Source organism: Pseudoalteromonas sp. 23_GOM-1509m (assembly GCF_000518425.1).
Classification (GTDB): domain Bacteria; phylum Pseudomonadota; class Gammaproteobacteria; order Enterobacterales; family Alteromonadaceae; genus Pseudoalteromonas; species Pseudoalteromonas tetraodonis.
In genome coordinates this window covers 101,358-159,028 of the sequence record NZ_KI912434.1, presented here as the reverse complement: position 1 = coordinate 159,028, position 57,671 = coordinate 101,358, and the positions used below count along the sequence as shown (strand labels likewise).

Below are 57,671 nucleotides of genomic sequence, written 5' to 3'. Positions count from 1 at the left end.
TTTACCAGTTCTCCAGCATGAGTGGCTACTTCACTTTGAAATGTTTGCTGGCGAGTGTGACGATGGGCGCACTAGTGTGGTTTACCAGTAGACACTATGATTGGCCTAGCTGGCACTTTAGTGAACAAGTTATGTTGTTGGTTGTGTTATTAATTATTGCGGTTGTTAGTTACTTTTTTATGTTGTTTTTGATGGGCGTTAGACTAAATACGATAAAAAGTGTAGCAATTACTGAATCAAATTAAAAAAAAGATTATAATCGGACACTCTGCGACCCAAGGTCGCATTTTATCGCTCGCTGAAAAAGGCATTAGGTGGCATGGAGTTAATTAGAGGTATACACAATATACGCCCACAACACTTTGGTTGTGTGCTAACCATTGGTAATTTTGATGGTGTTCATTTGGGTCATGCTGCCGTATTAAAAGGGCTGTTAGCGGATGCCAAAGAAAATAATTTACCTAGCACTGTAATGTTATTTGAGCCTCAGCCACAAGAGTTTTTTGCAAAAAACAATGCCCCGGCTAGGCTTACTCGACTGCGTGATAAACTTCGTCTATTGAGTAACTTGGGGATTGAGCGCGTTATTTGTATTAGCTTTAATCAAGCGTTTGCAAATATGCATGCAGAGCAGTTTGTGAGCGATATTTTAATTAAAAAGCTGGGCGTTAAAGCATTAACGGTTGGCGATGATTTTAGATTTGGTAAACAGCGCCAAGGAAATTTTAGCCTATTGGCTAATATGGGTACTCAAGCGGGAATGAGTGTTAAAAGCACTGCCAGCTTTAGGCAATTAAATGCTAGAGTAAGCAGTACCTTAATACGAGAAGCGCTTGCTGAGGGTGACTTGGTTAGTGCCAAAGTCATGCTTGGGCATAATTATGCGATATCTGGGCGTGTTATTCACGGCTGGAAAAAAGGCCGAGAACTAGGTTTTAGAACGGCAAATATTGCCCTAAAGCGTCAAGTTTGTCCGGTTAATGGCGTATTTGCGGTTCAAGTAATGATCGCAGGAAAACACGTTTTTGGGGTAGCTAACATTGGAAACAAACCCACATTTAATGGAACTCGTGCCTTATTAGAAGTACACCTTTTTGATTTTGCACAAGATATTTATGGACAATTTATGCATGTGGAGTTGATTGAAAAACTCCGCAACGAGAAAAAATTCGAGACATTAACACAACTGACGGCACAAATAGCAACCGATGTTGCCGCCGCTAAGCAGTGTTTTGGTTTAAATTAGGTAGCCGATAGAGACGGAAAGTAGGATTAATGAGCGACTACAAACATACTTTGAATTTACCGGAAACAATGTTTCCAATGCGTGGCAATTTGGCACAACGTGAACCAAAAATGCTTAAAGCATGGTATGAAGACGACCTGTATGGTCAAATTCGCAGCGCAAAGAAAGGTAAAAAAACTTTCATTTTGCATGACGGCCCTCCGTATGCAAACGGCGATATCCATTTAGGCCATTCAGTAAATAAAATATTAAAAGATATTATTGTTAAGTCTAAAACCTTATCAGACTTCGATGCGCCATACGTACCGGGTTGGGACTGCCATGGTTTACCAATCGAGTTAATGGTTGAGAAAAAAGTCGGTAAACCCGGTGTTAAGGTAACTGCTGCAGAATTTCGCGAAAAATGTCGTGCCTATGCTAAAAAGCAAGTGGAAGGCCAAAAAGTAGACTTTAAACGTTTAGGCGTTTTTGGTGATTGGGATAAGCCTTACCTAACCATGAACTTTGACTTTGAAGCCAATGCAATTCGTGTACTAGGTCGCATTATAAAAAATGGCCATCTACATAAAGGCGCAAAACCTGTGCATTGGTGTACAGATTGTGGCTCTGCATTAGCAGAAGCAGAAGTTGAATACCAAGATAAACAATCGCCAGCTATCGATGTACGTTTTACTTTTGCTGATCAAGACGCAGTAATAAATGCGTTTAACTTAGCTGATGGTCATCAAGGCACTGGCAGTGTAGGGACTGTTATTTGGACTACGACACCGTGGACTTTGCCAGCTAACCGTGCGGTTGCTGTGCATGCTAATTTAGAATACGCGCTAGTACAAGTAGACGATGAAGGTGCTCAGCAGCGTCTGATTTTAGGTTCTGAGCTTGTTAAAGATGCGATGGATCGTTTTGGCTTTAACCACTTCCATATCCTTGGCTATGTTAAAGGTGCAGCACTTGAAAACTTAAACGTTGCACACCCATTTTATGACTTTAACGTACCGGTTATTGTAGCTGAACACGTAACCACAGATTCTGGTACGGGTGTTGTACATACTGCACCTGGTCATGGTCAAGAAGATTTTGTGGCAGGCCTTGAGTATAATCTTGAAGTAGCTAACCCAGTTGGCGCAAACGGAGTGTACTTACCTGACACTGAATTATTTGCCGGTCAACATGTGTTTAAAGCCAATGCGAGTGTAATTGAGGTATTAAAAGAAAATAATGCCTTAATGCATCATCATGCATTAACTCATAGCTACCCACATTGTTGGCGCCATAAAACGCCTATTATCTTCCGTGCCACACCACAATGGTTTGTTAGCATGGATCAGGCTAACTTACGCAAAGATTCACTGGCTGAAATTAAAAATACTCAATGGTTACCTGAATGGGGCGAAAGCCGTATTGCCAACATGGTTGAAGGCCGCCCTGATTGGTGTATTTCGCGTCAACGTACGTGGGGTGTACCTATTGCATTGTTTGTTGATAAAGACACGGGTGCATTACACCCAAATACTCAAGAGCTGATTGAACAAGCTGCAGTACTTGTGGAAAAATCAGGTATTCAAGCATGGTATGACCTAGAGCCTGCTACTTTGCTAGGTGAAGAAGACGCTAAACAGTACATGAAAGTACAAGACACGCTAGATGTGTGGTTTGACTCAGGTGTGACTCATGCCTGTGTTGTTGATGCGCGTGAAGATTTAGTTGGTCCTGCAGATTTATACCTTGAAGGTTCTGATCAACACCGTGGTTGGTTTATGTCATCAATGATGACTTCAGTGGCAATTAATGGTCATGCACCATACAAGCAAGTGCTTACGCATGGCTTTACGGTTGATGAAAACGGCCGCAAAATGTCTAAGTCATTAGGCAATGTTATTTCGCCACAAAATGTGATGAATAAACTGGGCGCTGATATTTTACGTTTATGGGTAGCATCAACTGATTACACGGCAGAAATGACTGTATCCGATGAAATATTCAAACGTTCGGCAGATCGTTACCGTCGTATTCGTAACACCAGCCGTTACTTACTTGCTAACCTAAGTGGTTTTGATCCAAAAACGGATCAAGTTGCTGTTGATGATATGGTTGAGCTTGATAAGTGGATTGTAGGGCGCGCAGCACAGTTACAAGATGATATTTTAGCGGCTTACGATAGCTACCAAATGCTATTAGTAACGCAAAAGCTAATGAACTTCTGTACCGGTGAGCTTGGTTCGTTCTACTTAGACGTTATAAAAGACCGTCAGTACACGGCAAAAAGCGACAGCCATGCACGTCGTTCTTGTCAAACAGCGCTTTATCATATTGCTGAAGCAATGACGCGTTGGATGGCACCAATCATGAGCTTTACAGCGCAAGAAATTTGGGAAGCACTTCCAGGTGAGCGCAGTGACTACGTGTTTACTTCAACATGGTATGAGGGATTACAAGCACCAACAACGACCAAGTTTAGTAATGAAGACTGGCAAGCTATTTTAAATGTGCGTGACGAAGTGAACCGTCTGTTAGAAGCTGCACGTAAAGAAGAAGTGATTGGCGCAACATTACAAGCAACCGTAAACCTGTTTGCCAGCAAAGAGCTTGCAGCAAAACTTGCGGCGTTAGGCGATGAGCTACGTTTTGTGTTGTTAACCTCTGCGGTTAACGTTACCGAGGTAGATAGTCAACCTGCAGATTCACAAACTACTGAAATTGATGGTTTATACATTAGCGTATCAGCAACAGATGCTAAAAAGTGTGAGCGTTGTTGGCATTACAGTGAAGATGTAGGTGTTGAGCCTGCTCATCCCGAAATTTGTGGTCGTTGTGTAAGTAACGTTGACGGTGAAGGTGAAAAGCGTCAATTCGCTTAGGAGTTGTTTTTAGTGAGCAAACTAACCCAAAAAAGTGGTTTAGTGTGGCTTTGGTTGAGTCTATTACTGCTTGTAATAGACTTTGCCAGTAAAACACTGGTTGTAAACACCATGGCGTATGGTGAGTCAATTAATTTACTGCCTGTTTTTAGCATCACTTATGTACATAACTACGGTGCAGCCTATAGCTTTTTAAGCGAAGCGGGTGGCTGGCAGCGTTGGTTTTTAAGTGCAATAGCAATCGCGATTAGTTGTTTGTTGGTGTGGTGGTTAAAACGTCTTCCAGCGTCTAATAAAGTATTATGTGGTGCTTACTCGTTAGTTTTAGCCGGTGCTATTGGTAACTTGTACGACCGCATTGCTTATGGTTACGTTATTGATTTTTTACATGTGTTTTACGAAGACTCACATTTTCCCGTATTTAATATTGCAGACTGCGCTATTTGTATTGGTGCTGCATTATTACTATTTGACGCCTTTACCGGCGAAAATCCAAAGGAGCATAAAGCATGAGCCAAGCTGTAATTGGTGAAAACTCAGACGTTATTTTTCATTTTTCTATTAAACTAGAAGATGGCTCTGCCGCTGACTCAACGAAAGTGCATAACAAGCCTGCTAAGCTCACTATGGGTGATGGCAGCTTAACCGCTAATTTTGAAAAATGTTTACTTGGCCTAACGGCCGGTGAGAGCAAAACATTTGAACTTGAGCCGGAAGATGCCTTTGGTCAACCAAACCCAGATAATATTTATTATGTGGACCGTAGTAAGTTTGGTGTAGAAACGCCGGCTAAAGTAGGTGCTATTATTGCGTTTACTCAACCTGATGGCACCGAGCTTCCGGGTTTGGTGCGTGAAGTGCAAGGCGAGTCAGTTACTATCGATTTTAATCACCCATTAGCGGGCCAGCGCTTAACGTTTGAAGTTGATATTATTGAGGTGCAAGGTTAATGGAAATATTATTAGCTAATCCACGAGGCTTTTGCGCCGGTGTTGACCGCGCAATTAGCATTGTTGAGCGCGCTTTAGATATTTTTGAAAAACCAATCTATGTGCGCCATGAAGTGGTACACAATCGTTATGTGGTTGATGGCTTAAAAAATCGCGGCGCTGTGTTTGTTGAAGAGCTTGATCAGGTACCGGATGACAGTATTGTTATATTTAGTGCTCATGGTGTATCACAGGCTGTACGCAGTGAAGCAAAACGCCGTGAGCTTAAAGTATTTGATGCAACCTGCCCGTTAGTGACTAAAGTGCATATGGAAGTTACCCGTGCCAGCAGAAAAGGCATTGAATGCATTTTAATTGGTCACCATGGACACCCCGAGGTTGAGGGCACTATGGGTCAATACGACAATCAACAAGGTGGCATTTACCTAGTTGAAACCGTTGATGACGTGTTAAAGCTTGATGTTAAGAATGCAGATAACCTTTTTTATTGCAGCCAAACAACCTTATCGGTAGATGATACTGCGGATGTGATTGATGCCTTACGCAGCAAGTTTCCTGCTATTGATGGTCCGCGTAAAGATGATATTTGTTATGCAACTCAAAACCGTCAAGATGCAGTACGTGATTTAGCAGACAAAGTCGATGTGCTATTGGTTGTAGGCGCTAAAAATAGCTCTAACTCCAATCGTTTACGAGAACTAGCTGATAAAATGGGCACGCGTGCGTACTTAATTGATGATGCCAGCAATGTTGAAGCGTCATGGTTTGATGGTATCAATAGTGTGGGGGTTACCGCAGGCGCCTCAGCACCTGAAGTGCTAGTTCAGCAAGTGATCACCCGCTTAAAAGAGCTCGGTGGTAACCAAGTAACAGAAAATCCTGGTGAAGAAGAAAACATTGTTTTTGCTGTACCAGTAGAGCTGCGTTAATTTAGAGATAGTTCATAAAAGGAGGGTCGAATGGGTAAGCAACTGTCACCAGATGCACTACTTTTTTCGGCCCTTTTTAATGAGCGTGGTGTGCTTGCATCCCTCGTAGTGACACAAGTTGTGGCTATTATATTAGCTTTTGCTCCTAATGCTGGCGGTGACATATGGCTGCATTTGGGGGGGATCAGTTTGTTTCTTCATGTAACTGTGTTGGTCAGTACCTCTTTTTTATATCTTTGTCGTCGATTACTCGCAAAACAGACTCAGTTTATTCAGATCAGTTTTTTTATTGCTTCATATAGTCTCAGTACTGCTGTATTTAGTCTGGTGTTTTCTCATATTGCTTTTGATATTGAAAACGAAAAACAACTGACGTTTTTTGTGCTGCGTAATTGCATTATTGTATTTTTGCTTACCTTACTGTTTGTACAATTTTTGCTTATTCATTTTGAAAAAGAAAAGCAAACCAAAGCACTTTCTCGTGCAGAACTTGATGCTTTGCAGGCACGGATCCGACCTCACTTTTTATATAATAGTTTGAATACGGCGGCAGAATTAACGCATCATGACGTTGAGGCTGCAGAGCATGCAATTTTAGCACTGGCAGCGCTGTCTCAAGCTGCAATGCGTTCAGGTCAAAGTGTATTACTCAGTGATGAAATAACATTAACTAAACAGTATATTGCGCTTGAATCATGGCGATTTGCAGAGCGCTTAAAGGTTGAGTGGTTATTACCAGAACATCTCCCTGCGCTATATATTCCATATCTAACATTACAACCTTTGGTAGAGAACGCAGTATGTCATGGCATTGAGCCAAGCCAAAGTGGTGCTACTATAAGTATTGAACTGCATGTGACAACACATTATTTAACCTTAATTGTAACTAATCCTGTACCTACTGAAACTGAAAATACTAGAGAGCATAACGGTATGGCTCTTGATAATATTCGTTCTCGTTTAAGTATTTATTATAAAGGTCGGGCGCAACTGACAATAACTAATAAAGATAATCAATTTAGAGTCAAAGTGGTCATCCCAAAACAAGCAGAGAATACGTTATGAATGTACTGATTGTAGATGATGAACCCTTAGCAAGAGCACGCTTGAAGCGTTTACTTGCTGAGAACCATACATCCATTCATGTGCAAGGAGAGGCCGGTAATGGCAATGACGCTTTAACACAAATGAAAAAGCAGCAGCCTGACTTAGTGTTTTTAGATATTGATATGCCAGGCTTAAATGGCATCGAAGTGGCCAATCAACTCAATGATCTAGCGGTGCCACCGGCGATTATTTTTATAACCGCTCATCCTGAGCATGCACTTGATGCGATGCAGTTAAATGCAGCTGGATATTTGGTAAAACCTATATCAGAAAAAAGTTTGCAACATGCATTACAACAGCTAGGACGTTTAAACAGAGTACACCTGCAACAACAACAAACAGAAAAAATAACCTATCAATTAGCAGGCACCGTAAGAAGTATAAAAATAGAAAATGTTTTTTATTTTTATGCACAGGAAAAGTATACCAAAGTCGTGTTCGATGGTGGGGAGGCTCTAATTGAAGACAGTTTAAAGCAACTTGAAATGCAATATCCTCGTCACTTATTGCGAATTCATCGAAATACCTTAGTGAATAAAAATAAAATTTTGGCACTCCATACACTTAAAAACCATCAACATGTTATTGAACTCAAAGGGTGTTCACCTTTTCTAGCTGTTAGTCGTCGAGCGCTCAAAAGCGTAAAAAGCGTACTTTAGCACACCGACCTATTAACCGCTTATCAACATAATTAACCGTTGGTCGTGGTCCTAGTTGAATCTATTTTTTTATTGCATACACTTAGTATCAGATAATTATTATTTGGTTTTACTATGTCTTTGAGCACGTTTAAATTGCAAAAAGGTTTTACCCTTATTGAGGTCCTGATTGCGTTTATTATTCTTAGCTTTGGTTTATTGGGGGCTGTAGCCCTGCAAGCAAAAGCAAAACAAGCAAGCTTTGATTCAATGCAACGTGCTGCTGCTGTTGCGCTTGGTAATGATATTATCCAACGTATTCGGGCTAACGATACATCGCAACTAGCTACATTATACGACCTTGAGTTTACCAGCGAGACAAGTATTAATTCCTCTACAACCTGTTTTACAAGTTCATGCAGTAATGCACAAATTGCGAGTTTAGATATAGAGCAGTGGAAGCGTGCTATTCGTGCCCGCGAAAATACGGGATCACTTGATGGTGCCACCGTATGTATTAATCCAGAGTCAGTAGCAGGCTCTGGCGGTAAGGCGTTTAATATTGAGGTGATTGTTTCTTGGCAGGGTCGTCAAGAATTTAAGGCGAGTGAGGCAACAGGCAAAATTAGCTGTGGTGTAGCAGATAAAAGGCGCCGTTTAGTTGTACTTACTAGCTATATTTACGTTAGGAGCTAAGATGAAGCAAGCCGGTTTTACACTCATTGAAATGATGATCTCTTTATTTATAGGGGGATTAATTTTGGGTGGCGTAATGTTTACCTATATTGGTATGAAAGTAACGACCCGCGATACGATGACAATAGGTGAGCTGCAAGAGTCTGGTCGATTAGCCATTAATATTATGCAACGCGATATAGAACAAGTAGGCTTTTGGGGAACATTTTATGATGATTCGTTTACTGCAATAAATACATCATCATTAACAAATCCTACAGGTGATTGCTTTGAAGGTCTCAACAATGGCAGCTTTCCTGATTTAACCAGCAGCAGTAATTTTAAAACCCTTTATGCAAAAACAGCGGCAAGTTCAAGTGAACTTAATTGTGTTAATAACCCTTTAGCGGGTACTGATATTTTACAGGTTAAGTTTTTACAAGGTCACCAACTAGAAGTTGATGCCGCAGGTGTTAATGAAACGCAAAGTGATGAGAATTACTTTATTGCTGAGCAAGAAAATGCACGCTTTGTTCGAGGTGTTATCGACCCTGATAGTTTAAATGTTAATGCCAGTGTTTGGCCCTACAGCCATCATAGTTATTATATTGCTGAGCAAACTTATACAGTCAATAATAAAAGTATTACTGTACCCGCACTCATGCGAAAACGTTTAGTAGCTGGTTCTATGAATACAGAAACTATAATGGAAGGCGTGGAGAATATGCGTTTTGTGTTTGGTTTAGATACCACCACCGACAGTCGCGTGGATACCTATAAAAGCATTAATAACATGACAGCCACAGACTGGGAAAACCGCAAAGGTATTTTAACGGTACAAGTTTTTTTATTGATTAGAGCACTGCAACCTGACCCAGGTATTACAATCAAAAACCAAACCTATGTATTAGGGGAAGATGCTAATAAACGCACCCTTACTTTTTCAGATAACTTTAGACGTACTGTATTCACAACAACTATCCGTTTAAATAACGTGGGAGCAAATTTATGGCGTATTTAATCCCGATGAAAAATAAACAGCAAGGTGTGGTGCTTATCACTGCACTAATAATGGTCATAGCCGTTACAGGTATTGCAGTGACGTTAATGAGTAGCAGTAGTATAGATATTAAAATTACTAATTCAGCACAAGAGCGAGAAGTTGCCGAAAATGAACTTATCGGCGAAGTGCAGCGCATGATTGCCGATGAGGCGAGCAATGGTGCAACAAATCAATTTTTCTTAACGCCAGAGGAAGTAACTACCATGGCGTCTGGCAATGAAAAAGGCATGGTTATAGCCGAACATAATGATATGCAAAGTAGAATGATTAACTTAAATAAAGGCGTGCTTGATTTAGAATGTCCTCGTCGTTTTAGTTTTACAGCTGGGATCTCATGCAACATGGTACAAGTTTCAACAACTATTGAGTATGGCTCTAAAAGTAAGCACCAACTAACAATTGTGACAGGCGTAGCCCAAGAGATGGCTAGCCTAAGCAAGGGGATTTAAAATGAAACTGATACTAAATAAAGCACTCATTTCTTTAATAGGAATAATGCTTAGCATGTCAGCAGGCGCTGAAGATATAGAGCTGTATGTTAATCATAATGTACAAACCAATGAAAAGCCTCGCGTAATCATGATTTTTGATACATCGGGAAGTATGGCATGGGATGTAAATGATGGTGATGCCTGTTATAAAAGAAGCAGTAATAGTTATTACGAGGTTGATTGCTTTGAAAGTAAAGACAGTTATAAACGAAATGAGCAATGTTATAAAAGAACTAGTTACTACAATTATGAACCCACATGTAGTGATAGCCGCTTAAGAGTTGCGCAAAATGCTATCACCCAATTAGTGAACGATAACGATGATATTGAATTTGGTTTAATGCGCTTTAATGGTAGTAATGGTGGGTATGTTTTAGCCAGAGTAGGGGCTGAAAAGTCATTTTTACTAAATAAAGTAGAAGAGTTACCTGCAAGTGGTTCAACTCCATTAACAGAAACACTCTGGGAAGCCTACCTGTATATCACGGGACAAAACGTATATTACGGGGGAAATACTAATGAGCGAGATTTTACAGCAGAGTCATCAGGGATATATAAATCACCCTTTGCGCCTGTTACTGGCGAGCCACTTAGGTGTGATAACAGTATTAATATTATTTTAATGACAGACGGCGATCCAACCAACGATTCAAATAGAAATAATGATATATACAACCTTCATAATAGTTATTTCTCTGGTAATCCGCCTGCTGTTAGTAACAGCTATTTGGCGGCGCTAGCAAAAATTATTCACGGTACAGATGATGTAAAAGTTGACTTGTATAGCAAAACTAAGAACGTACTTGACATAGGACGTGTATTTCCTATCGGTTTTGGTACGGGTATGAGTGACTCAGGTAAAAACTTACTTACTGAGACTGCAGATTACGGTGGTGGGCAATACTTACATGCGAATACAGCTGCGCAACTATCTGATGCACTTAAAAATACGATTTCTCGTATTCGTGAAGTAAATGACAGTTTTTCATCGCCGTCAGTGGCGAGTAACAATGTAGATCAAACTCGAAGTCGTGATGCTATTTATTTTGCTATGTTTTATCCAGAAACCGGGGCGCGCTGGCGTGGTAACCTGAAAAAGTTAAAGGTATCGGGCAGCCAAATAGTCGATGCAACCAACAAACAAGCCCTTAATAGTGACGGTTTAATTTCAAAAGAGGCAAAAACATTTTGGTTACCTGCGGGCCAACCCGCTGATGGTAACGCGGTTGCGCAGGGGGGGGTAAACCATTATTTAAGCACCATAGATCCACTTGCTCGTAATTTATTTACGGAGAATCAAGGCTCGATTGTTAGTTTTGATACTTCGGCTGTTAGTGACATTCTCAGTGGCATTGTTAATAACCCGCTGACCTTATCCACTCAAGATGTTAATTGGGCAAGAGGAGTAGATGTTGATGATGAGGACAAAGATGGCTCATCACAAGACCAACGCGCTGATATATTTGGTGATCCTTTGCATTCAAAACCAATTGCAATTGATTATGGTAATGATGATATTCGCATCCTCATAGGGACAAATGCTGGCTTCTTACATATGTTTAAAGATGCCGGTGAGACTGTAAGTGAAAGTTGGGCATTTATACCTTCAGCACTGTTTGACATTATTAAACCACTTAGAAATAAACAAGCAGATAGTAAAGTATATGGTATGGATGGCCCTATCAGTGTCTACTTTAGTAATAAAAGCTTAAATAGTGAAGGTTTGAATGACGGTATTATAGATGCTAGCAAAGGAGACGAGGTATGGGCTTTTGCAGGAATGCGCCGTGGTGGTAAAAACTACTATGGTTTAGATATTACAAATCCTAATCAGCCAAAACGTCTTTGGAGCAAACCAATTGAAGGGGGTAAAGGCGACTTTACTGAATTGGCACAAACGTGGTCAAAGCCACAAATAGCTTATATTAAAGCTTTTGGTAATAAGCCTTTGCTTGTGTTTGGCGCGGGTTACGATACAAATAAAGATGCGGCAATAAGAGCAGAGGACTCAAAAGGGCGTGGTATTTATATTGTTGAGGCAAAAACAGGCAGCTTAGTTTGGGCGTTAACCCCAGACAGTAATGGCTTTAAAGGTAAACACAGTATTGCTGCTGATTTAACTACGCTTGATTCAGATTATGATGGCTACATTGATAGAATTTATGCCTCAGATACCGGTGGTAATATTTGGCGAATTGATATGCCTGGAGAAGATAGCAGTGAGTTTAGCCATTTCAAACTTGCAGAGCTAGGTAGTAATCAAGATACTCAAGATAGACGATTCTTTTATAAACCATTGGTTGCGCGTACTTTGTTTAGTAAAGTAACAGAGACCACGGTTAATGGTAATAAAGTCATTACTCGTTTAGATACTCCTTATGATGCAGTTGTTATTGGCAGCGGTAACCGTTCAAAACCAACGAATACAAACGAGCAAGATCAATTGTTTATGATCCGTGATGAGAATACTCTGACGCGTTCATTTAAAACTAATGCTCCTGCGCCAATTGTGCCTGCAGATTTAATGGTGATGAATAGTGACCCCTTTGGTAATACTTTAGATGACTTAGATGGTTTCACCCTTGTTGAAGCTGAACTGGCGAAAAAGAAAGGGTGGCGTTATGAGCTAGCGAAAGGTGAAAAGTCATTAGCTGCAGCTACCGTTGTTGGTGGGGTTGCTTATTTTACCTCTTTCACGCCAGCATCTGATGAAGTTGTAGAGAATCAATGTTCTTTAAGTGGCGGTGGCGGCGCACTTTATGCTTTTCATTTGCATTACGGTACTAAAGTGTATGAACAACTAAAATTTGCAACCAGTTATGATGTGCCAGATACACCACAGCTTTATTTTGGTGCGACTAATTCCTGTGCTGATTCTAACAATGATGGAAAATGTGATGATAATCCAGAGGAAGATGTTATCGAAGAGAGCCAGTTTTTTCTAATTGGCCCTGGGATCAAAGGGGAACAAGCTGAAAATCCACTTAAGCCAATAGAAATTACAGGACCTGGCTTAAAAGTGGTAGATGGTAAAATTAAGCTAGTGAATGATAAACAACCCATTGGCTTTGGTTTTAAAACGCAGCAAACATATATTTATAAGCGTGAAGAAAACGATGAGATCAACAATTAAGGGCTGTATATGAATAAGACACAACAAGGATTTACATTAATTGAGTTAATGATCACCGTTGCGATTGTTGGCATCATTGCCGCCATTGCAGTGCCTAATTACAGTGAATATATAAAAAGGGCATCACGCGCAGAAGCCGCTTCTGCACTTTTAGATGCCGCAAACAAGCAAGAGCAATACTTTGTGGATAACCGAGCATATTCAACTTCGTTTAGCGACTTAGGTATTCAAAGTAAAACTGAAAACGGTCATTTTGAGTTAACAATTAATGTGGTTAATAGCAATGAGTTTACAATCACTGCGAAACCCATTGCTGGTGCTGTGAAAGGGGATGCTGATTGCACGTCATTAACCATTAATGACGTTGGCTTAAAAGGAGCAACGGGTAGTAAAGGCAATACCGACATCAACTATTGCTGGGGTAGATAACATTAGTTATTTTTGGCATTTGTTGGTAGATTTTATTCGTATTCGCCCAGTTTGACTTATTGACAGAGCAAGCCCCTCAAGGCTTGCTTTTTCGTTATTTGGGCAATAGATAAAAGTACCGTTTTGAAAGCCGTTTAAAGAGCCGTCGGGTCTAAAAGTGATGGCATCCCGAGGATACTCTAAGCTATCAGAGGGATGGGTATGTTCAAAGGTACTAATAAGGCGCTCGTCATCATCCAAAGAGGTTGACTTGTCGTTATCAATAAAAAGTGACACCTGATTGTCCCAATCATCTTCTAAACACTCATTATTTTTCAATGCACATAGAGTGACGTAGCTATTATTTTCTATTGCATAAAGACGTGCATAATTAATGTTTCTGTGTAATAGATTAATCTGGTTATCTGCGCGATTGAGCGCCAAGAAATCAGGAAAAAACCATAAAGAGAGTTGGCTTAGTATCGCTATAACTGAAATGGTTACTAGTAATTCTAATAATGTAACGCCACCATTTTTGTGAACACTTATAATTAACTTCATCCCTGAAGCCTTTCATTGAACAGTCCATTATATTAGTTTAGTAAACAATCAAAAAAACGGCAAAGTAAGAAATGGCTTTTAACCACAGCTCTCTGTGGTATCCCCTAAATAAAAAGCGGTGCCTGATTGCGTTAATGTTAACGCTTTTTGGTTTTTGTTGTCGCCGTTAGGACAAAATATGAAGTTCCCAGGATTTGTAGTTATACGTCCGCTGGTATTAAATCGTATACGGGTATCTGTAAATGAAACGCGATCATTAGGACTAATTTCCTCCATGACTCTGATCAAGCTATCTGTTTCATTATTATATTGGCCATTATTATTAGCATCTATAAAGGTAATAATTATTTGATCAACATCCCATTTACTTGAGCAAGTTAGGGTTTTATCATCACTTTTTACTTTTGTACCTGGAGCAGCGCACACAATTACGATCTCATCGGTACTAGCCGCTTGTGAGCGTGCAAAGCTAATATTACGTTTAAGTTCTAATAAAAAATTTTCACCTCGGTTTTCTTCCAGCATATCGCTACTGTTCCACAACGCAATAGTGGCTATAATGCCAACAATGGCCACGGTGACCATTAACTCTAATAAGGTAAATCCACGGTGCTTAGTTTTCATATAAATCTCATTAACTCGGTGATGTTTTAGTATAGTTATTTTTATTAAAATAATCATACCATGATTATTTTTCACCGGTGCTATTCAATCTCTTTGTTTGCTATGAACCTCATGATTGTCTAAAATCGAGGCAACTGAAGCTTTCAAAAGTAATTACTATGAAAAAAATAGAAGCAATCATTAAACCGTTTAAGCTCGATGATGTGCGTGAAGCATTATCTGATGTAGGCATTACGGGTATGACAGTAAGTGAAGTAAAAGGGTTTGGGCGTCAAAAAGGCCACACAGAGCTATACCGTGGTGCTGAGTACATGGTTGACTTTTTACCTAAAGTAAAACTAGATATTGTGCTCGGTGATGAAGACGTAGAACGTGCTATTGATGTTATTGTTAAAACAGCACAAACTGGCAAAATCGGTGATGGTAAAATATTTGTCACTGACGTAGAACGTGTGGTTCGAATTCGTACTGCAGAAGAGGATGAAGAGGCTATATAGTCGAGTAAACCTCGTAAAAAAGGCGCTAATTTTATAACTAGCGCCTTTTTCGTGTTATTTATTTCTGCTATTAAATTTACGCGTTTGCTCTGCATGCTGACTTAGTTCAGTCAAGCCAAGCTTCTCGTAACTTTTTTCCATCATGGCGAGTGCCGCATCAAGATAACTACTTTGTGAGTAGTGCTCTACCACATATTTACCGCGATTTGCGGCTGCTAAATAGGCTTCACGTTCGTAATAGTAAGTTGCCACTTTTAGCTCATAACGTGCCATGCGGTTTAATAACCAAACTAAACGACGTTTTGCTTCTGGCGCATAATCACTTTCTGGAAAACGTTTAACCAAAGTTGATAAGTCGGTATAAGCAACACGGGTGCGTTTAGCATCTCTGTCAGCTCTGTCTACACCAAAGTATTCTTGGAAAGCATTTTTATCCGCCTTAATATTAACCAAGCCACGCATGTAGTACATGTAATCTAAATCTTTGTGGTTTGGGTTTAAGCGAATAAAACGGTCGATTGTAGCAAGCGCTTGCTCTGTATTACCTGATTGGTAATGTGCATACACTAAATCCATTTGGACTTGTTTTGAAAACGGACCAAACGGGTAGCGAGAATCAATTGCCGTTAATAATTCAATTGCACGAGCGTATAAACCAGAATCAAGCGTTTGTTTTGCATCTTCGTATAGTGCTTGTGCCGATCTGTTGGGTACGCGTTGAATATCTTCTTGGTCAGGTGCAGACGAGCAGGCCCCTAAACTAAGCACTGAAACTGAAAAAACAATGGCGAATGCACGTTTCCCTATTTTATTTATCATTTTATTTGTTACCTTCGATGTCTTCGGCTAGGCCAAGTGGGTAAAACCGAGTAAACTATGCGTATTATGTTATGCTTTTATTAAAAGCGATTCTAACCCAGTCAAGCAAAGCTTGCACTGGTAAATTGGGTAAAGTTACTAATGTCAGAGCAAATATCTCTCCAAGCCGAGGTCCCAACAGACTTAGGTGGTAAACGTCTAGACCAAGTATTAGCACAATTGTTCCCTGATTATTCACGATCACGGATAAAAACGTGGATTTTAGATGATAAAATCACCGTTGATGGTGAAATTTTCAACACCCCGCGTGAAAAACTACTCGGTGGTGAAGTTGTAGCTGTTGAAACAACAATAGAAGCACCTCGTGAATACGAAGCACAAGATATCAAATTAAACATCGTTTATGAAGACGATGATATTTTAGTGATCAACAAACCAATGGGATTAGTGGTTCATCCTGGCGCAGGTAACCCTGACGGTACGGTGTTAAATGCTTTATTACACTACTACCCAGAAATTATTAATGTGCCACGAGCAGGTATTGTGCATCGTTTAGACAAAGATACAACAGGTTTAATGGTTGTTGCTAAAACGATTCAGGCACAAACACATTTAGTTAAAGCACTGCAAAAGCGCGAAAACTTCACACGTGAATATGAAGCGTTATGTAATGGCACTATGACAGCCGGTGGTATGGTTGAAAAACCAATTGGTCGTCATGCAACGCAGCGTACGCATATGGCAGTACATGAAATGGGTAAACCAGCTATTACGCATTACCGTGTTGCCGAAAAATTCCGCGCCCATACACGTTTGCGTTTACGTCTTGAAACAGGGCGTACACACCAAATTCGTGTGCATATGGCGTACTTAAACCACCCATTAATTGGCGATCAATCTTATGGCGGTCGTCCTCGTCCACCAAAAGGGGCAACGCCTGAGTTATTTGAGTTACTGCGTAGCTTTAAACGCCAAGCGCTTCATGCCGTTAAATTAAGTATTGCGCATCCAATCACCGGTGAAATGATGACCTGGCAAGCGCCTATCCCTGATGATATGGTGGCGATGACTCAAGCACTGCGTGAAGACACAAAAGCAAACCCTGATATAGCGAGTTAACAATGTTTGGCTTATCAGCTACATGGCAATCTCTTCATGGTGTAGATACATTGAGTACTACACGTGAAGGGGGCGTATCTCAGCCTCCATTCGATAGTTTGAATTTAGGGTTGCATGTAGGTGATAACAGCCAAGATGTATTAAATAACAGAGCACGTGTAAATGCTCATTTGCCTAAACCGGCAATTTGGTTAAATCAGGTTCATAGCGCTGATGTAATTACAGTGGATGAGCGATTTGACCCCAACCAAACACTCACAGCCGATGCGCTATATACGCAATTACGCAATCAACCTTTAGCCATAATGACTGCTGATTGTTTACCTATTTTACTCTCATCGAGTGACGGGCAAGAAGTGGCCGCAATTCATGCTGGTTGGCGAGGGTTAGAGCAAGGGGTGATAAACAATACGCTGGCATGTTTTAAAAATGCCTCGGCGAATATACATGCTTGGTTAGGTCCTGCAATAGGGGCGAATCAATTTCAAGTCGGCCAAGAGGTAGTCGAGTTATTTACAGCAAATAACCCACTAATGCACAGCGCGTTCAAAGCTCAAAATAATGAAAAGTATTTAGCTGATATCTATCTAATAGCAACTATTTTACTTAATCAACAGGGCGTTATAAACATTAGCGGGGGTGAGCATTGCACGGTTTCTCAAGCTAACTTGTTTTTTTCTTATCGGCGCGATGGCCAAACCGGTCGTATGGCAAGTTTGATCTGGCGCAAGTAAATAATCATTAGGTGATTATTTTTCCCACAATACCTTGAACAAACCCGCTAACATACCCATCTATTAAGTAATTCGTTTTTTTATAGGTAAACCCCCATGCGTTTAGATAGATTTACAAGTAAATTTCAGTCTGCGCTTTCAGATGCGCAATCATTAGCGCTAGGTCGCGATCATCAATTTATTGAACCTGTGCATCTAATGTACGCTTTGTTAAAACAAAGTGGCTCAAGTGTGCGTGCACTATTTGCACAAATGAGCATCAGCGTTGATGAACTCAACACTAAATTATCACAAGAGATAGAAAAGTTATTTAAAGTGGAAGGCGTTGGTGGCGATGTACAGTTGTCAAATAACATGGTTTCACTGATAAACCTATGTGATAAATACGCCCAAAAGCGTAAAGATAAATACATTTCAAGTGAGTTGTTTGTATTAGTTGCGTGTGAAGATAAAGGCCCGCTTGGCAGTGTTTTTAAAGCACTTAACATTACGGCGAGTAAGGTTGAAACGGCAATTGAAGCGATTCGTGGTGGCCAAAAAGTTGACGATCCTAATGCGGAAGAAACACGTCAAGCACTTGAAAAGTACACCATCGATTTAACTGAGCGTGCAGAGCAAGGTAAGCTTGACCCTGTAATCGGTCGTGATGATGAAATTCGCCGCACTATTCAAGTATTACAACGCCGTACCAAAAATAACCCTGTGTTAATTGGTGAGCCAGGGGTGGGTAAAACAGCCATAGCTGAAGGGCTTGCACAGCGTATTATTAATGGTGAAGTGCCTGAGGGCTTAAAAAACAAGCGCGTATTATCACTTGATTTAGGCGCATTAGTTGCTGGTGCAAAATACCGAGGTGAATTTGAAGAGCGTTTAAAATCAGTACTTAATGAGTTGGCTAAAGAAGAAGGCCAAGTTATTTTATTTATTGATGAAATTCATACCATTGTTGGAGCGGGTAAAAGTGATGGCGCTATGGATGCGGGTAACATGTTAAAACCTGCCTTAGCACGCGGTGAACTCCATTGCGTAGGCGCAACCACTTTAGATGAATACCGTAAATACATTGAAAAAGATGCTGCGCTTGAGCGCCGTTTCCAAAAGGTATTAATAGAAGAGCCTTCAGTAGAAGACACCATTGCTATTCTGCGTGGCTTGAAAGAGCGTTACGAATTACACCATTCAGTGGAGATCACCGATCCTGCAATCGTTGCCGCAGCGCAGTTATCGCATCGTTATATTAGTGATCGCCAATTACCCGATAAAGCAATCGATTTAATTGACGAAGCGGGCTCTTCTATTCGCTTGCAAATTGATTCAAAGCCAGAAGCTTTAGATAAATTAGAACGTCGCATTATCCAATTAAAAATTGAAGATAACGCATTGGCCAAAGAGAAAGATGAAGCAAGTCAAAAGCGCCGTACAGAAATGGTCGAGCTGATCACTGAGCTTGAAGGGCAATACCGTGAACTAGATGAAGTATGGAATGCAGAAAAAGCGTCTTTACAAGGCACGCAGGTTATTAAAGCTGAGCTAGAGCAGGCACGACTTGATTTAGAAGTGGCTCGCAGAGCAAGTGACTTGCAGCGTATGTCTGAACTGCAATATGGACGTATACCTGAGCTTGAGCGCAAACTCGATTTAGCATCACAAGCAGAAATGCAAGAAATGAGCTTGCTTAAAAATCAGGTGGGCGAAGATGAAATTGCAGAAATTTTATCACGTTGGACCGGGATCCCAGTGGCGCGTATGCTCCAAGGTGAACGTGAAAAACTATTACAAATGGAAGAGCAGTTACATAACAAAGTCATTGGTCAAGATGAGGCCGTCGTTGCGGTGGCTAATGCCATTCGTCGTTCGCGTGCAGGGCTTGCTGATCCCAATCGTCCAATTGGCTCGTTCTTATTTTTAGGGCCTACAGGGGTTGGTAAAACAGAACTTACCAAGGCACTAGCAGGCTATATGTTTGATACCGAAAGTGCCATGGTGCGTATAGATATGTCTGAGTTTATGGAAAAACACTCAGTCGCACGTTTAGTCGGTGCGCCTCCAGGGTACGTAGGTTACGAAGAAGGTGGTTATTTAACCGAAGCTGTTCGTCGTAAACCCTATTCGGTTATTTTGCTTGATGAAATAGAAAAAGCGCATCCAGATGTGTTTAATATTTTATTACAAGTCCTTGATGACGGGCGTTTAACGGATGGCCAAGGGCGTACGGTTGATTTTAAAAATACGGTTATCATTATGACCTCCAACTTGGGCTCAGATATCATTCAAGAGCAAGCGGGAAGTAATGACTATGACGAGCTTAAAGCAAAAATCATGGGTGTTTTACATAATGAATTTAGACCCGAGTTCATTAACCGTATTGATGAAACTGTGGTATTTCACTCACTTTCACATAGTCATATTAAAGAAATTGCAGATATTCAGTTAAGTAAATTACGTCAACGATTGACAGAGATGGGGTATTTACTTGAGTTGACAGATGCTGCTCTTGAGCGAATTGCTGCCAGTGGCTTTGATCCTGTCTATGGCGCTCGTCCACTTAAACGGGCAATACAGCAAACCATTGAAAATCCATTAGCACAAAAACTGCTTAATAATGAATTTCAATCAGGTTGTATCATTGTCATTGATGCTAACGAAGACGGCTTAGTGTTTACGAGTCGATAATCTGAGCACAGCAAAAAGCCGCTGTTTACAGCGGCTTTTTTGTTTCTATTTTAGGGCGATGGTTAAACTTTAAAAGTCAGTAATAAGTCATTCACTTTTCTTGAGCCTTCCACTAGTTCAGCCGCACCGCGTGCTACGCTAAAACTCAATTGTAAATTGTCATCCCCTAAGCCTTTAATCTTTTCAACATTGCTACCAATGTCTTTACTTACAACCTGTTGCTGTTCTGCTGCGGCTGAAATATCCGTGGCGAGCTGTGAAATTTCACTAATTTGAATAAAAATACTATCAAGCTCTTGTTGTGTTTGTCCTGTTGTATTAACACAGTCATCGGCTTGTTGTTTTGTGCTCTGCATTATTTTAGACCAGCTAAACAAGGTATCTTGAATTTCTTTAATTGAGCTATGAATTTGTGCTGTGGCGTTTTGAGTTCGTGACGACAGCGCTCTTACTTCATCGGCAACGACTGCAAAACCACGCCCATGCTCACCGGCGCGTGCCGCTTCAATAGCCGCATTGAGTGCCAATAAGTTAGTTTGTTCAGCAATCCCTTCTATTTCACTCATGACTTGGCCAATTTTATCGGCTTCAGAGGCAAGCCCCGTTGCTGTGGCGGCCGCTTGCTCAACTTGTACAGCTAAGTCAGACACCATTTTACTGTTATCTGCAATATGATTCTTGATATCAGAGCAGCTTTGATAAGTAATGCCCACTTTATCAGCCGTGTTATTGGTATTGTTAGAGATTTCACCAATCGTGGTACTCATTTGTGACATGGCTGAAGCAATTTGTTCTAGCTGAGTGCCTTGAGAAGAAATACCTTGCTCGGTCAACGTCGATTGTTGATCTAACCCTTGGGCAATCGTATTAAAACTCAAGGTTGAATCTTTTACCCGCCCTAGTACCGTTCTTAATTTAGCACTGAGCATCTGCTCTCTATACTCACTAATGCTGTGTGGGTGCGAGCCACTAAATACATAACGAGATACAGAGTCTGCTTGGTTTTTTTGTTGTTTGAGGGTTGCAGGTGTGATTACCAGCTCATCATAATTTAAAACTAAAATAACAATACATACTAATAAGTTAATCGCGGCAAGCGAAAGAGAGCCCCACATTGCGACACTGGCTAACCAAATTAAAATACCCGCAATGCTCAAACCTTGTCTTAATGATGTGCGTTCGCGCCAGCTAAATAATGATTTATTAGCGTTAATTTTGGCATAGAGCTTTTGCGCTCTGCGTTTTGCGCGTTGCTCTAGTTTTATTCGTACAGACTGATAACCAATAAGTTGGCCATGCTCAAAAATAGGCGTTACAAATGCATCAACCCAATAATAGCGGCCGTCCTTACATAAGTTTTTTACCGCGCCACGCCACGAATGGCCTTGTTTTAAGGTGTCCCACATTTCTTTAAATGCAGCTTTTGGCATATCAGGGTGGCGAACGATATTGTGATTTTTATTTATCAGTTCATCCATCTCGTAGCCTGCGATACTACAAAACTCATGATTGGCATAAGTAATAACACCGCGTAAGTCAGTGGTTGAAACCAACTCTTGGTGTTCTTCGAAGTTAACTTCTTCATCTATTAAGCTTTGATTACGACGCATAGTGACTCTTTATCATTCTTTATTATGGCGGCTATTGTAATTACTAAAACTAATGTGCGTTAGTGATATGTGTAAAATAGCAGGAATAAGACATTTTTTTTGATATTTATATGATCTTTATCAATATTAAGCGTAATTGAATTTTTCAGTTATGACAAACTTTTAGGGTTTAACTCTATCTTATCAAAGCGTTTTAAAACGCCATGTTGTCAGCGGGGGGTTATGGCAAATAATATGTAAAAGAAATTGTATATTCGTAGTGGCAATGGCAAGATTATCTTTTATAGCGTGAAATAAAGCGTGTTTAAAATCCAGTAAAAACTATATCTAATAAATTCATATAGTTTTTTCATCGTTTAATCTTGAGTAAAGGTAAAAAGACCCCATAACCTTATGATTAAGCCACTTGGCTCGAGGAAACTTTTTTTTGACAACTTATAATTTAAAGAACACGCTCAACGCGCTATCTAATGCAGATAATCAACAGGCTATTAAAGGCATTATGCGCGGTATTGAGAGAGAATCATTAAGAATTAATCACGATGGTTCCATTTCAAAACAGGCTCATCCTCAAGGTGTGGGCTGTGCGCTCACCAATGGGCATATTACCACTGATTTTTCTGAGTCTTTACTTGAGTTCATTACACCGGTTAGCGAGTCATCAACGCAAACCTTACAGCAGCTAAAAGATTTACAAAAGTTCACCCTAGAACATATGGGCGATGAATTATTGTGGCCAATTAGTATGCCGTGCTTTATAAATCATCAAGACGATATTGTATTGGCACAATTTGGCGACTCTAACGTCGGTAAAATGAAAACCCTATATCGCGAAGGCTTGAAGAATCGTTACGGCAGTATGATGCAAGCGATTGCTGGCGTGCATTTCAATATTTCTTTTCCACAAACGCTATGGCAGTCACTGCACTCATTAAAGCAAAGTAATGCGAAACTTGAAGATTTTATATCGGATAGTTATTTGGCGTTAATTCGTAACTTTAAACGCGAACTGTGGTTAATTAGCTACATGTTTGGCGCATCACCGGCATTATGTAGCTCTTTTTTACAAGGGCGTAAAAGCGACTTACCGTTTAAAAAACTCGGTAAAGGCACTTTATATTTGGAAGTGGGTACCGCATTGCGTTTAGGCAACTTAGGCTATACCAATAGCGCACAATCGTCGTTACGGGTAATGTATAACTCATTAGATGAATATGTTGCAGGACTAAAAAAAGCCATAAATACGCCTTCAGATATTTACGGCAGTATTGACGATTACACCAGTGCTACGCCAAAGCAATTAAATAAAAACATTTTGCAAATAGAGAACGAGTTTTACTCGCCAATTCGTCCTAAACGTAATGCAAAAAATGGTGAAACGCCCACCGATGCATTGCTAAGAGCGGGTATAGAATATATTGAAATTCGTGCATTGGATGTTAACCCGTTTAGTGAAGTTGGGATTGACTTAGAGCAAATACACTTTTTAGATGTGTTTTTAACTTATTGTTTATTAAAAGATTCAGCGCCTATGGATTGGCAAGAGCAAACTCGTAGCACTGAAAATCTTGATACTGTGGTTAACCAAGGTCGAGAACAAGGCTTGATGCTTAATTTTAATAATGAGCATCGCAGCCTAGAATCTTGGGGTGATGAAATATTTAGTCAGCTGAGTGATGTTGCTCAGTGGATGGATACTGCTTACGATGTTGACTACTACTCAAACACTATTAAGCGCATGGCGACTTGGATTCATGATCCGGCATTAACGTATTCTGGTCGTTATGTTGAGCAGTTAAAAGCGTCAGAGTTAGATAATGGCCACTTTGCACTGTCACTTGCTCAGAAGTACAAACAAAGCCATGAAACAGCAAGTTATACTGAATTTTCAAAATCGTGGCTAGAGCAACAAGCTGCAGAGTCGTACCAAGCCCAAAAGGCAATTGAACAAGCTGATAAACAATCATTTACCGCATTTTTAGATACGTATTTCAGGGTCTGTTGACCTTTGCGGATTACAATTTGTTCAAACTAGGAGCGGTTTAATCGCGGCGCGAGGTTTGTAACCTAGTGGGCTAAGTAAAAACCGAGCAACAAAGAGTAAATCGCTCCTAGGCAGAACCCGAAGGGCAGCACCTGTTTGGCATTGATGCTGCGTTATCGCCTATTTATGGGGAATAACTACACCACATAGGCTTTGCCTTGCCTAAATACCAAACAAACTGCTGCAAATGCAACCTTGAAAGGTCAACAGACCCAAGTAAGTAGCAGGCAAAAAAAACGCAGCTCATAGTAGCTGCGTAAATATTCTTTAGGGATGAAACAATGCTGTACTGCTGCATTCATAGATTCAGACCCACACTTTTTTAAAAAGTTCAGTGAGATCTTAAAAAATGAAAAAAAATATTATTACCTTATCTTTGCTGCTCACTATAGCTGGGTGTGCAACAGCTCCCCCAAAGCAACCAGAAGATATTTGTAAAATTTTCGAAGAGAAATCTGACTGGTATTTTGATGCCAAAGACGCGCAGGAAAAGTGGGGCTCCCCAAAACATGTGTTAATGAGCATGATGTATCAAGAAAGTTCTTTTCGCCACGATGCAGCACCGCCTATGGAATACTTCTTATGGATAATTCCTACTGGTCGTGCAAGCGATGCCTATGGCTATTCTCAAGCTAAAACACCTACTTGGTCTGATTATATTCGTGAAACAGGTAACAGTGGCGCCGACAGAGACGAATTTGAAGATGCGATTGATTTTATGGCGTGGTTTGTTTATAAAACCCATAAAGTTAATGGTGTGTCTAAGTGGGACGCCTACGCACAGTATTTAAATTATCATGAGGGATGGGGCGGTTATAAACGAGGCACCTATCGTAAGAAAAAATGGTTAATGAGCGTTGCCAACAAAGTAAAACATCGCGCAAGCCGTTATGGTGCACAGCTAAGACGCTGTGAAGATGATTTAGATAAAGGTTGGTTAGAGCGATTGTTCTTTTAGATTAGATTAAAAAGGAGCCAGCAGGCTCCTTTTTTATTGGTTTATTTTTTACGTTTGTTTGGTTGAATTTTGACTTGTTTAATCATGTTTTCTTTTACCTCAAGTACTTCAACCGGATAGCCTGCAATACGAATACTTAAATTAGCATCGGGTATATCTTCTAAGTACTCAACAATCAAGCCACTTAATGTTTTAGGACCGTCTAATGGGAATTCCCAGCCCATTTCTTTATTTAAGTCGCGAACGTTAGCACCGCCGTCGACAATATAAGAGCCATCGTTTTGTGTGGTTACTTCTTCACTCGGTGTCCGAGTTTGAGTGGTAGTAAAATCACCCACAACTTCTTCAAGAATATCTTCAAGAGTGACTAAGCCCTGAATGTCGCCATATTCATCAACAACAATACCAATACGTTCTTTTGATAACTGAAATTTTAGTAGCTGAGTGTTAAGCGAGGTGCCCTCAGGGATAAAGTAAATTTCACGTACCGCACGCAATAGCGAAGGCTTATCAAACTGCTCTTTAGTTAAAAGGCGAAGCGCATCACGAGAGTGAATAAAGCCAACAGCATCATCAATATTGTCGCGGTATAAAAGCACCCGAGTATGTTGAGCGTGAGTAAGTTGTTTACTGATTATTTTCCAATCGTCATTAATATCAATCGCCACAATTTCATTGCGAGGGATCATAATATCTTCAACGGTAACTTGTTCTAAATCTAAAATAGAGGTCAACATACTTTGGTGACGAGCGGGGATCAGTGCACCCGATTCATTCAGCACGGTTTTTAATTCTTCTTTACTCATGCTGTGCTCATCTATTTGTGCAGCGCTAATACCAAATAAGCGCAATATACCATTGGTCATCCAGTTAACAACGACAACAAATGGGAAGAGAATTTTTAGTAACCCTTTGAGTATCACCGAACTTGGAAAAGCGACTCGCTCAGGATAGAGGGCGGCCAGTGTTTTTGGCGTTACTTCAGCGAAAATCAGCACCACAAGTGTTAATGCACCTGTTGCTATAGCAATACCTAAATCACCATACAAACGAATACCAATAATGGTGGCAACTTGGGCAGCCGCAATATTGACAAGGTTATTACCAATAAGGATAAGACCTATCAACCTGTCAGGTCGACTGAGTAATTTACTAACGCGTTTCGCAGCACGATGATTCTCTTTAGCGAGGTGTCGTAAACGAATACGGTTGATTGACATGATTCCGGTTTCTGACCCGGAGAAGTAAGCAGAAAAAAGTACCAATAAACCTAAAATGATAAACAGCGTACTTGTCGATATGTCGTCCAACGATGGATCCTTTTTTTATAAACCAATGCGTATTAAGCTAGAGTGAGCTTTCAGAGTCAAGTTAAAACTTATTTAGAACCACTTCTTGTATAAAACGGCTGCCAAAATAAGCGAGTGTGAGTGTAAATGCGGCAATCATAATACTCACTACCACCATTTTCCCTCGCCAACCTCGTTTTACATGGCCAACGGCAATCGTGGCAAAAATAGCCCAAGCAACTAAAGATAAGATTGTTTTATGAATAAACTCTTTGGCAAACATGCCATCAAGAAATACAAACCCTGTAATCAGCGCCACGCTTAATAATACTGTGCCTAAATTTAATAGTTGATAAAGTTGACGCTCTACCACCATTAGTGGCGGTAAATGGCTATGTACTATTGCTAAATCTTTACGTTTCAAACGTTTATCAATAAAGTAAAATTGTACGCCGTAAAGGGTGGCAATAATTAAGATACAGTAGGCTAATAACGACAGTGAAATATGCGCAACTAACGCAAGCTCTACATTAATGCTATGAAGTAAAACGTGATGAGGAATAAACAGGCTAGCAATAGTTAACAGGGCAGCAAAGCCGTATACAACAGGTAATAGCAGTGTCGCAGGGAACTTCAAAGAGACGGTGGTGACACAAAGCACTATTACCCAACAAGTCAGTAATGCAACATTAACAATACTTAAATCTTGGCCATCGGCTCTAAACACCGAGTTTACTAAAAGCAGCATATGCGCCAAAATAGCGACAGTGCTCAGTATTATAGTAATTTTTTGGCTTGGTCCCTGACGATGAAACAATCGCGAAAGCACGTGAGACGTTGCTAACACATAAAATAAACTGGCAATAATAGTTAAACTAATAATCAGCATTTTGCTTTGGCCACTTAATTGAAGTCAAATAATTCGTGTTCGTTATCTGGTCATTGTATTTTATAGCAACGCAAATGCATAGACCCTGTAAAAAGAAACTCAATAAGCAGCACTTCAGCACTGTATTGTATGCCACCATTTACGGTATACTATTTTCAATTGAATTTTAATAGCATCGACCTTATTAATAGAGTTGATATAAACGTCTTTTCGGAACCGTTACATGTTTGAGAACCTCCAAGAACGATTAGGTAAAACCCTAAAAAATATTAGTGGCCGTGGTCGCTTAACTGAAGACAACATTAAAGATACACTTCGTGAAGTGCGAATGGCATTTTTAGAAGCCGATGTGGCGTTGCCTGTTGTTCGCGAGTTTGTAAAGCAAGTTAAAGAGCGTGCGGTTGGTGTTGAAGTCACCAAAAGCTTGAGCCCTGGCCAAGTATTTATAAAAATTGTTCGTGAAGAACTTGAAAAAGCCATGGGTGAAGCCAACGAAGAGCTAAGCCTTAACGCACAGCCACCGGCGGTAGTGATGATGGCTGGTCTTCAAGGTGCGGGTAAAACCACCAGTGTGGGTAAGCTGGCTAAGTTTTTAAAAGAGCGCAAGAAAAAGTCTGTGCTAGTGGTAAGTGCCGATGTGTATCGTCCAGCAGCAATTAAGCAATTAGAAACCTTAGCAACAGAAGTTGATGTAGAATTTTTCCCAAGTGATATTTCGCAAAAACCAGTTGATATTGCAACTGCCGCCATTTCTCATGCGAAAAAGAAATTTATTGATGTTGTATTAGTCGATACTGCGGGTCGTTTGCATGTTGATAGCGACATGATGGATGAAATTAAAGCCTTGCATCATGCAATTAATCCAATCGAAACGCTATTCGTTGTTGATGCAATGACAGGTCAAGATGCGGCAAATACAGCAAAAGCATTTGACGAAGCTTTACCGCTGACCGGTGTGATACTGACTAAAACAGATGGTGATGCCCGAGGTGGTGCTGCTTTATCTATTCGTCATATTACTGGTAAGCCAATTAAGTTTATGGGTGTGGGTGAGCGCACTGATGCCCTTGAGCCTTTCCACCCAGACCGAATTGCTTCACGTATTTTAGGCATGGGTGATGTACTTTCATTAATCGAAGAAGTCGAGATGAAAGTAGACAAAGAACAAGCGGCAAAAGTAGCACAAAAAGTATTTAAAGGTGATGGCTTTACGCTGGATGACTTTGCTGATCAACTAAAGCAAATGAAAAACATGGGTGGCATGATGTCGATGCTCGATAAACTGCCTGGCATGCAAAACATCCCAGATGCGGTTAAAGGGCAAATGGGTGATAAAACCTTTATTCAAATGGAAGCGATTATTAGCTCTATGACCAAAAAAGAGCGTGCACGCCCAGAAATCATCAAAGGTTCGCGTAAAAAGCGTATTGCTGCGGGCTCTGGTACTCAAGTACAAGAGATCAATAAACTGCTTAAGCAATTTACGCAAATGCAAAAAATGATGAAGAAGATGAAAGGTAAAGGTGGCATGCAAAAAATGATGCGTGGCATGAAAGGGATGTTACCACCTGGCATGATGGGTGGCGGTGGTCCAAAATTTTAATAATTTAACCTTTAATACCTCCAATACGAGATAAAAAGTAATCAATAAAGAGGCAAAATGCCTCTTTATTGTTGAATAAACTATGCACAGAATAGCTTATTCATATACTTTTTCATCTTGGATCACGGTTTAATCTACTAAACTGGCTTTTTGCATCACTTCTTACTTGCATTGTTGCTAAAAACTCGTACAATTCACCGGCTCCCCATACTGGGGAGTAAATCTTATTAATGAAAACAGTCAATCTATTTAGAGGACGGTATGGTAACTATTCGTTTGCAACGTGGTGGCGCTAAAAAACGCCCTTTCTATCAAATTGTGGTTGCGGATAGCCGTTTCTCGCGTGACGGTCGCTTCATCGAGAAAGTAGGTTTCTTTAACCCAATTGCTTCAGGTCAAGAAGAAAAACTTCGTTTAGATTTACCACGTGTTGAACACTGGTTAGGTCAAGGCGCAGGTCTTTCAGATCGTGTAGCTAAATTAGTTAAAGACGCTCGTAAAGCGGCTTAATAGGCGTAAGTGTAACCATGAGTCAAGAGAACACCTCATCAATAATTGTCGTAGGAAAGCTCGGCGCCCCATATGGTATAAAGGGCTGGCTTAAGGTGCATTCATTTACTGATGATCCCCAAGGGATCTTCGATTTCAGCCCGTGGTTGATAGGGCAGCAAGGTAAATGGCAATCCTTAGAAGTGGTCGACTGGCGTCGCCACAACAAAGGCTTTATCGCTAAGTTTGCGCAAGTAAATGACAGAGACCAAGCAATGGCTTATACCAATGTAGAAATTTCTGTTGATTCAGCGCAGCTACCAGAATTACCGCAAGGTGAATTCTATTGGCGAGATCTCATCGGCATGTCGGTTGTAACTGATAAAGGTTATAACTTAGGCATTGTTGATGACCTTATGGAGACAGGCTCAAATGATGTACTGGTTGTGAAAGCAAACAGTAAAGATGCATTTGGCCAAGCAGAACGTTTAATTCCTTTTTTAACTGATTCAGTTATTCAAGAAGTTAAATATGATGCGAAAGAAATTACTGTAGATTGGGATCCAAGCTTTTAATGAGTCAAACAAGTTCGTTATGGGTAGGGGTTATCAGCCTTTTCCCGGATATGTTTGATGCAATTACAACGCAAGGTGTAACCGGTCGTGCTGTTAAAAATGGCTTAATCGATTTTTACTGCTGGAATCCACGTGACTATGCAACTGATAAGCATAGAACCGTAGATGATCGTCCTTACGGGGGCGGGCCAGGCATGTTAATGATGGTTGAACCACTAAAACAAGCCATTCTTGAAGCCAAACAGGCTGCAGGTGATGGTGCAAAAGTAATTTATATGTCGCCACAAGGGCGCAAATTAGATCAGCAAGGGGCTAGCGAACTCGCAAACTCTGAAAAACTGATTTTAATTGCCGGTCGCTATGAAGGTATAGACGAGAGAATAATAGAGTCGTACGTTGACGAAGAATGGTCAATTGGTGATTTTATTTTGAGTGGGGGTGAACTACCTGCCATGACATTAATTGACGCAGTAGCGCGATTAGTGCCAGGGGTTCTAGGACACAACCAGTCAGCAGAGCAAGATTCATTTTCGGATGGCTTGCTAGATTGTCCTCACTATACACGGCCAGAAACATTGGACGACAAACAGGTGCCTGCTGTATTACTCAGCGGAAACCACCAAGAGATAGCAAAATGGCGGCTTATGCAGTCATTAGGTAGAACTTGGCTTCGCCGTCCTGACTTGTTGCATAACCTAGCTCTGACTGAGGAGCAAGCGGTATTACTCGCGAAATTTCAGCAAGAGTACCAAAAAGCTTGTGGCTAGAAGACAGTTACACCTAGGAAAGTGAGAAACATAATGGCAAAAGTAAACCAAAATATTATTAAAGCGCTTGAAGATGAGCAGCTTAAAACAGACGTACCTGCATTCGGCGCTGGTGATACAGTAGTTGTACAGGTAAAAGTAAAAGAAGGTGCTAAAGAGCGTCTACAGGCCTTTGAAGGTGTTGTAATCGCTAAGCGTAATCGTGGTCTTCACTCAGCATTCACAGTTCGTAAAATCTCGAACGGTGAAGGTGTTGAGCGTGTATTCCAAACGCACAGCCCTCTTATTGATAGCGTAACAGTTAAGCGTCGCGGTGCGGTTCGTCGTGCTAAGCTTTACTATCTACGTGAGCGTTCTGGTAAATCTGCACGTATTAGAGAAAAACTTAACTAATACGCGCTGTTTATCAACGCAAAAAACGGGTTGCAACCTTTGGGTTGCAACCCGTTTTGGTTTTAATGCTATTGCAATTTTTATATCGCTACATTTAAAAACCAATACACACCTTAACCAGCATGCGTTAAAGTGTGGTTCACTTCAAAGCACAATATCTTCTCACTTCTTGCAAAAAATGATGTACAAAAATGAATGATAAAACGATAGTTACGCACAACGGCAATTTTCATGCAGATGATGTTTTTAGTATCGCTGCGCTTAAAATTATTTTCCCTTCTTTTACCCTGATACGCACACGCGATAATGCGATTATTAATGACGCTGATGTGGTTATTGATGTCGGCGGCCAATATGACCCAGAAACTGACCGGTTTGATCATCATCAGCGCGGCGGTGCCGGTGCTCGCGAAAATGGGATTCCTTTTTCGTCATTTGGCTTGGTGTGGAAAAAATATGGCTTAGCAATATGTGATGATAATCAAGATGTGGCGAATGCAGTTGATGCAGGGCTTGTATCAACTATTGATGCCATTGATTGTGGTCATGTTGAAGGTGTTGCTACAGGCATTAGTTTAAGCCAAACAATTTCTATGTTTAACCCAACATGGGAAGAGGAAAGTAATTTTGATGCTGCTTTTGATCAAGCGGTTGAATTTGCACACACTTTGCTGCTTCGTTTTGTTGCCTCAGCGCAGGGTGGTTTAAATGCTAAAAAGATTGTTGCTCAAGCAATTAAACAGGCAGACGATCCACGATTAATCGTACTAGAGCGTTATACGCCGTGGAAAAAAACCGTACATAGCTTATCAGAAGAGGCGCTATATGTAGTGTATCCATCGCATTCTGGTAAGTGGATAGTGCAAACGGTACCTGCAGAGCTAGGCTCGTTTGAAGACCGAAAGCCATTACCTGCACCGTGGGCTGGATTATCTGATAGTGAATTTCAAGCAGTGACCGGTATAGATGATGCTATGTTTTGCCATAATGGCCTATTTATCGCCGGTGCAGAATCATTCGAAAGTGTTATGTCGCTTGCGACTATGGCATTGGAATATTAGATAAAAAGTGCTAATTAAAGTGGCTATTAAGCCACTTTAATTTTCATTGTTTAAACTCGGCATAGACTTACATTTTTATATGCTTTTTAATTCACTTTACGCAAGCTGTGTTCTATTCATTTAATTATCCTACCTTGGTCGCAGTTGAGTGACTCATACTGATCTTTTCACTAATTAGCCTTTTAACCCCTAACGTATCCTGTTAGTATTTATCGTATTGATTAGTTTACTTTTTTGTAATTATTAATTTACGATTTTGCTTTTTTGGATGGAATGAGAACGTGGCAGAGATAAGTGATTTAGCGCAGCTAAGAAAAGGTATAGATGAATGCGATGCGCAACTGGTTGCCTTACTTGCAAAGCGCAATGGTATTACTCAACAAATTGGCGCAATAAAACAACAAACTGGCGCGCCACTACATGCACCCGATAGAGAAGCTGATTTATTAGCTGCACGACGCCAAGAGGCAATTAATCAAGGTGTAAACCCTGATTTAGTCGAAGACATTCTCAGGCGCATGATGCGTGAAGCTTATCAAAATCAACAGGCCAAATTAGCTTGTGCCGACTCACAACTATCTCCGATTGTCATTGTTGGTGGTGAAGGGGCAATGGGGCAGCTATTTGCAAAACAATTTCAGCGCTCGGGTTACGAAGTTAAAGTTTTAGATAAAGCCCAGCAATCACAGGCAGCAGAGATTTTAAAAGGCGCAAAACTGGTGATGATCAGTGTGCCAATTAATGCCCTCGAAACGGTTGTTAACGCGTTACCTAAACTCGATGATGATTGTTTGCTGGTTGATATTACATCGGTTAAACAAGCGCCGTTAAATGTGCTCAAAAAAGTTCACAATGGTGCTGTTGTTGGCTTACACCCCATGTTTGGTCCTGATATTTCTCATTGGGTGAAACAAACTGTGGTGGTATGTGAAGGGCGTAATCCTGAAATGGCACAAGGTTTATTAAAGCAGCTACAAATTTGGGGCTGTCAGTTAGTAGAACTTGATGCTAAAAAACACGATGAAGCGATGCAAATCATTCAGGTTATGCGCCATTTAACCACCTTTGTATACGGTCAGTTTTTAGCAAAACAAGGACATACACTGGCAGAGCTGCGTAGTTGTTCATCACCTATTTATCAGTTAGAGCTGATGATGGTCGGTCGTCTCTTTGCGCAATCGCCAGAGCTGTATACTGATATTATGCTGGCGCAATTTGATAATGTAGAAAGCTTATTAGCGCAGTATCAGTGTTTGTTCTCAGAGACGCTTAAAAAGTTAAAAGCAGGGGATAAGCCAGCCTTAATCGATGCCTTTGCTGATGCAAAAGCCTACTTTTCTGACTCCACAGCGCACTTTTTGACACAAAGCCGCAGTTTATTAAATAAAGCGAACGACGCCAAAGTACTCGATTAAACGTGACAGATTAATTAAAACGAAAAAGGGCCCGCAGGCCCTTTTTTAATGTTGCTTTAGGCTAGCTTTGTACACTCACCGCTTGCAGTGATTCGCTTTGATAACAGCCTAATACGCGTACGTACTGGGTATGCTCTTTAAGCTCTTCTAACGCATGTTTCACTTGGCTATCAGCAAGGTTCGCTTCTAAATCCACATAGAATACTTCTTCCCATGGATTTCCTGGTACAGGGCGAGACTCTAATTTTACTAGATTTATATTATGCTGTTTAAAAATCATCAGCGCATCGGCGAGTGAGCCTGCTTGTTGCTTAGTTGCCATAATTAAACTGGTTTTAGTGGGGATTTGTTTAGATACATGTAGCGGTTTACGTGCAACCACAATGAAGCGACTATGGTTTTCTTTTTGATTAGCAAGATTGGCCTTAATGACTTCAAGCCCTACATTTTTACCTGCTTGTGCAGAGCCAATAGCCGCACTGTTAGGTGTTTCAAGTGCTGATTTTAATGCACTCGATGTTGAATCGCAGGTCTCATGCTGCAAATCGCCAAGCCCTTGTAAAAAACGGCTACATTGAGCAAACGGTTGCGGGTGAGCAAACACTTTGGTTAATTGGTTAAGTTCTGTGTCTGGGGCGGCTAATAAACAATGCTCTACGCTGTGAGTGACTTCGCCGACAATAGAGACTTGCGCGTGCTGGAGTAAATCAAATACTTCATTAATACTGCCTGAGCTGGTATTTTCAATCGGTAACAAGCCAAAGTCGGCTTGGCCATTTTCTACTTTACCGGTGATCTCATCAAAAGAACTACAGCCAATTTCAATTAATTTGCCTGGTCGGCGACTAAAGTACTTATGACACGCAAGTTGACTGTAAGATCCTTGTCCGCCTAAATAGGTTACCCGATGGGTTTCACTTAGCGCATCAGGGTTGAGGTTTTTTTGCAGCATAGCTTGTTGATGTAATACTGAGTCTTCTAATATGGTTTGAAAAACATTATTTACATAGTAGGCATCTAAACCAAGAGATTTACCATAACCGATTAATTTTTCGAGTAATGCTAATTCACGTGCTTCATCACGAATTGGTTTATTATTCGCTATCTTATATTCAACAACACCATGGCTAATACGGCGTCGCTTCGCTAATAACACAAGTAGGTCAGAATCGATTTCATTTATATCGTGCCTAAGCGTGTCTAAAACATCATTGCTCATTTGGTTTTCCTCATTCCAAAAATGTCACTGTATTTAACAGCGTAAACAAAAAAGCCTCCCAGTTGGGAGGCTTTACTATTCGATTGATTTTATCTCACAAACAGGGAAGCCTCTTCTATATAAAGAAGCTAAAAAAAGATAAGAAAGTAAGTGAGTATTTTATATTCATGCCCTTAATGTATGAAGAGTAACCTCTAATGTCAACAAGCACTTATATTAAATAGGTTTTTTACCTGATATATATACAAAACATATTGTTTTTTAAAAACTTTACAAATAATTTATAATTCTGATTTGAGATCTGGTATATTTCTACTACTCGCAAAAATAATAATTATAAATAAGGTTGGCCTTTTGTGTATCGACGCCCTCCATCTCGATTTGGAATAAACTCACTCAGTGTCAAGTTATCACTGTTGATCTCTGGCATTTGTTTAGTTGCAGGTATTTGTGCGGCTGCATTAATGCTCAAATCAGAAGAGAAACAGCTTGTATTTGAAGAGCATGAGGTATTAAAGCAATCAAATGAATTATTAATAAACCAGTTTAATAATTTGATAGCGACCAAAGTTAAAATAGCTGAGCAAGCTAATATTGTTGTTAGCGAGCAGTTATTTGAGGGGCAATTATCATTTAAGAATAACAATGCCCCGACTATGCAAGTCACCAATGATGGTTCAGTGCGCAGCGCATCTGCCGATGGCTTATCTGCGGCGTTCATTCCCGAAAATGCTTATTCTCCTTTTTATAAACAGTTAATTGCAGATTCTGAATCGCTTTGGAAAGTGATTTCCCCCACGTTAATTCAAGATTTTTATAATTTTTACCTGATCACCAAAGATAATTTTATCCGTGTTGCGCCACCAAATTGGGCACTTAATGTCCCCGGAGATTACACCTTTAATCAAAGCAAAAGTTTTAATTACGCAAAATCGTTAACAAACCCACAACGCGAGCCGCTGTGGTCACGAGTGTATTACGATGGCGTTTGGAATAAGTGGGTCGTTAGTTTAATTGTACCTATTTATAAAAATGATGAGTTTTTAGGAGTTACGGGTAGTGATATTTCTCTCGACTCTCTCATATCGCAATTACCTGTCGGCGGAAAAGAAAAACACTTAGTGGTGTTCGATAAGCAAGGGCAGCTATTGGCGCACCCTAATTTAGGAGCCGATAGTTATACCCAATACGGAGAGGCGGGAAAAAAGTTGCTACCTGGCGATTTTATTTCTCCTGAGCTAAAGCGAGTTATTGATAATGCAGGGCAAATACAATTGCCGGAATATGCCGACTCGTTTTCATTAAATGATGAAGACTACATTATAAATATCCATAAAGTTGAAGGTGTAAATTGGTACGTGGGCGTATATAAAAAGCGCTCTTCTACACTATCGGCACTGAAAGACTTAAAACTGAAGTTTTTTGGCTTGTTTATTCTGTATGCCATTTTAGTTGCTTTATTATTACACCAAGCACTTTACCAACTAGTATTAAGACGCCTACATTCACTGGTTTATGCGGTTACTAACTTTGGTAAAGGTCAGTTAGAAATTGATTTTCCAAAAGAAAATAAAGATGAAATTGGCACGCTTAATGGTTCATTCAAAGATATGACCATTGAAATCCGCAAACTCATCGATGGCTTAAACCAGCGCATAATAGAAAAAGAAATTGCAGAAAAGGCTGCAAATCGCTTGTCTAAAGCGGTTGCCTTCTCGGGCACGGGGGTGGTGATCACTGATGAAAACTTTGTGATTGAATATGTTAATCCAAAAATGCTGGAAATGACCGACTTTGCAGAAAGTGATTTCCTGCGCCAGCCACTTCTGACTATTATTGCTAATGAAATGACCATGCTGGTAGAGGACATTGATATTGATTTGCGCAACCGTAATTACTGGCGAGGGGATACCCTTATTGAAGCGCAAAACAAGCCACCCATATGGGTATCGCTGAGTGTGTCACCTATTCGTGAAGATGGTGGAAAAATCACCAGTTACGTTGCTTCAGCGCAAGATATTTCATTTGTAAAAGAAAGCCAACGCAAAATGGAACAGCTCGCTTACTTCGACACATTAACCGGGCTTGCTAATCGTACATTCTTTAGAATGCAGCTTAGAAAGTCGATGGCGCTTGCTGAAAGAGGGCGTTACTCGTTTGCTTTATTTTATTTTGATTTGGATGAATTTAAGCGTATTAACGATACTTTAGGTCATGATGCAGGCGATCAACTATTGGTTGAAGTGGCAACGCGCTTAAAGCAGCGCTTACGAGCAGAAGATACTATAGCCCGTTTAGGCGGTGATGAGTTTGCGGTATTACTCAGTGGTATTGAGCATCAAAAAGAAGCATCGGAAGTCGCTGACACCATTCAAAAAACGTTAAATCAGCCAATAAAATTAGGTAGTAACGAAGTCATTGTTAGTGCCAGTATTGGTATTACCTTGGCGCCATTTGATAGCTTAGAAGAAGATCAGTTATTAAAACATGCCGATTTAGCCATGTATGAAGCAAAAGCGAAAGGGCGTAATACGTTCCACTTTTATAGCCAAGATCTAAATGCAGCCGCCAATGAGCGATTATTCCTTGAAAATGAGTTGCGCCATGCAATTAAAGAAAAGCAACTCACACTGCATTATCAGCCACAAGTTGATTGTCGCGATAATAGTGTAGTGGGATATGAAGCATTGCTTCGCTGGTTCCATCCTACGCAGGGATTCATTCCACCTACTAAATTTATTCCTATTGCTGAGGCAACGGGTTTAATTGTGGAACTTGGTAAGTGGGTATTACAACAAGCGTGTGAGTTTACTAAACGACTAGAGCAACAAGGTAGAGCGAGCAACATGTCGATAAACCTGTCAGCAAGGCAGTTTAAAGACGCAAGCTTAGTACCTATGCTGAAAAAAATAATCATAGAGACGCAAATTAATGCTAAAAGCCTGCACCTTGAACTGACTGAGAGCATGCTAATGGGTAATGTTGAGGCGGCTATTGATCAGCTACATCAATTGAAAAAGCTGGGTATTTCAATTTCTATTGACGATTTTGGTACGGGCTATTCTTCGTTGAGTTACCTTAAACGTTTTCCTGTTGATATTCTTAAAATTGACCGCTCGTTTGTTAAAGATATCCCTGAAGATGATAATGATATGGAGATCACCGCTGCGATTATTGCGATGGCACAAAAGCTCAAGCTTGATGTGGTTGCTGAAGGGGTTGAAACAATAGAGCAAGTTGAATTTTTACAAAACAATAATTGTTTTATTGTGCAAGGCTATTACTTTAGTAAGCCCGTAGCCGAAGCCGATATCCCTGTGTTGTTTGAGCAATTAGCTGCGTTAAAAGTCCCTGAATAGAACAAAAATTGCGGGTTAACCACCCGCAATTTTTACCTTAAACTTTAATCCTTCTAAAATCGCCTTTAACTTATCGCGATCATCACCTTGTACTTCAATAACTCCTTCTTTTACTGCGCCACCTTGGCCCATCTTACTTTTTATTGTTTTTGCTAACTTTTTTAAATCGTGCTGTTGGGGATCTAATCCTACAACTAGCATTACGCCTTTACCTTTTCGACCTTTGGTTTGACGCTCTATGCGAATAGACCCGTCTTTAAATAGTTTTACATCCAGTTCTTTTTCTGGCTTTGGCTGGTCAATTCGCCCTGTTGCTGTTGAATACACTAAGTGATTATCACTCATAATTAACCTATCTAAGATTGAATCTAATATTGGGCTAAATAATAACAAATTTGTGACGCAAAGGCGTAATTTTTGCGCCTAAGCTAAACACCTTTTAATCCCGCAAAGATAAACATCCTCTGTTTAAGTACCGCAATAGTGCTTATGAATAAAAGTGCTTAAGGATTTTAAAAAGCGCTTTAAATTGGCTAGCGCTATAAAAATATCCATGCTACTATTTCGGCATTATAGATGTATGGATGGCCAAATGATAAATTCTTATTTAGAGCAAGCTCAGCTTAATGTAGAGCAACAGTTAATTAATGCTGAGCTAGAAAAGCTTGAGCAGTACTTAAATAGCAATGCTGCACCGGCCGTGCGTTGGCAGTATCAAATTCCAGAACTCGGTGAAGGTGGCGCATGTAGTTTATTCGGCTACTTGCAAGATGAGCCGTTTAATTTAAACGATTACGTTAGCCAAAATACGCAAACAACGGCAAAGTTAGCGCAACTTCAGTTGATTGTTGACTATGTAATCGAAAACACCCAGTTAGATTGGTATGGCATCTATCAAAATACGGCCACCCCTGAAGGCGAGCAGTTATTAAAGCTCGCTTATTTTGGTGCACCGAGTCGCCCTTTATTTCCGCTCACCGCTGAATTTGCAACCGGCAGTAATAATGTGCAAGTGGCACTCAGTGGTAAAGGACGTGTCATTAATAATGTTGAGCAATATTTAGCCGCGGGTGGTGAGTATTACACCTGCGATCCGAAAGTAAAAGCAGAGGCCTGTTTACCACTATTTAATGCGCAAAAGCAGTGCATTGGCATTGTCGATGGCGAAGCCTTTAGCACGGATTTTTTTGATAATGCGACACTCGCGTTATTAATTGCATGCTGTATTAAAATTCCTCACTTTTTAGTGTAAATAACACTGGTCAATCGAGTGAGTTTTTATGTTAAGCTTAGCGCAACAGCTAACCCCTAAATAACGAAGAGATAGTCAATGTTCTCAGTATTAAAACCATTACCAACAGACCCTATTCTTGGCCTTATGGCGGCCTATAAGCAAGATACTAACCCTAATAAGATTGACTTAGGGGTTGGTGTATATAAAGACGAGCAGGGGAATACCCCGGTATTAAAGTCAGTAAAAAAAGCAGAAGCGTTTCGTTTAGAAAATGAAATGAGCAAATCTTACATTGGTCTTGCTGGTAACTTAGATTACTGTCAACAAATGGAAAATCTTCTTCTTGGTGAGCACCCGGCATTATTAGCTAATCGCGTACGCACAGCACAAGCACCTGGTGGTACAGGCGCACTTCGTGTTGCAGCAGAATTTATTGTACGTTGTAACCCAGGCGCTACTGTATGGGTTACCAACCCAACGTGGGCTAACCACATTAGCTTATTTGAAGCTGCAGGCTTAACTGTTAAAGAATACCCATACTACGACTACGAAAACAAAGATTTATTGTTTGATGAAATGGTTGAAACATTAACACAGGTGCCTAAGGGCGATGTTGTGTTATTACATGCATGTTGTCACAACCCAAGTGGTATGGATTTAAACGAAACACAATGGAATACCATTGCTGAACTTGCAAAAGATGTGGGCTTTACGCCATTGATTGATATTGCATACCAAGGTTTTGGTTCTTCTTTAGAAGAAGATGCGAATGGTTTACGTATTTTAGCCAATGCGGTTGAAGAGTTGATCATTTGTTCATCATGTTCTAAAAACTTTGGCTTATACCGTGAGCGTATTGGTGCGTGTTCAATTATTGCAAAAGACAGTGCAACCGCTGATATTTCAAACTCGGTATTATTAAGTGTGGTACGTAGCATTTATTCTATGCCGCCAGCGCACGGTGCAGACATTGTAAACACCATTTTAAGCAGCACAGAGTTAACGCAGTTATGGCACAGTGAACTTGATGAAATGCGTAACCGTATTAATGGTTTACGTAGTTTAATTAAAGACAGCCTTGCAGCCAAAGACATTGCTCAAGACTTCTCATTTATAGACCGCCAACACGGTATGTTCTCTTTCTTAGGTATTAATAAAGAGCAAATCGAGCGTCTACAAAAAGACTACGGTATTTATATTGTGGGCTCTAGCCGTGTAAACGTGGCGGGAATTAGTCAAGCAAACATCGATTACTTTGCTAACGCTGTTGCTGATGTATGTAAGTAACCAATAATAAGTTTTAGCTTATTAGCAATAAAAAAACCGCACACTCGTTGCGGTTTTTTATTGTTTGTAATACCCATCCCCTTATATCAATCTGCTTAGATATAAGGGAGTTTAATTCGTTAAATTGTTCAAATATTTATACAAATTGGTATTACAGCCAGCGAATAGCGCCTGCAATACGTTCATTATACATATCAACCGGTGAGCCTAGGCTTGCTATTAGTACAGTATCAGCTTGTTTTCCTCGGCTTATATGGCCTACATAGCGAGAGTCACTAAAGTCACCCGAGCCAATTTCAAAGACTTTGTTATCACTAGGGACAATAAACACGGTCATAGGGCCAAAGTCCGATTCAAACACTAAATGGATGCCTTTCTCGCCTTGAAAATCGCAAAAGTTAACATAAGTAACTTTCCCAGGTAGATCATTAAGTTGACCGCCAAGTAAAGCCAGCTTTTCATTGACTGTTTGTAAGCTGATAGGTTGAGTTTTATTTAACGCGTTAAGTTCATGATAAACATGCGCCAATGCATGCTCGCCAGCCGCATGATTCAAGTTTTGCTCTGTGCTAAACATAAACGCACTTACCGCAATCACAAATGAAGCAGCGAACGCCAAATATACACGGTCAAACTTAAAGCGTGAGCGTGAATCAATAACGTTGTCTTTTTGTTCAAGCTCATCTTTTCTGGCTTTTTCTTTTAACGAGGTGTTTAAAATAATCCGTTCAGCAAGGTTGTCAGGCACAGGAATATCAAGCGCATCATTGAGTTGCTTATCAAATGTTTTGTTTTCATTTAAAAATTGTTGTCTATCGGGACTGCTGTTTGCAAATTCCAGTAGTTCTTTGTCTAGCTCGTTTGGCTGTGCAATCGTGCGGCGACGAAACTCAAGTTCATCCATTATTTTGATGCCCCTTTAAGTTGTTCATCATCACGGCTTAGTGCCTCTTTAAGTTGATTTTTTGCTCGAAATAAACGTGTCATAACCGTATTTTTGTTTAAATCGAGTATGTCTGCAATTTCATCCCCAGAGCAGCCCATAACCACTTGTAATAGTAGCGGCTCTTTGTATTCATCGGCCAACAACGAAATTTGCCGTTGAATAACGGTTTGCTCCATTTCATCATCTAAAGAATGACTGGTTTGATCCACTAGCGTGTCGTTATCTACATCACTGTAATCAAATTGCTTGCGCTCAAAGCGCCTCGCATTTTCGCGTCTTAAAATTGTTAGCAACCATGGCTTAGCTGCTTTTTGATCGAGTAACGAGTCAAGCGAGCGCCAAGCACGTAAAAAGGTTTCTTGCACTAAGTCATCTGCAATATTCGGATCGTTACATAACCAGTAAGCGAAGCGATAGAGTTCCTTATGATAAACGTGAACCAGGGCTTCGTAGCGTTGTTGTTTTTCAGCCATATTTAGTAAGACCCGATCATTCGATTTTTTATTTCCAAACATAAGCACTTTTTAGTTAAAATTATTATAGGTCAAAAAAGCAAAATACAATTGAGATCAAGAATACAGCTCTTTTAACGCAGGTGATGAAGGCTTAGCTGTTTGCGATTGATGTGCCTTTAACATGCTAACTATAGCGTCTAAGTTGGCGCTAGCCGTTTGCTTACTGTACAACTGTGCTTGTAAATTGTTTACCTGCGCGGTGAACTCTGAGTTGTTTATCATAGCGCATAAATGGGATAGCGCCCCTACCTTTTTACCTGTAAGGGTTAGCGCATACTGATTAAGCGCATCGTAAAATGCTTTTTCGTCATGGCTTTTAGCTAATACCAGCAGGGCTTTTAAAGATGGTTGTTGATTTGTTTTATTAGTTGTTTGAGCCGCTTGTTGCACTTCTTTAGCTGGGCGTTTAATAAAGTAAAAAATCAGCGTCGCAATCCATAAAACATAACCAAGCGCGGCCACAATAATTAGCCACAGTGGTGTGGCAGTTTGCTGTTGCACTGTAACTGCTTGCTCCGTTGACTCTGCCATAGTGTTATTTAGGTTGTTTTCAGCTGGCGGATTAAGCGTTTGCACTGGCGCTGTTGTACTGGGTGTTACTGTAATAGTACGCTCAGGTAAGGTCGCGTAACTAATCCGATTTATTTTGGTGTTATACCAAGGCAAGCTAATTTCAGGTAATGTGTAAGTGCCAGGTGTTTGTGGCAATAGCGCAAATGAGGCGCTTTGCTGTGATACCACTCGACCATCACGTACCGCATTATTGGTTTCTTTTTCATCAGGGTAGCTGCGAATACCATTAATAGTAGACATATCAATTTCGGGTAACTGCTCTTTAGTCACCCCTAGCGCGGTGAGCATAATTGTACGTGTTATCGGCGTGCCGGCTTCAACAGTATTATCCTCTGGCTGCCATTGCTCGGTTAAGCTCACCAGTTCACTGGGTAACCAGTCTCCTTGATAGTTTTCAGGGATAGGTTTAATTTCAATTTGCTGCTCATCGCCAAGCGCTGACACTTCCAATTGGCGATAGTTTTGCTGAATACGCCCCTGAAAAACGGGAGCTGCAATAGTGTAGGCGCCACTTTTTTGGGGCTGAATTAAATAATTACGGGTGATCACTAAATAACGTTTACCGTTAACCAGTTCATAATCTTCGCTTTGTTTACCGAGTTGGGTAAGTTGGGCATCTTCCATACTTGGCGCACTTAAGCTGCCATCAAGAAGCTCTTTGGCTAAGTAAAGCTTAATGGTGTAAACGCCAGCCTCTTGTACAAATAAGCTGTTGTTTGAGAGCGAGGTTTTTAAAAATATATCGTTATTTTTATCTGCGTCGCTGCTGCGCTCTTTAACCGATAAGCTAATTGGTTGCGAGTTTAGCCCTGCAACACTAAAACTGGGAATGGGGTATTCACCCGCCTTGCGGGTCATTAGTTTAACAGACCAAGAGGTTTGTTTTTTTATACTGCCATTAATAATGTTAGTGCGGCTACTTAAGCTCATAGGGCCGACTACAAAATCTTTTAATAATGCTGAGGTGTCGGGTTGTTGCCCTTTTATTGAATCATCAATGCTAATATTAAGCATAAAAAATTCACCCGCTAATACTGGGTTTTTATCAACGCTTGCCTCCAAAGTGGTGGCGGCCATTAATGGCATGGCAGTTAATAGCAATAAACAGCAAAATAATCGCATTACCATGATTTTTCTACTCCTGTTGGACGACGTTGATATTGTCTTTTTTGGGCTTCTAATTGCATTTTGTTTCTTAATAAAATAGCGGGATCGTCGGGCACTTTTCTTAATAACTGATTTAGTTGCTGTGCTTTTTCTTTTTCTTCATTAGTGAGCTCAGCGGCTTGTGCCTGCATGGCTTGTTGCTGTGCCTGCTGTTTTTGCTCATCAGAGGGCGGTTGCTCACTCATTTCATTAGGTTGATTTTGAGGCTCATCTTGCTGCGGTGTATTCTCGTCTTTATTTTCATTTTGTTGGCTTTGTGACTGAGCTTGCATGTCAGGCTCATTCTGTTTGTCTGATTGCTCACCAGATTGTCCTTGTTGATCTTTTGATTGTTCAGAGGACTGTTCTGATTGCTGTTGCTCACTATTTTGGCTGTCCTCTTCGCTTTTATCTGCGTTGTTTTTCTCGCCATTTTTTTGCTGATCTTGTTTTGATTTATCTGCATCATCTTGACTTTGCTTATCTTGATTTTGCGAATCATTGCCTTGCTGATTTTCTTGGTCTTGCTGTTGATTCAGTAACTGCTCAACAAGCGCTTGATTCTCAGCGGCTTCACTAAAGTTATCTTGCTTTACTTGCGCTTGTTTATACGCGTCAATGGCAGCCTCTAATTGTCCTGCTTTAGCCAAGGCGTTGCCATAGTTATAATAACCGGTTGCTGACTTATCTTGGCTAAACTCATTTAAGGCAGCATCAAATTGCCCTTGCTGATAAAGTGCAGCCCCTTTGAGAGCGCTTGAGCGAGCCTGGGCTGCTTGTTGATACTCTTTGTTGTTGTATGCCTCTAATGCCCGTTGATCCGTATTTTTAAACAGGGTTGGCAGCTCTGCGGCATGCGCATTTTGTTGAGGTAAAAAGCTAAGTAATAGTACTGCGCTAACTAATGCAGATCGTCTAAATAAATACAAAGCTAAAGGCAGTAAAATAAGCAAACCATAAATACCGGCGTCAATTCGCCATAAGGCTAAATTTGGTTTTTCACTTTTTAATACTTCACTGTTTGCTTGCGGTGAAAAAACGGCAATATCGCTATTGCTTGGCTGATAATCGGCAAACTGACCACCGCTATTTTTTGCAAGTCCTTCAAGTAAAGATGCATTGAGGGTTGGCACCACAATTTGACCATAATTATCTTTTAAAAACCCGCCTTCAGGTAACTTTATAGGGGCTCCTTGTGCGGTGCCTACGCCGTAAATATTAAGTCGATATTGACTACTGTTGGTAAAACGGCTTACATCGCTTTGCTGTTGTTGCTCAATACCATCGGTGATCAAAATAATATCGCCATCGAGGTAGCCGGCTTGGCTTAGTAGCTCTTGTGCCATATCTAAGCCAGCGAGTACGTTTGAGCCTTTATCTGGCATAATTTCAGGGCTTAAACTAGGAATAAGGTTGGCAAGAGTCTTAGCGTCGTTGGTCAGTGGTGAAATGGTATAGGCTGTTCCTGCGTAAGCCACTAACGCGGTATCGCCTTCTTTGAATAGCTCAACCATATCGAGGGCTTTAAAACGTGATTGCATTAATCGATTGGGAGCAATGTCGGTGCTATACATAGAGTAGGACATATCCATGACAATAACGCGGGCACTTTTACTTTGAAACACGGGTACTTGTTTCTCTTCAAAGCTTGGCCCTGCACTAAATATAATTGCTAAATTGCAAAATAACGCAACCAGCCACAGCGGCTGGCGAGCTTTATTGTTTGATTCACTCATTACAAATGGTGCCAAATGCGGCGCAATAAGCGGCGCTGACTGGTTTTTTTTATGTTTTAGTAAGGCGATAAAAAATAACCCTGAGGCAGGGAATAACAGCCATAAAATAGCAGGACGAATAAATTCAAAATCCATTAGTTTGGCTCCTTCATTGCGCGCACCGTTTTTATCAATGCCATTGCACTTATGAGTAAAATGGCCAGTAATAACGGATAATAGAACAAGGCTGTTTGTGGGCGAAAGGTTTGCTCATCGGCACTAATTGGTTCAAGCTTATCAAGCTCAGCGTAAATCTGTTGCAGGCCAGCGACATCTTTTGCTCTAAAATACAGACCGCCTGTTTGCTCAGCAATTTTTTTCAATAAGCCCTCATCTAGGTTACTGCCCCCAGAGCCCATATTAAATAAACTAAAGCCGCGCGGGTTATCTGAACCGACTCCGATGGTGTACACTTTTATACCTTCTTCACGGGCAAGTAACAGTGCATCTTCTGGGTTTAAATTTCCCGCGGTGTTTTGTCCATCTGTAAGCAACACCACAATACGGTTACTTTCTTTTTTACTGGCAAAGCGCTTTACCGATAAACCTAAAGCGTCACCAATCGCCGTGGCGCGTCCTACTAAACCAATTTGCGCCTCAGAGAGCATTTTACTGACGGTTTTCACATCACGCGTCAATGGGGTTTGTAAAAAAGCGGTATCACCAAACAATATAAGGCCGAGTCTGTCGCCTTGGCGCTGCTCTATAAAGTCACTTAGCACTGCTTTGACCATGGTTAAACGGTCAACATATTGGCCATTGTAAGCCATGTCTTGTTCGGTCATTGACCCTGACAAATCCACAGCGAGCATTATATCGCGGCCTTCGTTAGGCAGCGATATGGGCTCATCTAACCACGTTGGATTTGCTGATGCGGTCACTAATAATAACCACAGCAACCATTCGATAATATTCAATTTACGCGCACTTGGCTCTATGCTTTGATTGCTTAAATTATGTGATGCAAAACTTGGAATGCGCAGACGCGTGTTGGCATCATTGGCGGCGGGTTTTAATAGTAACAATATTAAAGGTAGCGGCAGTAATAAAAACAGCCATGGCCAGCTAAATTCAAACATGCAGCGGCTCCTTTAGTTTAAATTGTTTAATGGCTTGGCGAAATTTATCACTGAGTGCTGCCTGTGTTTGATTAGCGTTATATAGGCTTAAAATTTCTTCTTCTGTAAAGCCAATAGCTGAAAGTTGGTTCAATGTGTTGCACCAATGCGTTGTTGATTGCGCGGCTAAACGCGGATCGTAATAGGTGATCACTAAACGCTTTAAAATGACATGTAATTGCTGCGCTGACTGTTGTTGATTAGCTAATGCAATGGCATCACGTTTTGGCTTTTTAAAGCGATAATTTTTATAAATTATGACAATTAAGCTACACAATAAACACACAGCAATTGCAATAACAACCCACCAAGCAGGAGCGAGTGGCCACCAGTCGACTTGGGTGGGAGCAATAATATCGTGTAGACCATCAAGTGGAGAGGTTTGCATGATTTATTTTCTCACTAATTGCAGTTCCAGCGCAGTGGCTGCATCAAATGATAATAGGGTGAGTCCAGACTTTGTTAAGCGATTAATGCGCGCGCTAAATGCGTGCTCGGCATTTTTGGCAAATCGTTGTCTAAAGCTCTTGTCCATTAAGGGCAGGGCAAATTGCTGATTATTAGCACTGACGGTTACCGTTTGTTTAAAAGCAGGTAATTGATGTTCAAAGGGGTCGCTAATATGACACCCAATCAGTTCGCAATGACGCGCCAAAAGTTCCAGTTGCTTGAAGCTGGCGTCATCCAAGGCGTTAAAATCAGACACGATATAAACCAAACTACCGGGCTTAGCTAAGTGATTTAAACGTTTGAGGTTATCGCTAAAATTATTCGCGGCCGGCTTATCAATGTTCTCAAGAGCCAGCTGATGCGCATCGCATAAATTATGGCATAGTTTTAATACCGCTTTTTCACGAGCGCTGGGTTTTAGCTCTAAATGCGAGTGCTGATTAAACACAATACCGCCAATTTTGTCGCCACGCTGACACGCTGACCACGCAACTAAGGCGCTAATATGTGCCGCTTGCACCGATTTTAACAGTAATTGCGAGCCAAATAGCATTGAGTTTGAAAAGTCAGTAAAGACAAATACCGGGCGCTCTTTTTCTTCTTGAAAAAGTTTGGTGTGGGTTTCGCCTGTGCGTGCGGTAACGCGCCAATCAATAGAGCGTATATCGTCACCGTTTTGATAGTGACGCACTTCGGCAAATTCCATACCCCGGCCTTTGTGGGGCGCAAGGTATTGCCCCGCCAAGGTGTTTTTTATTCTAACTTTAGGTGCCAGCTCAAGCAGTTGCGCTTTTGCTTTATAATACATCAGCTCTTTAAGTGATAAATTAACACCGTGGCTATGGCTTAATTTAAGCCATGCCTGAGAATCAACGTGTGTTTGCATAACTTAAGGTACTGCGACTAGTTCAACAATACGGCTAATAACCTGATCTTTAGTAATGCCATCGGCTTGTGCTTCGTAACTTAGAATAATGCGATGGCGCAATACATTATGTACCACAGCTTGTATATCGTCAGGTGATACAAAATCACGGCCACTTAGCCACGCATGAGCGCGGGCACATTTATCCAAAGCAATCGTGGCACGTGGGCTGGCGCCGTATTCAATCCAGCGGCCAAGTTGTTCATCTAAGTTTGCACCTTCTCGAGTAGCAATAATCAACTGAACTAGGTACTGCTCTAATGGCTCGGCCAAATACAGACCTAAAATTGCTTTTCGCGCAGCAAACAAATCGGGTTGTGAAATTTGCTCAAGCACTGGGGCTTCATCATTAAGTGCTTCACCACGGGTCAAACGTAAAATATCAAGCTCATGCTCAGCACCTGGGTAATTAATACTTAGGTGCATTAAAAAACGGTCTAATTGCGCTTCTGGTAGCGGGTAAGTACCTTCTTGCTCAAGCGGATTTTGTGTTGCCATCACTAAAAACAGGTCACTGAGTGGATAGGTGTTTTTGCCTACCGTGACTTGGCGCTCGGCCATTGCTTCTAATAATGCCGATTGTACTTTTGCTGGTGCTCGGTTTATTTCGTCCGCTAAAATGAGATTATGAAATAAAGGGCCTTTTTCAAACACAAACTCACTGGTTTGTTGGCGATAAATATCGGTGCCGGTCACATCGGCTGGTAATAAATCTGGGGTAAACTGAACACGCTGAAACGAGCCTTCAATACCTTTTGCTAAGGCATTAACAGCGCGTGTTTTTGCAAGCCCCGGTGGGCCTTCAACTAATAAATGACCATCGGCTAAAATAGCAATTAATAGTGCTTGAGTGAGCGCAGGCTGGCCAATAATTTGGGTGTCTAAATACGTTTTTAATTGTGAAAATGCGTTAGCTGCCATAATAAGTGGACTGTCCTCGTCAGCTTAAATAATACCTAAATTGGTTAGGTAACAAATACTGAGCTAGTTATAAGGTTTATAAGTGGATAACTCAAGAGTTAGACTGATTTTTTAAAAATAGTTCGTTATTTTTTAACGATTTTTTAGCCTAACATAAAACTTTGTAAAACCAGCTAAAAAAGCCTATTGTATTACCCTCATACAATGTATGTAGTGATTTACAATGGCGCTTTTGTATTAATTTACCTTTATCTATTGGCTTTATCACACGGGTTGTTTAGAATCGGAGAAAACATACAGGTCTGACCTGTCAGCGGGAGAGAATAATAAATGTCTGAGCAAAACATACTTAAAACACCAAAAGGCGACCGTATTGCCATCGTAAGCGGCTTACGTACTCCTTTTGCTAAGCAAGCGACTGCGTTCCATCATGTACCAGCGTTGGATATGGGTAAGTTAGTAGTTAATGAAATGCTTGAGCGATTAAATTTCGACAAGTCAGAAATCGATCAATTGGTTTTTGGGCAAGTAGTACAAATGCCAGAAGCGCCAAATATTGCGCGTGAAATTGTATTGGGTACTGGGATGCCAGTATCGGTTGATGCGTACTCTGTATCGCGTGCTTGTGCGACGAGTTTTCAAGCGATAGCAAACGTTGCCGAATCAATTATGGCAGGCTCTGTAAGCGTAGGTATTGCCGGTGGTGCCGATTCATCATCTGTATTGCCAATTGGTGTAAGTAAAAAATTAGCGGGTAGCTTAGTTGATTTAAACAAAGCACGTACGCTTGGTCAGCGTTTAAAAATATTCTCAAAACTACGTTTAAAAGATTTATTGCCAGTGCCGCCAGCGGTTGCTGAGTACTCAACGGGTTTATCAATGGGACAAACAGCCGAGCAAATGGCTAAAACCCATAACATTAGCCGTGAAGATCAAGATGCCTTAGCGCATCGTTCTCACTCACTGGCAACTCAAGCCTGGGCTGATGGCAAGCTTAAAGATGAAGTAATGACGGCTCATTTACCGCCTTATAAAAGCTTTATTGAAGAAGATAACAATATTCGTAAAAACTCAACGGTTGAAGGTTATGCCAAGCTTAAGCCGGTATTTGACCGTCAACACGGCTCAGTCACTGCAGCCAATGCAACCCCATTAACCGATGGCGCAGCCGCAGTGTTAATGATGAGCGAAAGCAAAGCAAAAGCATTGGGTTATGAAATTTTAGGTTATGTGCGCAGTTTTGCGTTCTCAGCCATTGGCGTAGAAAAAGACATGCTAATGGGGCCGGCTCACTCAACGCCTATCGCACTTGATAGAGCAGGTATTACGTTAGCTGATTTAGACCTTATTGAAATGCATGAAGCGTTTGCATCGCAAACCTTAGCGAATATGAAAATGTTTGCTTCAGATAAATTTGCACAAGAGCACTTAGGGCGTAATAAAGCCATAGGTGAAATTAACATGGATAAGTTTAACGTTAACGGCGGCTCGCTTGCATATGGTCATCCATTTGCGGCAACCGGCGCGCGTTTAATTACACAAAGTTTATACGAGCTTAAGCGTCGTGGCGGTGGTTTAGCGTTAACGACTGCCTGTGCAGCGGGTGGTTTAGGTGCAGCCTTTGTATTGGAGAGTGCGTAATGACAGATTCAGTATTTAATTTAACGGTTGATGATAACAAAATAGCCGTAGTGACCATTGATGTGCCGGGTGAAAAAATGAACACCCTGCGTGACAGCTTTGCTGATGATTTAAAAGCATTATTAGCACAAGCTAAAGAGCACGCAGTTAAAGGTATGGTATTTATTAGTGGTAAAAGTGATAACTTTATTGCTGGTGCCGATGTTAAAATGCTAGACAGCGTGCAAAAGCGTGAAGATGCATTAGCTATTAGCGAATTATGCCATCAAGCATTTTTTGATATGAAAAAGCTTCCGTACACCACAGTTAGTGCTATACATGGCGCAGCGCTTGGTGGCGGTTTAGAATTTGCTTTAGCCTGTGATTACCGCGTAGGTACAGATAGCGATTTAACTAAAATTGGTTTACCAGAAGTGCAACTTGGTTTATTACCTGGCGGTGGTGGTACACAGCGCTTAACTAAAATCGTGGGCATTCAAAAAGCCCTTGAGTGGATGCTAACCGGAAAACAAATTCGTCCTAAACAAGCTAAAAAAGCCGGTGTATTGGATGATTGTGTACCACAAAGCGTACTGCTAAAAGTGGCCAAAGAGTTTGCGGCGAAGAAAAAGCCACAAGCTAAAGAGCCTAAACTTGATAAGATCAGTAAGTTATTAGAATCAAACCCATTTGGTCGTAACTTTATCTTTAAAAAAGCTAAAGAAAACGTTCTTAAAAAAACCGGTGGTCATTACCCTGCGCCGCTTGCAATTATTAAAGCGGTACGTGCAAGCGTAGAGCTTGATGAAATGAAAGCGTATAAAACCGAAGCAGAAGGTTTTGCCACATTGGTAATGAGTGATGAGTCTAAAGCACTTCGAGGTATTTTCTTTGCAACCACTGAAATGAAAAAAGAATGGCGCAATGATGATGCTCCCGCGATTAGTAAAACTGCCGTGTTAGGTGGTGGCTTAATGGGCGCAGGTATTGCCCATGTGAGTGCGGTCAAAGCTAAATTGCCGGTCCGTATTAAAGATGTGGCAGAGCAGGGCATAAGTAATGCCATGAACTACACATACAAAATTTTAGATAAGCGTCTTAAACGCCGTATTATGTCTAAAGCCGATATGCAGTTAACCATGAACCGCATTACCGGCACTACCGATTACAGCGGTTTTAAACACATAGATTTAGTGATAGAAGCCGTATTTGAAGATTTAGAGCTTAAGCAAGGTATGGTTGCTGATGTAGAGCAGCATTGCCAAGCGAATACTATTTTCGCAAGTAATACTTCGTCATTACCTATTTCGCAAATTGCAGCTAAAGCAGCGCGTCCTGAAAATGTAATTGGTTTACATTATTTCTCACCAGTAGAGAAAATGCCACTGGTAGAAATTATTCCTCACGAAGGCACCTCAAAAGAAACGATTGCTCGTGTAGTTAACTTTGCGCGTAAGCAAGGTAAAACGCCAATTGTGGTAAAAGACATGGCCGGTTTTTATGTTAACCGTATTTTAGCGCCATACCTGAATGAGGCGGCAAACTTAATGCTGGCCGGTGAGCCAATTGAAAAAATTGACGCAGCCTTAGTTGAGTTTGGTTTTCCAGTAGGGCCGTTGGCACTGCTTGATGAAGTCGGTATTGATATTGGTTCTAAAATCGCGCCAATTCTTGAAAAAGAACTCGGTGAGCGTTTTAAAGGCCCAGATGCTTTCTCGCGCATGATTGATTCAAAACGCTTAGGCCGTAAAACGGGTCGTGGTTTTTATGAATACGACAAGAAAGGCAAAAAGGTTGATGAGTCAGTCTATGAGCTACTAGGTGTAACCCCAGCTCCACGTTTAAATAAAAACGAAATTGCTAAGCGTTGTATCTCACAAATGCTTAATGAGGCCGTTCGCTGTTTAGATGACGGTATTATTGCCAGCCCGCGTGATGGTGATATTGGTGCTATTTTTGGTATTGGTTTCCCACCGTTCTTAGGTGGCCCGTTTAGCTATATGGATAAATTAGGCGCAGGTAAAATAAGCTCTGATATGTCTACTCTGGCTAACAGCAACGCTATTTTTACACCTTGTGATACTTTACTTACAATGGCTGACAAGGGCGATAAGTTTTACACAACAGCCGCTAATAAAGCTGAAGTGGAGTTAGCGCAAGGTGATGATAAATCAACTGACACTCCAAATGAGACGACTGAACACAAAGATTAATGTTTTAAGTTAACGTAAAAAAGCCGCAAATTATGCGGCTTTTTTGTGTTCGATAATCAACAATAATACTTAATCAATCGAATTGGTAAAAGTTGCGTCTGGACGCTTATTTACAGTAACGCTTCAATGGCCTTTTTATCTTTATCAGGCATGTTGTCGACCACCAAATTAAACGAATTATCAATCATACGCTCAATTTCACCCTGTGGCACAGTCCCATCCAAAATCACAGTATTCCATAAGCGTTTATTCATATGATAACCAGGGATAACGGCAGGGAAAATGTCCCGTAATGATTGCGCCTCATCAGGATCGCATTTTAAGTTTAGCCACCAAATAGGTTCGCCATTTTCATCAGTTTCACCCTCATTGCTAAGTGCAAGAGTGGCAAACATTTTATGATTTACTTTATACACATCAACATCTTTAGCAAAAGGCTGGGTTAGTTTAACTAACGGCTTGTTCATTAAATAGGTATGTACAGTTTGTTGGTTCATGAGCCATTCCTTGAGGTCATAATCGATAACTTAACCATAGCAGCTTTTTGCCACTAGATAACACGAGTTTAAGTCTAAATTACAGATTTATGAGTCAGTACGAAGTAAGAAGCTAATCATATCACTTTATTGTTGAACAAAATCAGTTTCGTGGTATGTTTCTCGCAATCAAAAAAACAATAGGAATTCACCCATGCCAAAGGCAAGTGATGTTAAAAAAGGGACGGCTATTGACTTTAATGGCCGTGTATTAGTAGTAAAAGATATCGTACGTTCTGTACCACAAGGTCGTGCCGGTGGTAGTTTATACCGTATGCGTTTATACGATGTGGTCACGGGTAGCAAAGTTGACGAAACATTTAAAGACAGCGATATGCTTAACCTTGCAGATTTAACCCGTCGTGAAGCGATGCTGTCGTACATTGATGGTGATGAGTATGTCTTTATGGATAATGAAGACTACACGCCTTACAACTTGGCTAAAGAGGCCATAGCTGAAGAGATTCAGTTTGTTAACGAAGAGACCCAAGGCGTGCACGTTATTGTGATTGATGGTGCGCCAGTTGGGCTTGATCTTCCTTCAAGTGTTGAGCTTGTAGTTGAGGAAACCGACCCTTCAATTAAGGGGGCTTCAGCCAGCGCGCGTTCAAAGCCTGCTCGTTTATCAACCGGCTTAATTATTCAAGTGCCAGAGCATATCTCTACGGGCGATCGCATCCGTATTAATACTGCAGAGCATAAGTTTATGGGCCGTGCTGACAAGTAAGCCGCTATAAATCTATGATGATTAGCCGAGTATTTTAGTTGCTCGGCTTTTTTGTGTCTGATTAATTAGAATTGCAGTTAAATAATGCGTTGCTTCAAATTTAGCCAATTTAGCGTTATTATACGCGCCTTATTTTTGAGCAAGTTGAGGTAGTGGTGTTATTTATTTTGCTTAGCGGTGTATTTATAGCGCTTATGTATTTAGAAACCATTAAAAAGGGAATGCCTGTTAAACGCTGGTTATTTTTAGGTGGCGTGTTTGGTCCTGTTGCTTGGTGCTTGTTTAATATGCATTATCGACGTGCATTGATACGCAATATAGGTGTAAATGCGTGTCTATGGCGTGCTTAACTGGTCGCTCTAATTAAACTGAGTTTTGATTGGCTTTGTTGTTGTTTTAAAAACGCAGTAAATTCATCTTTTGAGAGTGGTTTAGAGTAGTAATAACCCTGCAGTGTTTCACAGTTTAGCTCTTCAAGTATGCTTATTTGCGACGCTTGCTCCACCCCTTCGGCAACTACATGCAAATCAAGGTTATGCGCAATAGTGACGATAGAGTCCACCATATTGCGGCCACGTTCAGTCTTCATATCATCGATAAAGGCTTTATCTACCTTAAGCGTATTGAGTGGAAACTGCTTTAAATACGCAAGTGATGAATAGCCGGTACCAAAGTCATCCATTGCTAAGTGAATACCACGGGCACTTAAAGAGCGCATAATCGCAATGGCTTCTTGTGGGTCGTCCATTACGGTGCCTTCAGTTATCTCAAGCTCTAAAAAGTACGAGGGCAGTTCATTTTTTTGTAAAATCACATCTATGCGCGAGGTTAAATCGGGTAGGCTAAATTGTTTTGCTGATAAGTTAACAGCAACACGGGCATTAAATAAGCCTGCATCTAACCACTGTTTTACATCGCGACAAGCTTTGTTTAAAACTACCTCACCAATTTCAATAATTTGCCCTGTTTCTTCGGCAATTGGAATAAATACCCCTGGGCTAATAACCCCCTTTTTCGGGGTAATAAAACGCACCAACGCTTCCATTCCAGCAAGCTTACCAGTACGAATATTCATTTTAGGCTGGTAATACACCTCAAAATGATCTTCTTTTAAGCCAAAGCGCATTAGGTTTTCTATTTGCAGTCGTTTTACTGCTTGGCGGTTCATGGTGTCATTAAAGAACAGGTAGCTATTGCCTTTCTTTTTAGCATGATACATCGCAGTATCGGCGTTCTTTAATAGTATTTCGGGGGTGTTACCATCTTCGGGGAACAACACTATACCAACGCTTGAGGTGATAGCAAGTTCATGGCCTGCCATTTTAAATGGTGTAGCTATGGCCGCCAAAAACTGTTTAGCCATGCGAGTGATAGTGAGAATATCGTTGGTGTTTGACATAACTAGCGCAAATTCATCGCCGCCAAGGCGATAAAATACGTCATTCTCACGGGTGAGCTTATTTAAACGCATAGCAAGCTTTGCCAGTAAACTATCACCTAATTGATGGCCTAATGAGTCGTTTATCTTTTTAAAGTTATCTAAATCAAATACGAGTAATGCATGATGAGAGTGCTGCTTTGCGAGTTTTTGTAAGTCAGAAAAAAACAAATTACGGTTAGGTAAGCTGGTGGTGCGATCTCGGTTTGATAAATTATTCAGTTCAGATTCGGTTTTTTTACGTTCGGTTAAATCTGAATACACCACCACATAATTGGTTATTTGATTTTGTGCGTTTTTAATTTCATCTATTGAAATTTCAAATGGCAGCAGAGCATGATCGCTATTGCGAAGCTTTACTTCTTCTTGAATATGTTCGTGCTTTCTAACGGTATTTTTTATGGATTCTATATAGCCTTTGTCGTAACCGGCTAAATGAAACTCTTTCTTTAGGTATTGCTCGCGTACGCCGCCAAACAAAGTTAAAAAGCTGGGATTAATATCCACAAGCCTAAAGTCTTTATCATAAATGGCCAGCGCATCAGTGAGTGACTCAACACATTTTGCAAATAAGTTAAGTCGATCTTCCGTTGATTTTAACTGCGAGATATCTCTGACTGTGCCAGTCATTCGCAGTGGGCTTAGGTTAGCGTCTTTTTCAATGATTTTTCCGCGGTCGAGCACCCAGTGCCATTTACCAAAGCTGTCTTTAATACGATAAGTTGCTTCAAAAAAAGTACTTTCTTCGGCAAAGTGTTTTTTTAGTAGGTAATCAACATGGGTTAAATCGCGGGGGTGGATCAAGCTTTTATTCGGTGGAAATTCTACTAGGTTATTACTATTCATCACGTATTTGTCATTGATACGAATAACTTTACCGGTTTTGATATTCCAATCCCATAGAGTATCACCACTGCCTTCTACGGTACTTTTTAATCGTTTTTCAGAAAGCTGTAATTGAGAGTGTGAACGCTTGAGTGAGTGAACAATCGTTAACAAATAAACCACAACTAACGACATTATTGCGCACACGCTCACGACCAGCGCATTTAAATTCAAGTTAAAAGATGACTCGAATGCACTCGCTGAGTAGGCTGTGGCCAAAGAGGCCAACAATAGAATGTATTTTATTATTTTGATTTTTTTCATTGTCTTACTTCTTATTAACAAAAGACAATCTAAATCAAGCGCGAGCAAGAGTCAAAGAGAATGCGAATAAAGTGGTAGTTTCTCAGACAAATTCACAGATTTGGCACTTAAAAGCTCATATCTTGGGCGATCTGCATTAAAAATTTCAGCGGCGTAGGCTTTTAAATCTTCAAGCGTTAATGCGTTTAAAGAATCCAGCAGGCGTTGCTGCATATTAAACCGATGATCGCCATTACCTATAGCAAGCCATAAACGTTGTGAACGTAAACGCAAATTTTTGTCTTTTTCAGCAATATGGGTTGTTAATCCATGTTTTTGTTGCAGCCAGTCTTGTTCTGTTAGTTCATTAATTGTTGCTAAATACTGGCTAATAAATAAATTATGCCTGTGCAGTAACGTGGTGGGCTCAAATTTTGGTGATTGTATATAAAAGGCAATACCAGCACGGGTATTAAAAGGAGCGTATCCTGCGCCTACTAAATAACCGAGTTGTTGCGTGGTTCTGAGTTCATTAAAGTAATCTTGATTAATTAAATGATTTAGCGCCATCATTTTCACTTTTTCAATAACGTCATCGCTTTGTGCTTGGTAGTAAATCACCATGGCATTATCGCTGCAGGCAAGTTCAAGCTCGTAGCGGGTCACTTTAGTAATTTCATAAAGTGGGCGCTTTAAATCGTTGATAACGGCTGATTTTTTAAGGTGCTGAGCGACCTTCTTTTGAAACTCAAGCGCATCATTTTGCTGCCAATTACCATGTAAAAAAGACTCAACATGAAGGGCATTAAAAAACGCTTGTCTAAATTCATTAAACTGATGGAAACAGGTGTCTTTGAGTGCATTTGCTAACTCGTCAGGCTGAGGATTCCACGGCATTATTTTAGCGCCTAAAATACTAAATA

At 40.7% G+C, this 57,671-nt stretch carries 52 protein-coding genes and 1 other annotated feature (2 of these 53 cut by a window edge); of the genes, 33 read left to right on the top strand and 19 right to left on the bottom strand.

Translation table 11 applies throughout. The features are described from left to right. The 13 genes from murJ to N523_RS0116260 all read left to right on the top strand — a co-directional run. A protein-coding gene (gene murJ, locus N523_RS0116320) for a murein biosynthesis integral membrane protein MurJ (RefSeq protein WP_033103915.1) crosses the window boundary here: on the top strand, positions 1–245 show its final stretch. It extends 1,294 nt beyond the left edge of the window; the window shows 245 of its 1,539 coding nt (coding positions 1,295–1,539); its start codon lies beyond the left edge, outside the window; its stop codon occupies positions 243–245. A gap of 74 nt (positions 246–319) precedes the next feature. Continuing rightward, the gene (gene ribF, locus N523_RS0116315) at positions 320–1,246 is read left to right on the top strand and encodes a bifunctional riboflavin kinase/FAD synthetase (protein ID WP_024602833.1); all 927 of its coding nucleotides are present in this window, start codon (positions 320–322) and stop codon (positions 1,244–1,246) included. Positions 1,247–1,275: 29 nt separating this feature from the next. Continuing rightward, entirely contained in the window at positions 1,276–4,104 is a 2,829-nt protein-coding gene (gene ileS / locus N523_RS0116310) for an isoleucine--tRNA ligase (protein WP_028835390.1), read from the top strand. A gap of 12 nt (positions 4,105–4,116) precedes the next feature. Continuing rightward, positions 4,117–4,617, top strand: a complete 501-nt coding sequence (gene lspA, locus N523_RS0116305) for a signal peptidase II (protein ID WP_013464471.1) — start codon at positions 4,117–4,119, stop codon at positions 4,615–4,617. Next, positions 4,614–5,054, top strand: a complete 441-nt coding sequence (gene fkpB, locus N523_RS0116300) for an FKBP-type peptidyl-prolyl cis-trans isomerase (RefSeq protein WP_013464472.1) — start codon at positions 4,614–4,616, stop codon at positions 5,052–5,054. The genes lspA and fkpB overlap by 4 nt, the downstream gene beginning before the upstream one ends. Further along, positions 5,054–5,983 carry a 4-hydroxy-3-methylbut-2-enyl diphosphate reductase gene (gene ispH, locus N523_RS0116295; RefSeq protein ID WP_013464473.1) on the top strand — a complete coding sequence of 310 codons (930 nt, stop codon included), beginning with the start codon at positions 5,054–5,056 and terminating at the stop codon, positions 5,981–5,983. The genes fkpB and ispH overlap by 1 nt, the downstream gene beginning before the upstream one ends. A gap of 30 nt (positions 5,984–6,013) precedes the next feature. Then, positions 6,014–7,048: a sensor histidine kinase gene (locus tag N523_RS0116290; RefSeq protein WP_028835389.1), complete on the top strand. Its 1,035-nt coding sequence runs from the start codon at positions 6,014–6,016 to the stop codon at positions 7,046–7,048. Next, on the top strand, positions 7,045–7,749 hold the full coding sequence (locus N523_RS0116285) for a LytR/AlgR family response regulator transcription factor (RefSeq protein WP_028835388.1): 705 nt from the start codon (positions 7,045–7,047) through the stop codon (positions 7,747–7,749). Before N523_RS0116290 ends, N523_RS0116285 begins: the two co-directional genes overlap by 4 nt. A 114-nt stretch (positions 7,750–7,863) precedes the next feature. Continuing rightward, positions 7,864–8,424 (top strand): type IV pilus modification protein PilV, encoded by a 561-nt coding sequence (gene pilV / locus N523_RS0116280; protein WP_024602830.1) that lies wholly within the window; start codon positions 7,864–7,866, stop codon positions 8,422–8,424. Position 8,425: 1 nt separating this feature from the next. Then, positions 8,426–9,424 (top strand): PilW family protein, encoded by a 999-nt coding sequence (locus N523_RS0116275; protein ID WP_028835387.1) that lies wholly within the window; start codon positions 8,426–8,428, stop codon positions 9,422–9,424. Then, positions 9,412–9,915, top strand: a complete 504-nt coding sequence (locus N523_RS0116270) for a hypothetical protein (RefSeq protein WP_016899436.1) — start codon at positions 9,412–9,414, stop codon at positions 9,913–9,915. Before N523_RS0116275 ends, N523_RS0116270 begins: the two co-directional genes overlap by 13 nt. Position 9,916: 1 nt before the next feature. Beyond that, positions 9,917–13,090 carry a pilus assembly protein gene (locus N523_RS0116265; RefSeq protein ID WP_028835386.1) on the top strand — a complete coding sequence of 1,058 codons (3,174 nt, stop codon included), beginning with the start codon at positions 9,917–9,919 and terminating at the stop codon, positions 13,088–13,090. Between the two features lie 9 nt (positions 13,091–13,099). Next, the gene (locus tag N523_RS0116260) at positions 13,100–13,519 is read left to right on the top strand and encodes a type IV pilin protein (protein WP_013464480.1); all 420 of its coding nucleotides are present in this window, start codon (positions 13,100–13,102) and stop codon (positions 13,517–13,519) included. 6 nt (positions 13,520–13,525) lie between these two features. Here the strand turns inward: N523_RS0116260 and N523_RS0116255 are convergent, their stop codons facing one another. Further along, the gene (locus N523_RS0116255; protein WP_028835385.1) at positions 13,526–14,059 is read right to left on the bottom strand and encodes a GspH/FimT family pseudopilin; all 534 of its coding nucleotides are present in this window, start codon (positions 14,057–14,059) and stop codon (positions 13,526–13,528) included. Between the two features lie 78 nt (positions 14,060–14,137). Next, positions 14,138–14,683: a GspH/FimT family pseudopilin gene (locus N523_RS0116250; RefSeq protein WP_013464482.1), complete on the bottom strand. Its 546-nt coding sequence runs from the start codon at positions 14,681–14,683 to the stop codon at positions 14,138–14,140. A 158-nt stretch (positions 14,684–14,841) separates the two neighbouring features. Here N523_RS0116250 and N523_RS0116245 point away from each other — a divergent pair, with 158 nt between their 5' ends. Beyond that, positions 14,842–15,180 (top strand): P-II family nitrogen regulator, encoded by a 339-nt coding sequence (locus N523_RS0116245; RefSeq protein WP_013464483.1) that lies wholly within the window; start codon positions 14,842–14,844, stop codon positions 15,178–15,180. A 54-nt stretch (positions 15,181–15,234) separates the two neighbouring features. Here N523_RS0116245 and N523_RS0116240 read toward each other — a convergent pair whose 3' ends face one another. After that, entirely contained in the window at positions 15,235–15,999 is a 765-nt protein-coding gene (locus N523_RS0116240; RefSeq protein WP_013464484.1) for an outer membrane protein assembly factor BamD, read from the bottom strand. Positions 16,000–16,140: 141 nt separating this feature from the next. On the opposite strand from N523_RS0116240, the gene rluD reads away from it, so the two are divergent. From rluD to clpB, 3 genes are all read left to right on the top strand, one after another. Continuing rightward, entirely contained in the window at positions 16,141–17,118 is a 978-nt protein-coding gene (gene rluD / locus N523_RS0116235; protein WP_028835384.1) for a 23S rRNA pseudouridine(1911/1915/1917) synthase RluD, read from the top strand. Between the two features lie 2 nt (positions 17,119–17,120). Further along, positions 17,121–17,852 (top strand): peptidoglycan editing factor PgeF, encoded by a 732-nt coding sequence (gene pgeF, locus N523_RS0116230; protein ID WP_028835383.1) that lies wholly within the window; start codon positions 17,121–17,123, stop codon positions 17,850–17,852. A gap of 96 nt (positions 17,853–17,948) precedes the next feature. Continuing rightward, positions 17,949–20,525 carry an ATP-dependent chaperone ClpB gene (gene clpB / locus N523_RS0116225; protein ID WP_028835382.1) on the top strand — a complete coding sequence of 859 codons (2,577 nt, stop codon included), beginning with the start codon at positions 17,949–17,951 and terminating at the stop codon, positions 20,523–20,525. Between the two features lie 62 nt (positions 20,526–20,587). Here clpB and N523_RS0116220 read toward each other — a convergent pair whose 3' ends face one another. Continuing rightward, positions 20,588–22,135: a methyl-accepting chemotaxis protein gene (locus N523_RS0116220; protein WP_028835381.1), complete on the bottom strand. Its 1,548-nt coding sequence runs from the start codon at positions 22,133–22,135 to the stop codon at positions 20,588–20,590. A gap of 427 nt (positions 22,136–22,562) precedes the next feature. On the opposite strand from N523_RS0116220, the gene gshA reads away from it, so the two are divergent. Continuing rightward, positions 22,563–24,140: a glutamate--cysteine ligase gene (gene gshA / locus N523_RS0116215; protein WP_028835380.1), complete on the top strand. Its 1,578-nt coding sequence runs from the start codon at positions 22,563–22,565 to the stop codon at positions 24,138–24,140. 388 nt (positions 24,141–24,528) lie between these two features. Next, complete coding sequence (locus N523_RS0116210; protein WP_013464490.1) at positions 24,529–25,137, top strand: transglycosylase SLT domain-containing protein; 609 nt, start codon at positions 24,529–24,531, stop codon at positions 25,135–25,137. Between the two features lie 41 nt (positions 25,138–25,178). Here N523_RS0116210 and N523_RS0116205 read toward each other — a convergent pair whose 3' ends face one another. Continuing rightward, entirely contained in the window at positions 25,179–26,447 is a 1,269-nt protein-coding gene (locus N523_RS0116205; protein ID WP_013464491.1) for an HlyC/CorC family transporter, read from the bottom strand. Between the two features lie 61 nt (positions 26,448–26,508). Next, a complete protein-coding gene (locus N523_RS0116200; protein WP_013464492.1) occupies positions 26,509–27,315 on the bottom strand; it encodes a cytochrome C assembly family protein in 807 nt (268 codons plus the stop codon). A gap of 223 nt (positions 27,316–27,538) precedes the next feature. Between N523_RS0116200 and ffh the strand changes: the two genes are divergently transcribed. From ffh to tyrA, 7 genes are all read left to right on the top strand, one after another. After that, positions 27,539–28,918 carry a signal recognition particle protein gene (gene ffh / locus N523_RS0116195; RefSeq protein ID WP_008464738.1) on the top strand — a complete coding sequence of 460 codons (1,380 nt, stop codon included), beginning with the start codon at positions 27,539–27,541 and terminating at the stop codon, positions 28,916–28,918. A 261-nt stretch (positions 28,919–29,179) separates the two neighbouring features. Further along, entirely contained in the window at positions 29,180–29,428 is a 249-nt protein-coding gene (gene rpsP / locus N523_RS0116190; protein WP_008114468.1) for a 30S ribosomal protein S16, read from the top strand. Positions 29,429–29,445: 17 nt separating this feature from the next. Next, a complete protein-coding gene (gene rimM, locus N523_RS0116185) occupies positions 29,446–29,982 on the top strand; it encodes a ribosome maturation factor RimM (protein ID WP_008114470.1) in 537 nt (178 codons plus the stop codon). Next, positions 29,982–30,749 (top strand): tRNA (guanosine(37)-N1)-methyltransferase TrmD, encoded by a 768-nt coding sequence (gene trmD / locus N523_RS0116180; protein ID WP_028835379.1) that lies wholly within the window; start codon positions 29,982–29,984, stop codon positions 30,747–30,749. Before rimM ends, trmD begins: the two co-directional genes overlap by 1 nt. Positions 30,750–30,782: 33 nt before the next feature. Further along, entirely contained in the window at positions 30,783–31,142 is a 360-nt protein-coding gene (gene rplS / locus N523_RS0116175; protein ID WP_011327636.1) for a 50S ribosomal protein L19, read from the top strand. 191 nt (positions 31,143–31,333) lie between these two features. Next, entirely contained in the window at positions 31,334–32,203 is an 870-nt protein-coding gene (locus N523_RS0116170; RefSeq protein ID WP_013464495.1) for an MYG1 family protein, read from the top strand. Positions 32,204–32,484: 281 nt separating this feature from the next. Continuing rightward, positions 32,485–33,618 (top strand): bifunctional chorismate mutase/prephenate dehydrogenase, encoded by a 1,134-nt coding sequence (gene tyrA, locus N523_RS0116165; protein WP_024602820.1) that lies wholly within the window; start codon positions 32,485–32,487, stop codon positions 33,616–33,618. Between the two features lie 61 nt (positions 33,619–33,679). Here tyrA and N523_RS0116160 read toward each other — a convergent pair whose 3' ends face one another. Beyond that, a complete protein-coding gene (locus N523_RS0116160; protein ID WP_013464497.1) occupies positions 33,680–34,837 on the bottom strand; it encodes a chorismate mutase in 1,158 nt (385 codons plus the stop codon). 44 nt (positions 34,838–34,881) lie between these two features. After that, positions 34,882–35,004, bottom strand: a sequence feature (Phe leader region). 189 nt (positions 35,005–35,193) lie between these two features. Between N523_RS0116160 and N523_RS0116155 the strand changes: the two genes are divergently transcribed. Next, the gene (locus N523_RS0116155) at positions 35,194–38,196 is read left to right on the top strand and encodes a bifunctional diguanylate cyclase/phosphodiesterase (protein ID WP_028835378.1); all 3,003 of its coding nucleotides are present in this window, start codon (positions 35,194–35,196) and stop codon (positions 38,194–38,196) included. Between the two features lie 15 nt (positions 38,197–38,211). Here N523_RS0116155 and N523_RS0116150 read toward each other — a convergent pair whose 3' ends face one another. Next, on the bottom strand, positions 38,212–38,541 hold the full coding sequence (locus N523_RS0116150; RefSeq protein WP_008464752.1) for a translation initiation factor: 330 nt from the start codon (positions 38,539–38,541) through the stop codon (positions 38,212–38,214). A gap of 247 nt (positions 38,542–38,788) precedes the next feature. Here N523_RS0116150 and N523_RS0116145 point away from each other — a divergent pair, with 247 nt between their 5' ends. After that, entirely contained in the window at positions 38,789–39,448 is a 660-nt protein-coding gene (locus N523_RS0116145; protein ID WP_013464500.1) for a GAF domain-containing protein, read from the top strand. 78 nt (positions 39,449–39,526) lie between these two features. After that, on the top strand, positions 39,527–40,717 hold the full coding sequence (locus N523_RS0116140) for an amino acid aminotransferase (RefSeq protein WP_008464755.1): 1,191 nt from the start codon (positions 39,527–39,529) through the stop codon (positions 40,715–40,717). A 151-nt stretch (positions 40,718–40,868) separates the two neighbouring features. Here N523_RS0116140 and N523_RS0116135 read toward each other — a convergent pair whose 3' ends face one another. From N523_RS0116135 to N523_RS0116100, 8 genes are read right to left on the bottom strand one after another with little or no spacing between them, the layout of a single operon-like run. After that, complete coding sequence (locus N523_RS0116135) at positions 40,869–41,621, bottom strand: DUF3379 family protein (protein WP_028835377.1); 753 nt, start codon at positions 41,619–41,621, stop codon at positions 40,869–40,871. Continuing rightward, positions 41,621–42,178, bottom strand: coding sequence for a sigma-70 family RNA polymerase sigma factor (locus tag N523_RS0116130; RefSeq protein WP_013464502.1), 558 nt, complete (start codon positions 42,176–42,178; stop codon positions 41,621–41,623). The genes N523_RS0116135 and N523_RS0116130 overlap by 1 nt, the downstream gene beginning before the upstream one ends. Positions 42,179–42,232: 54 nt before the next feature. Continuing rightward, positions 42,233–43,879, bottom strand: coding sequence for a BatD family protein (locus tag N523_RS0116125; RefSeq protein WP_028835376.1), 1,647 nt, complete (start codon positions 43,877–43,879; stop codon positions 42,233–42,235). Then, positions 43,873–45,768, bottom strand: coding sequence for a vWA domain-containing protein (locus tag N523_RS0116120; protein ID WP_028835375.1), 1,896 nt, complete (start codon positions 45,766–45,768; stop codon positions 43,873–43,875). The genes N523_RS0116125 and N523_RS0116120 overlap by 7 nt, the downstream gene beginning before the upstream one ends. Beyond that, positions 45,768–46,751 (bottom strand): vWA domain-containing protein, encoded by a 984-nt coding sequence (locus N523_RS0116115; protein WP_028835374.1) that lies wholly within the window; start codon positions 46,749–46,751, stop codon positions 45,768–45,770. Before N523_RS0116115 ends, N523_RS0116120 begins: the two co-directional genes overlap by 1 nt. Continuing rightward, positions 46,744–47,178, bottom strand: coding sequence for a DUF4381 domain-containing protein (locus tag N523_RS0116110; protein WP_013464506.1), 435 nt, complete (start codon positions 47,176–47,178; stop codon positions 46,744–46,746). The genes N523_RS0116115 and N523_RS0116110 overlap by 8 nt, the downstream gene beginning before the upstream one ends. Before the next feature lie 3 nt (positions 47,179–47,181). Next, positions 47,182–48,126 (bottom strand): DUF58 domain-containing protein, encoded by a 945-nt coding sequence (locus tag N523_RS0116105; RefSeq protein ID WP_028835373.1) that lies wholly within the window; start codon positions 48,124–48,126, stop codon positions 47,182–47,184. 3 nt (positions 48,127–48,129) lie between these two features. Continuing rightward, entirely contained in the window at positions 48,130–49,086 is a 957-nt protein-coding gene (locus N523_RS0116100; RefSeq protein ID WP_013464508.1) for an AAA family ATPase, read from the bottom strand. A gap of 330 nt (positions 49,087–49,416) precedes the next feature. Between N523_RS0116100 and fadI the strand changes: the two genes are divergently transcribed. Together fadI and fadJ are read left to right on the top strand one after the other, a co-directional pair. Further along, positions 49,417–50,727 (top strand): acetyl-CoA C-acyltransferase FadI, encoded by a 1,311-nt coding sequence (gene fadI / locus N523_RS0116095; RefSeq protein WP_013464510.1) that lies wholly within the window; start codon positions 49,417–49,419, stop codon positions 50,725–50,727. Continuing rightward, positions 50,727–52,919, top strand: a complete 2,193-nt coding sequence (fadJ, locus tag N523_RS0116090) for a fatty acid oxidation complex subunit alpha FadJ (protein ID WP_028835372.1) — start codon at positions 50,727–50,729, stop codon at positions 52,917–52,919. The genes fadI and fadJ overlap by 1 nt, the downstream gene beginning before the upstream one ends. 110 nt (positions 52,920–53,029) lie before the next feature. Here fadJ and N523_RS0116085 read toward each other — a convergent pair whose 3' ends face one another. Further along, positions 53,030–53,416 (bottom strand): MmcQ/YjbR family DNA-binding protein, encoded by a 387-nt coding sequence (locus N523_RS0116085; protein ID WP_028835371.1) that lies wholly within the window; start codon positions 53,414–53,416, stop codon positions 53,030–53,032. A gap of 193 nt (positions 53,417–53,609) precedes the next feature. Between N523_RS0116085 and efpL the strand changes: the two genes are divergently transcribed. Next, on the top strand, positions 53,610–54,182 hold the full coding sequence (gene efpL / locus N523_RS0116080) for an elongation factor P-like protein EfpL (protein ID WP_028835370.1): 573 nt from the start codon (positions 53,610–53,612) through the stop codon (positions 54,180–54,182). 155 nt (positions 54,183–54,337) lie between these two features. Then, positions 54,338–54,532 (top strand): hypothetical protein, encoded by a 195-nt coding sequence (locus N523_RS0116075; RefSeq protein WP_024602809.1) that lies wholly within the window; start codon positions 54,338–54,340, stop codon positions 54,530–54,532. Here N523_RS0116075 and N523_RS0116070 read toward each other — a convergent pair. Then, positions 54,529–56,769 (bottom strand): sensor domain-containing protein, encoded by a 2,241-nt coding sequence (locus N523_RS0116070; RefSeq protein ID WP_028835368.1) that lies wholly within the window; start codon positions 56,767–56,769, stop codon positions 54,529–54,531. The two genes, N523_RS0116075 and N523_RS0116070, sit on opposite strands and share 4 nt — an antisense overlap. Positions 56,770–56,820: 51 nt before the next feature. Further along, positions 56,821–57,671, bottom strand: the 3' portion of a protein-coding gene (locus N523_RS0116065; protein WP_028835367.1) for an insulinase family protein. It continues 1,873 nt past the right edge of the window; only the last 851 of its 2,724 coding nucleotides appear in the window; its start codon lies beyond the right edge, outside the window — the gene reads right to left on this strand; it ends in the stop codon at positions 56,821–56,823.

Bases quoted from the DNA above. Each gene is read 5' to 3' on its own strand.
- ribF (WP_024602833.1), top strand. From the start codon at position 320: ATGGAGTTAATTAGAGGTATACACAATATACGCCCACAACACTTTGGT.
- ileS (WP_028835390.1), top strand. From the start codon at position 1,276: ATGAGCGACTACAAACATACTTTGAATTTACCGGAAACAATGTTTCCA.
- fkpB (WP_013464472.1), top strand. From the start codon at position 4,614: ATGAGCCAAGCTGTAATTGGTGAAAACTCAGACGTTATTTTTCATTTT.
- ispH (WP_013464473.1), top strand. From the start codon at position 5,054: ATGGAAATATTATTAGCTAATCCACGAGGCTTTTGCGCCGGTGTTGAC.
- N523_RS0116290 (WP_028835389.1), top strand. From the start codon at position 6,014: ATGGGTAAGCAACTGTCACCAGATGCACTACTTTTTTCGGCCCTTTTT.
- N523_RS0116285 (WP_028835388.1), top strand. From the start codon at position 7,045: ATGAATGTACTGATTGTAGATGATGAACCCTTAGCAAGAGCACGCTTG.
- pilV (WP_024602830.1), top strand. From the start codon at position 7,864: ATGTCTTTGAGCACGTTTAAATTGCAAAAAGGTTTTACCCTTATTGAG.
- N523_RS0116275 (WP_028835387.1), top strand. From the start codon at position 8,426: ATGAAGCAAGCCGGTTTTACACTCATTGAAATGATGATCTCTTTATTT.
- N523_RS0116270 (WP_016899436.1), top strand. From the start codon at position 9,412: ATGGCGTATTTAATCCCGATGAAAAATAAACAGCAAGGTGTGGTGCTT.
- N523_RS0116265 (WP_028835386.1), top strand. From the start codon at position 9,917: ATGAAACTGATACTAAATAAAGCACTCATTTCTTTAATAGGAATAATG.
- N523_RS0116260 (WP_013464480.1), top strand. From the start codon at position 13,100: ATGAATAAGACACAACAAGGATTTACATTAATTGAGTTAATGATCACC.
- N523_RS0116255 (WP_028835385.1), bottom strand. From the start codon at position 14,059: ATGAAGTTAATTATAAGTGTTCACAAAAATGGTGGCGTTACATTATTA.
- N523_RS0116250 (WP_013464482.1), bottom strand. From the start codon at position 14,683: ATGAAAACTAAGCACCGTGGATTTACCTTATTAGAGTTAATGGTCACC.
- N523_RS0116245 (WP_013464483.1), top strand. From the start codon at position 14,842: ATGAAAAAAATAGAAGCAATCATTAAACCGTTTAAGCTCGATGATGTG.
- N523_RS0116240 (WP_013464484.1), bottom strand. From the start codon at position 15,999: ATGATAAATAAAATAGGGAAACGTGCATTCGCCATTGTTTTTTCAGTT.
- rluD (WP_028835384.1), top strand. From the start codon at position 16,141: ATGTCAGAGCAAATATCTCTCCAAGCCGAGGTCCCAACAGACTTAGGT.
- pgeF (WP_028835383.1), top strand. From the start codon at position 17,121: ATGTTTGGCTTATCAGCTACATGGCAATCTCTTCATGGTGTAGATACA.
- clpB (WP_028835382.1), top strand. From the start codon at position 17,949: ATGCGTTTAGATAGATTTACAAGTAAATTTCAGTCTGCGCTTTCAGAT.
- N523_RS0116220 (WP_028835381.1), bottom strand. From the start codon at position 22,135: ATGCGTCGTAATCAAAGCTTAATAGATGAAGAAGTTAACTTCGAAGAA.
- N523_RS0116210 (WP_013464490.1), top strand. From the start codon at position 24,529: ATGAAAAAAAATATTATTACCTTATCTTTGCTGCTCACTATAGCTGGG.
- N523_RS0116200 (WP_013464492.1), bottom strand. From the start codon at position 27,315: ATGCTGATTATTAGTTTAACTATTATTGCCAGTTTATTTTATGTGTTA.
- ffh (WP_008464738.1), top strand. From the start codon at position 27,539: ATGTTTGAGAACCTCCAAGAACGATTAGGTAAAACCCTAAAAAATATT.
- rpsP (WP_008114468.1), top strand. From the start codon at position 29,180: ATGGTAACTATTCGTTTGCAACGTGGTGGCGCTAAAAAACGCCCTTTC.
- rimM (WP_008114470.1), top strand. From the start codon at position 29,446: ATGAGTCAAGAGAACACCTCATCAATAATTGTCGTAGGAAAGCTCGGC.
- trmD (WP_028835379.1), top strand. From the start codon at position 29,982: ATGAGTCAAACAAGTTCGTTATGGGTAGGGGTTATCAGCCTTTTCCCG.
- rplS (WP_011327636.1), top strand. From the start codon at position 30,783: ATGGCAAAAGTAAACCAAAATATTATTAAAGCGCTTGAAGATGAGCAG.
- N523_RS0116170 (WP_013464495.1), top strand. From the start codon at position 31,334: ATGAATGATAAAACGATAGTTACGCACAACGGCAATTTTCATGCAGAT.
- N523_RS0116160 (WP_013464497.1), bottom strand. From the start codon at position 34,837: ATGAGCAATGATGTTTTAGACACGCTTAGGCACGATATAAATGAAATC.
- N523_RS0116150 (WP_008464752.1), bottom strand. From the start codon at position 38,541: ATGAGTGATAATCACTTAGTGTATTCAACAGCAACAGGGCGAATTGAC.
- N523_RS0116145 (WP_013464500.1), top strand. From the start codon at position 38,789: ATGATAAATTCTTATTTAGAGCAAGCTCAGCTTAATGTAGAGCAACAG.
- N523_RS0116140 (WP_008464755.1), top strand. From the start codon at position 39,527: ATGTTCTCAGTATTAAAACCATTACCAACAGACCCTATTCTTGGCCTT.
- N523_RS0116135 (WP_028835377.1), bottom strand. From the start codon at position 41,621: ATGGATGAACTTGAGTTTCGTCGCCGCACGATTGCACAGCCAAACGAG.
- N523_RS0116130 (WP_013464502.1), bottom strand. From the start codon at position 42,178: ATGTTTGGAAATAAAAAATCGAATGATCGGGTCTTACTAAATATGGCT.
- N523_RS0116125 (WP_028835376.1), bottom strand. From the start codon at position 43,879: ATGGTAATGCGATTATTTTGCTGTTTATTGCTATTAACTGCCATGCCA.
- N523_RS0116120 (WP_028835375.1), bottom strand. From the start codon at position 45,768: ATGGATTTTGAATTTATTCGTCCTGCTATTTTATGGCTGTTATTCCCT.
- N523_RS0116115 (WP_028835374.1), bottom strand. From the start codon at position 46,751: ATGTTTGAATTTAGCTGGCCATGGCTGTTTTTATTACTGCCGCTACCT.
- N523_RS0116110 (WP_013464506.1), bottom strand. From the start codon at position 47,178: ATGCAAACCTCTCCACTTGATGGTCTACACGATATTATTGCTCCCACC.
- N523_RS0116105 (WP_028835373.1), bottom strand. From the start codon at position 48,126: ATGCAAACACACGTTGATTCTCAGGCATGGCTTAAATTAAGCCATAGC.
- N523_RS0116100 (WP_013464508.1), bottom strand. From the start codon at position 49,086: ATGGCAGCTAACGCATTTTCACAATTAAAAACGTATTTAGACACCCAA.
- fadI (WP_013464510.1), top strand. From the start codon at position 49,417: ATGTCTGAGCAAAACATACTTAAAACACCAAAAGGCGACCGTATTGCC.
- fadJ (WP_028835372.1), top strand. From the start codon at position 50,727: ATGACAGATTCAGTATTTAATTTAACGGTTGATGATAACAAAATAGCC.
- N523_RS0116085 (WP_028835371.1), bottom strand. From the start codon at position 53,416: ATGAACCAACAAACTGTACATACCTATTTAATGAACAAGCCGTTAGTT.
- efpL (WP_028835370.1), top strand. From the start codon at position 53,610: ATGCCAAAGGCAAGTGATGTTAAAAAAGGGACGGCTATTGACTTTAAT.
- N523_RS0116070 (WP_028835368.1), bottom strand. From the start codon at position 56,769: ATGAAAAAAATCAAAATAATAAAATACATTCTATTGTTGGCCTCTTTG.